This window comes from Marinobacterium litorale DSM 23545 (assembly GCF_000428985.1).
Taxonomy (GTDB): domain Bacteria; phylum Pseudomonadota; class Gammaproteobacteria; order Pseudomonadales; family Balneatricaceae; genus Marinobacterium_D; species Marinobacterium_D litorale.
In genome coordinates, this window is the sequence record NZ_KE386828.1 from 1 (window position 1) to 57,671 (window position 57,671).

Here is a 57,671-nt window from a genome sequence, read left to right on the forward strand (position 1 = left end):
TCTTCTAGAGAGTCTTTCAGAGCCAGTTTTGTTAAAACCAGTTATGCCTGGTGACAATAGAGACGTGGAACCACCTGATCCCATGCCGAACTCAGTCGTGAAACGCGTCATCGCCGATGGTAGTGTGGGGCTTCCCCATGTGAGAGTAGGTCATCGCCAGGCACCTAATATTAAAGAACCCCGGTACCGCAAGGTATCGGGGTTTTTTAATGTTTGGAGCGAGGATCTGCTGTGCACTACCTGGCCCATGTGAGCACGCGTGTACCGAAGGTACGGCGGGGAGGCGTAACCGTCCGCCGAACCCATCTTGAGCTACCGGTCATCCACTGGCGATAGTGTCCACCTATTTTTAAGTGGACACCTGTTATGACCCTGCCAAGCGTATCAAAAGCCCCCAAGAAGCGTCGTCGCTTTACCGCCGAGTTCAAAGCCCGGATTGTGGCTGACTGCCTGCAACCAAACGCTTCGGTCGCCGGCATCGCTCTGCAGCATGACCTCAATGCCAACCTGGTTCATAAGTGGATCCGCGCTGCTCGGCTGCAACAGTCGGAGCCGGTACCACCTGCTTTTTTGTCTGTTCCCTTGCAGGCTCCTTCAGCACTACGCTCATCAATGGATATCGGCGACAGTATCCGTATCGAGATCCCTCGTACCAACGGTAGCCTCGTCGTGAACTGGCCCCTGGCTGACGTCGAACGCTGTTTGCGCTGGTTGCAGGATCTGCTGCGATGATCCGTATAGATGAGATCTGGTTGGCGACTGAACCCATGGATATGCGAGCGGGGCCGATACCGCTCTGGCACGGGTGATTAATGTGTTCGGCGAGGCTCGCCCACACTGCGCTTACCTGTTTGCCAACAAGCGCGGTAATCGGATGAAGGTGCTGATCCATGATGGGCTGGGAATCTGGCTTTGCGCACGTCGCCTCCATCAAGGCAAGTTCCACTGGGCTGAGATCTGGCGGGGTAGCCAGATCGTGCTGACGTCCGAGCAACTTCAGGCACTGGTACAAGGGCTGCCCTGGCGACAGCTGAGTGCCGCCGGTGTGATTACGCAGGTCTGATCTAATGTCTGATGGGTGATGATCACAAGACCGCTTAGCCTGCCATTAGCCAATCAGGGTATCCCCACACGGGTCTAATAACAGCATACTGTTATGCATGAGTTCATCCCCTGATCTGACCCAACTGACACCCGAACAGCTGCGCCAGTTAGCCGCCGATCTGATCACGCGTGCCGAGCAGCAGGATCAGGTGATCCAAGCACAGGGTCAAGCGCTTCAACAGCGGGACCAGGTCATCCAGGCGCGCGATCAAAGTATCCAGCAGCGAGACCTGAAGATCGGGCAGCTCACGCATGAGGTCGCCCTGTTGAAGCGGCACAAGTACGGCCAGCGCAGTGAGCATCTCAACGTGCTTCAGATCAGCCTGCTGGACGAGGTTGTGGATGCCGATATCGCTGGGATCGAGACTGAGCTTGAGCAGCTGAAAACCCCAGAGGCCATACCCTCCGAAAAACGTCAGCCCAAGCGCTTACCCTTACCGCCAGAGCTGCCTCGTACCGAGATCCATCATGAGCCGGATAACACCGCGTGTGCCTGTGGTTGTCAGCTCACGCGTATCGGTGAAGACGTCAGCGAGAGACTCGACTACACACCCGGCGTGTTCACCGTTGAACGCCACATACGGGGCAAGTGGGTCTGCGATCATTGTGAGACGCTCACCCAGGCGCCTGTGGCCGCACAGGTCATCGACAAGGGTATCCCGACGAGCGGCCTGCTGGCCCAGGTGCTAATCGCCAAGTACGCCGACCATCTGCCGCTGTACCGCCAGGAACAGATCTTCGCCCGGGCCGGTGTGCCGATCGCCCGCTCCACACTGGCGGAATGGGTCTGCATCTGCGGGGTACAGCTGCAGTCACTGGTCGACGCTCTGCGTGAAACGTTGCTGAGCGAACCTGTTCTGCATGCCGACGAGACGCCGGTGCCGATGTTGTCACCCGGCAAGAAGAAAACCCATAAAGCCTACATCTGGGCCTATGCCAGCACCCCGTTCTCTGACCTGAACGCGGTGATCTACCACTTCACTCCCGGACGGAGCGGACAGCACGCCCGAGATATGTTCGGAGAGTGGAGCGGCAAGCTGGTCTGCGATGACTACAGCGGATATAAGGCCAGCTTCGCCCAAGGGGTTATCGAGATCGGCTGTATGGCGCATGCCCGTCGCAAGTTCGTGGAACTGGAGGTCAGCGGTAAAAGTCAGATCGCCGGCCAGGCCGTCGAATACATCCGCTAACTCTATGAGATCGAGCGTGAACTGGCACCGCTCTCAAGTGAGGCGCGGCACGAGATCCGACAAAGCCGATCCAAACCGATAGTGGACGGACTCCATCAATGGATGCAGGCGCAACGCACGAAAGTGCCGGACGGCACGGCCACGGCCAAAGCGCTGGACTACAGCCTTAAACGCTGGGCGGCGCTGGCGCGTTACCTGGAGGATGGGGCGGTGCCGATCGACAATAACCGGGTGGAGAACCTGATCCGACCCTGGGCACTAGGCCGGAAAAACTGGCTGTTCTCTGGATCCTTGCGCAGTGGCCAGCGGGCGGCAAACGTAATGAGCCTGATCCAGTCAGCAAAACTGAATGGACATGAGCCTTATGCGTATCTAAAAGACGTACTGATGCGACTGCCCACGCAAAAAGCCAGCGCGATCGATGAACTGCTGCCGCAGCACTGGTCGCCTTGCAGCGGAAAGGATCATTAGACGATGGGGAGTTCCGCTGCGTCCTTGCAGCCTCCGACACATCCTTGAAAGGTGACAGAGGCTCTCATCCTGAGAGCATCGGCAGTCCTTGCCCTCTGTCAGCCACTACCCTACGGGTGCTGGTGTTCAGTTGCACGGACCGATCCGGTGTGAGTTGAGTTAGATCAATAAATAAATAAACAACGTCTGACCTTGGCAAGAGGTGATAGGCGGACGGTTACCGCTAGAAACGTAATCTACGGATTAACGTCGGTCTGCCGTGGCAGTTGGAAACAGTCAGGCGGGGAATACAGACAAAGGAAAAATGACAAGGAGGGGCCTGGACACATCCGTGAAGCAGGCCCCTGTGGGCTTCCTTGCCAACCTCACGTCATTCCTTGATGTGAGGGAGGGGTTAGCTCTCCAGCTATTCATCACGCGTCCTTGCGTCCCTCAAGGCCTATACTCCAGATTTTGAGGCGGAGTTCCTATAGGAAAAACTCCTAGATTTTGCGATGTGATTGATAAAAATTGACTTGCGTCAATGAGGACCATCCGACTTGTTGAGTCGGTTGATATTGAACTCTGCGTCATTGGTGATATCGATCGCCTGTGTCTCCGGATAGCTTGCCAACGCTTTCATCACTCTTTGGCTGTGGGTTATAGCCAGATGTTGTTGGAGAAACTCAGCGAAACCGCGAGGTAGATAAGCGTGAAGAGGATGGTCGTGGTCGGGCGCTCGCAGATAAATCCAGGCCGTTGGGGTTTGCTCAGCGTGTTCTATGAGCTGCATGACGTGGCTCGCTGTTACGCCGGGAGTGTCGCAAGGGAGAATAATCGTACCTTGATCAGGCAGTCGGGGTAGCAGTTCTGATAGAGCTTGCAACGGGCCTGGGAAGTCTGTGCTGAGGTCTTGTATGACAGGGAGTCCATATTGGCTGTAGCCTGCCAGGTTGCGATTGCTGTTTATGAACACTGTTGTGCAATGTGGCTTGAGGGCCTCAAGTGCATACTCGACAAGCGGTTTTCCCTTGTATAAAGCAAGGCCTTTGTCCTGGCCTCCCATGCGACGGCTCCGCCCACCAGCCAGTACAAGACCTGTATACGTTTTCTTCATCAATCACTCTTTCTTGGGACAGTCCGTTCCGTATATTCAGGCCTAAGAGTCAAGGTCGTACAGAATAGCTGTGTATTTCTTCAGTATGCCCAAAGCATGTATCTAGAGTATTGGTATCAATGAGTTAAGGGTCAACATGGAGGAGTGATCTAAACGTAGATTATTGCAGCCATTGATGTAGTTGATAATGGTTGAATTTAACTCAACATTGGGTGGAGAAAAGGTCGTTTGATGACCGGGCCATAAGCCACTATTCTGGGGTCATCAAAACGAAGCAAATCCCATGAGGTGAACAAAATGGTTGAAGAAAATCTTACTACTGTAGAAATCGCTCGTCGTAATGGCTGTGAAGACATTCGTGTTCTGGCTGAAATCGAACGTGCCGAATATATCTCTGAGCTCCTGCACTCCGGGTTCAGCTGGATTTCACGTAAGATTTCAAGTATTGCTCACGATATCAGCGCGCTGTTCCAACGCCACGCTCACTGAGCTGGGAACTGAGCAAATCCCCTGGGCTGGGGAGAACGATAACAAAGCCCACTTCTCGCTTATCCCCTACGCTTCGAGCGTATCTTAAAGTTTGAAACTCCCTGATTTTTGACCGAGCCAGAGGGCCTGGTTGGCCCTCTGGATTTCGGTTAGTGGACACAGATTACTTGTCCAATAGATGTTCATAGCGCTGGTCCGTCAGCGTCTTCATAAATGCGACCAGGGCATCGACGCGGCGGTTGTCCAAAGCCGGGGCTGATGTAAGTTCTTGCTCGGAGAGATTTCTGTCTACCTCTGGAGAAGACCAGGGCTGGCCTGTTTCCGGATTGATGGCGCGGGCCGGATTGCGGCTATTGTAGTGGTCATAGAACAGAACGACGGTGCGCAGGTCAGAGAAAACCCCGTTATGCATGTAGGGCGCTGTGACCGCTACGTTGCGTAGTGTGGGTACCTTGAATTTACCGCCCTGTGCCTCATCCTGAACGCTCTCATTGGCTGCGAGACCGAGGTCCTGTGCGCGCTCCAGATCAGGGTTCCGGGGGACGCCGATGTTGTGGTAGCTGTAATCGGTGAACGTTTCAGTCGGGCTGATCGGTGACTGACGTAATTGGTGGCACTGGTTGCAGTTGGTGAACTGCTGGGAGAAGAAAAGCGTCCTGCCCAGTTCTTCCTCGGTTGTCATCTCGTACTCGCCGCGCAGGTAACGGTCGTACTTGGAATCAAAGGGTGAAAAAAACTCCGTTTCTTCAAATGCTTGAATGCTTGTTCCCATGGCTTCATAAGCGCGGTCCACATTCTCCAGAATCCGAGTATCGAATAGTCGGGTGAAGCTTTCGCGGTAATAGTCGCTTTCCCGCAGCCTGTCGACAACCGCCTGCTTACTGGGCATGCCCATTTCGGCAGGATTCAACGGTGGACCCAGGGCTTGTTGAGCAAGATTACTTGCGCGTCCGTCATGGAATTGGCCGCCAACATAGCGCCCCTCTTTATCACGGTGAAAATCCGGTGAAAAGGAAGCGTAACTGGCTGTCGGTGCATTTCGCCCACCATGCGAGGTTCCGTCATCGCCAATGGAGTCCGCGGTGTGGGCCGGATCCACAAAACCGCTTGCAGGATCATGACAACTGGCGCACGACTGCGTGCGGTTTTTTGACAGGTTTACGTCGAAGTAAAGTCGTTGACCGAGTTCTGCCAACGTCTGCGCAGTCTGTAGGCCAGTGCTTTGCTCCTGGCTTTGGCATCCCGATAGCACGGCTATCAACAGGCTTGCTATGCCGTAACGGATAAAGGTCAATTTCATAAACCGCCCTCGGTCGCGGCGCATTCAACGAATAACCGCATTAATGGTCTTGATATTATAAATGATACACATTATCACTCGCATTGGAAGGGCGGCTGGGTTTTATCAGGCAGTAAAAAAGAAACCGGGGCGCTCTGCCCCGGTATCATCGAAGGGTTGGTGAGTGGTATATCAGGCGGCCGCTTCGTCTTTCGCCGGTACCGACTCGCGAATCAGGTAGTCGAAGGCGCCGAGTGATGCGGTTGCGCCTGCCCCCATGGCAATGATGATCTGCTTGAACGGCACGGTTGTCACATCACCCGCCGCGAAGACGCCCGGCATGGACGTGTCACCCTTGGCGCCAATCTCGATCTCGCCAAACTTTGACAGTTCCAGGTCGCCCTTGAGCCATTCGCTGTTCGGCACCAGGCCGATCTGGACGAAGATACCGGCCACGTCGAGATCATGGGATTCGCCACTGGCGCGATCGGTATAGGTCAGACCGGTGACACGCTCGCCATCGCCATTTACCTGGGTGGTCGCTGCCTGTTTGATGATCTTGATATTCGGCAGTGACTCCGCCTTGCGTACCAGCACATCGTCGGCACGCAGGGTGTCGCCAAACTCAAGTACGGTCACATTTTTAACGATACCGGCCAGATCGATAGCTGCCTCAATACCGGAGTTACCGCCACCGATTACTGCCACGCTCTTGCCCTTGAACAGTGGACCGTCGCAGTGCGGGCAGTAGGCTACACCCTTGCCGCTGTACTCCTTCTCACCGGGGACGTTCATCTGTCTCCAGCGGGCGCCGGTGGCCAGGACGACCGCGCGGCTTCTCAGAGTGGCGCCACTTTCCAGGTCTACTTCAACTTGGCCTTCTCGGCGCAGTTTGGATGCCTTCTGCTCGGTGATGATATCCACGTCGTAGTCACGGACATGCTCCTCAAGACTGGCGACCAGCTTGGGGCCTTCGGTGTACTTGGTGGAGATGAAGTTCTCGATCCCCACGGTGTCCATGACCTGGCCACCGAAACGTTCGGCAACGATTCCAGTGCGGATGCCTTTACGGGCAGCGTAAATTGCGGCCGCGGCACCGGCCGGGCCACCACCGACGACCAGCAGGTCGTAGGGTTCCTTCTCGGACAATTCAGCTGTCTTGCGCTCGGCGGCGCCGTCATCCACCTTGTTCAGGATCTCCGGCAGGCTCATGCGGCCCTGGCCGAACGCTTCACCGTTCAGGTAGACGCTGGGCACCGCCATGATGTTGCGTTGGTTGACCTCATCCTGGAACAGTGCGCCGTCGATCATGGTGTGGGTGATCTTCGGGTTCAGTGTCGCCATAAGGTTCAGCGCCTGAACTACGTCTGGGCAGTTCTGGCAGGAGAGCGAGATATAGGTCTCGAAATGCAGCTCCTTATCCAGTGCCTTGATCTGTTGGATCTGGTCGTCAGCTACTTTCGGTGGGTAGCCACCGTTTTGCAACAGGGCCAATACCAAAGAGGTGAACTCGTGGCCCATCGGAATCCCGGCGAAATGAACGCGAGGGATCTCACCCAAAGGGGCGATTGCCATGCTCGGCTTGCGTGCGTCGTTGCCCTCTTCGTTCAGGGAAATCTTGTCGGACAACGGTGCGATTTCCCGCGCCAGTGTACGCAGCTCTTCGCCCTTGTCCGAGTTGTCTGCAGACAGGGTTATCTCAATCGGAGTAACCAGCGCCTGCAGGTAGGTGTTCAGTTGCTGTTTCAGGTTTGCATCCAACATGAGCCTGTCCTGCATTGAATTCGAGAAAAATTCGGGGAGGGCTGCACCCCGGTGAGTGGGGGCAGCCCTGAGAGAGCCGGTCTTAGATCTTGCCGACCAGGTCCAGAGAGGGCGCCAGCGTCGCTTCGCCCTCTTTCCACTTCGCCGGGCAGACTTCACCCGGGTGAGCGGCAACGTACTGAGCGGCCTTAATCTTGCGCAGCAGGCTCTCAGCCTCGCGGCCGATACCTTCGGCAGTCACTTCAGCAGCCTGGATAATGCCGTCAGGATCGACAATGAAGGTGGCGCGGTCGGCAAGGCCCTGGCCCTCACGCAGAACATCGAAGTTAGTGGTTACAGTCCAGTTTGGGTCACCGATCATGGTGTACTTGATTTTTCCGATGGTCTCAGACGCGTCGTGCCACGCTTTATGGACGAAATGGGTATCGGTGGAAACCGAGTACACCTCAACGCCGAGCTTTTGAAGCTCTTCGTAGTGGTCGGCGATGTCACCCAGTTCAGTCGGGCAAACAAACGTGAAGTCTGCCGGGTAGAAGAAAAATACTGACCATTTGCCTTTGAGGTCGGTGTCGCTGACTTCGATAAATTCACCGTTTTTGAAAGCGGTGGCGGTGAACGGCTTGATTGGTGTGTTAATCGCTTGAGCCATGTTGTTACTCCTCTTGGTTTCAAATCGTTTCGACAGAAACTAAGGTACTATCGGCTCTTAAATATTTAAAATTGATTAATTAAAGCCATACGATTGTTTTTGTTAATGGATCTGGGAGCCCCGGGTTGCCGCGGATTGAATCGCGGTCAAAGCGATAGTGAATACGATATCTTCGACCAACGCGCCACGGGATAGGTCGTTCACAGGTTTTCGCATTCCTTGCAGCATCGGGCCAATGCTGACCACCTCAGCGCTGCGCTGAACCGCTTTATAGGTCGTGTTACCGGTATTTAGGTCGGGGAATATGAAAACCGTCGCCCGTCCGGCAACCGGGCTGTCCGGTGCTTTGCTTCGCGCGACGCTTTCCATAATCGCGGCGTCATACTGCAATGGACCATCGATCAGCAGGTCTGGTCGTTTTTTCTGTGCCAGCCGAGTCGCGGTTCGTACCTTATCCACATCGGCGCCCTGGCCAGACTGCCCGGTGCTGTAGCTGATCATGGCGACACGTGGCTCGATACCAAAGGCGGTGGCGGAATCCGCACTTTGAATGGCAATATCGGCCAGCTCTTCAGCGCTGGGGTCCGGGTTGATGGCGCAGTCACCGTACACCAGTACCTGGTCCGGTAGCAGCATGAAAAAGATGGATGACACCAACTGAGTATCCGGTGCTGTGCGGATCAACTGCAGCGGCGGTCGGATGGTGTTGGCGGTGGTATGTACCGCACCGCTAACCAGTCCGTCGACTTCGTCTCGCTCCAGCATCAGCGTGCCAAGCATCACGTTATCCTGCAGTTCGTCCAGCGCTTTCAGCTCGGTCATCCCTTTATGAGCACGCAGCTCCACCAGCCGTGCAACGTAATGGGCCCGTGCCTGCTCGGGATCGATAATCGTTACCGTATCAGGCAACCTGATGCCCTGATTCACGGCGATCCGGTTGATCTCCTCGGGGTTGCCCAGCAGGACACAGCGTGCTATGCCTCGCTCGGCACATATTGCGGCAGCTTGCACAGTACGCGGTTCGTCACCTTCCGGCAGAACGATGGTGGCATTGGCGGCGCGAGAGCGGATCAGAAGCTGGTAGCGGAAAGCCGCGGGTGACAAGTGGACTTCAGACGAACATTCGCGCAGAGACTCCAGCCAGTCCGGGTCGATATGACGGGCGGTAAACTCTTTGACCCGAGCAATACGCCTTGCATCATCCACCGGTATTTCCAACGTGTAGCGCGGGATATTGAGTGCCGTTTGCCAGCTGTCTGTTTCTACGCTGACGATGGGCAGCCCCGCTTCCAGTGCCTTACTGCCCAGCTTCATCACCTCGGATGATGGGATAAAGCCACCGGTAAGCACCAGGCCCGCCAGCTCGACCCCGTTGCTGGCGGCAAGGCACGCGGCCAGCACAATATCTTCCCGGTCCCCTGGCGTGATGATCAGGGTGCCGGCCTTAAAGCGGGTGGCCGCGTTGGGCAGGGTTTGCGCACATAAGGTGATACTGTTAACCCGTCGCTGGCGTATCTCGCCCGCATTAAGGATGCGGGCGCCCAAATAGTCGGTTAAATCGCTTAAACGCGGTGCGACGATGGCGCCATCCCAGGGAATTGCGCCCAACAGCCGGAAACCGGGATTAAACATCTTTGATTGTTCGCGGATTTGTGCCGGTGTCAGGCTGCGCGTCTGAATGTCAGTTTCCGCCATGTCAGGGCGTGGGTTGCCCTCCCGGTCCAGTGGGGCATCCAGCTTATTCATGATGCAGCCCAGCACCCGGCTATCCGCAACACCACCGTAAAAGCGTGCCACGATATCAATATGGTCCTCGATAGCATCCACGGTATCGAGGCCCGGGGACGCGACCAGGACGACCTCGGCGTCGAGTGACTTGGCAACTTCACGGTTCAGGGTGTTGGCGTAGGGCTGGGTCATGGTGGATACCAGACCCTCGATGACGACGACGTCCGGCGCGTCTTTGCAGCTGGCCTGAAATCGCTCGATGACCTGCTCAAGCAGTTGGTCCTGCTTGCCGGTACTTACAAGGTGCTCTGCCTCGCGCATCGGAATCGGCTCGGCGATGGTAAACGCACAGCTTGAACGCAGAATCGAGACACTGCGATCCTCGGACTCTCCGTTACGCGTTTGAGCGATCGGTTTGAAGAAGCCCACACGGACTCCCTGTTGCTCCAGAGCGTGGACCAGCCCGAGCGCTATAGTGGTCAAGCCGCTACCCAGTCCGGCCGGTGCAATCATGATCGTGTGTGGCATAGTGGTCCCGTCACCCTGTTAACCGTTTGTGCATTGCACAAAATATACGCCGGTTGTGTTGCGGATGCGAGTCAGCCTGTCAATTGGCGTCGCGCTGGAAGCGAGCGCAGTAGTCCGGGGCTTCTAGAGGTTGGGTAAACAGGATCAGATCTGCTGAATCGAGGTTGCCAAAGCTGACCGGCTGATAGGCGGCAGGGTCGTTGATATTGGGCTCAGCACTGATCAGCAGCAGGGTTATATGAGGCGTCGTATCAAGCCAGCGCGGAACACCCAGATCCTTGCGGGCATGGATGGAACCGGTCAGCAACAGGTTAACTCGCCCCGGCTCCGTGTTATCGCGCAGGGCGCTGGCCAGCTGCTGATCTCTTGCCAGCTGGACCTGTCGCATCGGCTCCAGTTGTTGGCGTGGCATCTGTCGGCAATGGCTGTCGAACAGCAGATCCAGCATATAGTCGGCATGGGCCGGTTCCAGCTCACCGTCAGGAGCCCCTTGCTGATAGGCGCGTTTTATCCCCGTTGGGTTGAGGTCTGCACCGATGATACGGGGAGCATATTGAAAGGCGGCCATTAATGGCTCTTGATAGAGCGCCCACGGCCAGCCATCAGACCATTCCAGATTCTCCGGTGTGCGCAGTTCGGGTGTGCGTTTCGCGTTATCCAAAAGTGGCTGTTGTGATCTGTTTGCCATTTCCAGGGCAACATTGCCCAGTCGGTTTTCGGTGCCGAGTAAACGGATTAGGTCGGCCTGGATACGATGATGATCCGGGTTGTCATGCTGCTCGCCGATCAGAAGCCAGCCACCATTGGGCATCCAGTCCTGGAGCAGGGCCTGCTCACTGATAAAGTGCCGCATCTTGGGAGACCAGATTTTTCCGGTCAGCGGGTGAGCCGCCATGGCTGTGCCGGCTAAGCTTAGCCACAGGCCGGTCAGGCAGAGGAGCAGGATACGCATCATTCCATCCCTGTTATTGGCGATGTGTTTAAGTGGGTTTATTCGATTTTACGTCCAGATAGTCCCGCTGGATGACTGTTTCCAGCGCATTGGTTGCTGTTACCAACTCCTCAAAGGTTTCGCGGCATTGCCGAAGCTGGCGAATCTGATCCTGGCTGGGGCCGCTATCACTGCAGACCGATGCGATATCGAGCAGTTCCCTCACGTAAGCTGCGCGAGCATGGGCGACCATGGTTAGCAGGGGCTGTAGGTCTTCCAGTGCGAGCTCAGGAAACTGGGGGTTGATGATATCGCGATTGATTTCACGACGGGTCTTTTCGAGTTCCAGCAGCAAGCGATTGTTGTTAATTGGCATATCCATCTCCTGGCAACGAGGGGGCGGGTGTTCAGGCGGTATTGGGCCTTCAGCGATTCCTTAGTTAAAGATTAGACCGAAAGCGCCCCTGCGCGGAAGGGGCAACGCCGTGGCAGATGACGCTAACGTGCCTAAATGGCATACTCCGCGCACAACCCGTTGTGCGGAAACAGGAACTTCGAATGAGCGTAGACACCACCGTGGAGGATGGTACCGAGAAGGTATCGCTTCGCGACTTCACCGAAAAAGCCTATCTCGACTATTCGATGTACGTCATTCTGGACCGGGCGTTACCTCATATCGGCGACGGTATGAAGCCGGTGCAGCGACGTATTGTATACGCCATGTCTGAGCTGGGCTTAAAGGCGACTGCAAAGTATAAGAAGTCGGCTCGAACAGTCGGTGACGTGTTGGGTAAGTTCCACCCTCACGGTGACTCTGCCTGCTACGAAGCGATGGTGCTGATGGCGCAGTCGTTCAGCTACCGTTATCCGTTGGTGGATGGTCAGGGTAACTGGGGCTCACCGGACGACCCTAAATCCTTTGCCGCCATGCGCTATACCGAATCGCGATTATCTCGCTATTCGGAAGTGCTGCTCAGTGAATTGGGGCTCGGCACCGTTAATTGGGTGCCTAACTTTGATGGCACCATGAGCGAGCCGGAAGTTCTGCCTGCGCGCTTACCCAATGTGCTTTTAAACGGTGGTACGGGCATAGCGGTAGGGATGGCCACGGATATCCCGCCGCACAACATCCGTGAAGTGGCCTTGGCCTGTGTGCACCTGTTGAGCCATCCGACAGCCGATGTGGACAGCCTCTGTGAGATGCTGCCCGCACCTGATTTTCCGACCGAGGCGGAGATCATCACGCCACGAGCGGAGCTGCTGAAGCTGTATCAAACCGGCCGCGGTTCAGTAAAGGCGCGGGCTGTATATAGCAAAGAAGATGGTGAGGTCGTGGTCACCGCATTGCCCTATCAGGTCTCTGGTGCCCGGGTACTGGAGCAGATTGCGGCTCAGATGCAGCAGAAAAAGTTGCCGATGGTATCGGACTTGCGCGATGAATCTGACCATGAGAACCCCACACGCCTCGTGATTGTACCGCGCTCGAACCGGGTCGATATCGAGCAGCTGATGGCGCACCTCTTTGCCAGTACTGATCTGGAGCGCAGCTACCGGGTCAACCTGAACATGATTGGCATTGATGGCCGTCCCCAGGTGAAAGATCTTAGACAGATTCTGACCGAGTGGTTGAGCTGGCGGACTGACGTTGTGCGTCGACGTCTGCAGCACCGTCTGCAGAAGGTGATAGATCGCCTGCATATTCTTGAGGGTTTGATGATCGCCTACCTCAATATCGATGAGGTGATCGCGATTATCCGTCATGAGGATGAGCCCAAACAGGAGCTGATGCGCCGCTTTGGGCTGTCTGATATCCAAGCCGATGCCATTCTTGACCTCAAGCTGCGCCACTTGGCCCGTCTTGAGGAGATGAAGATTCGCGGTGAGCAGGATGAACTCAGCGAAGAGCGTAAAAAGCTTGAGGAAATCCTGGGTTCCGATGAGCTGATGCGCAAGCTGATCCGTGAAGAGATCGAAGCCACCGCCGAAGAGTTTGGTGATGAGCGCCGCTCTCCGCTGGTTCAGCGTGAGGAAGCTCAGGCGTTCAGTGAAAAGGACCTGCTCAGCGCAGATCCGGTAACCTTGGTACTCTCAAAGCAGGGCTGGATACGGGCCGCCAAAGGCCACGATATCGATCCGGAGGGGCTCAATTACAAGGCCGGAGATGGTTTCAAACTGGCCTGTAAGGGCCGAATGAATCAACCGGCGATTCTGGTCGACTCCACCGGCCGCAGTTATACGCTGGACACCCACACCCTGCCTTCAGCGCGGGGGCAGGGTGAGCCGGTCACCGGAAAGCTCACGTTACCCAAGGGCGCTTTGATAGACGGCTTGATCAGCGGCCGGGAACGGGATCAGGTGTTGATGGCGTCTGATGCGGGCTACGGTTTCGTGGCTCGGATCGAGGATTTAACCTCCAAAACCAAAAATGGCAAGGCGGTACTGACCCTGCCCAAAGAGGCGAAGGTGCTGCCGCCTACCCGAGTCAACGACCCGGAAACGGACCTGCTGGCTGCGGTGAGTTCCAGCGGGCGTTTGCTCGTCTTCCCGGTCGCCGAACTGCCTCAGCTGGCCCGCGGCAAGGGGAATAAGATTATCAATATCCCCAGTGCGGCTGCGGCCGCTGGAGAGGAGTTGATGGTGGCGCTGCAGACCTTCAACAGTGAGGATACGCTGGTGATTCATGCCGGTCGTCAGCACCTGAAACTCAAGGGCGCTGATCTTGAACGCTATCGAGGAGAGCGGGGGCGGCGGGGCAACAAACTGCCGCGCGGTTTTCAGCGGGTTGATGGTATGGGTGTGCTGCCGGCCTCAACGCGAGAAGAGGAGTGAGTTAGCCGTTTGACTGCTCTTTCTGCTGGAGCTTGGTGAGCAGGTGGCGTGCCTGCTTTTCCAGCAGATCCTGGTACGATTTGGCGATGCGCATGATCAGTACCTTGTCTTCATCCTCGCGGCGGATATCCGCCCCGTCCAGTAGCGTGCTCTTTAGATCGGGTGTTTCAGTGAGGGCCGTATGGCTGATCAGCTCATTGCTCTCTGTGGTTCGAGTCAGGAAGCGCGCTTCCTCCAGCAAACGGTCCAGCTTTTCCCGGTGGCCTCGTACCAGTGCCAGGTGCAGGTTGATCACCGGTTTGAACTGGCGGATACGACTCTGGTTATAGTGTCGGTAGAGGTAGCTGAACAGCATGGCGCTGCAGAGCGCATTGATACCATGGGAGTCATCCTCCTGGGCATCGTCAAAAAACAGCTGTAGATCCCCCTCCCGCGTGGGCTCCAGTCGCCCGCTATAGATGTGAGCCACGGAGTTGGCCAGGGTTCTGTAGGGGCGCATCAGTGCGCTGAGCTCTTCCGGCTCCAGATTATCGGAGTGTGCACTACTGCTATCGATGAGGAACAGGTAACCGGCGTCCTCTGCCGGGAGCATCAGTTCCAGTTCATGCTCGAGTGTATAGAGCCCCAGCTGTTCCTCTTCGCGATCGCTCAGGGGAGAGACCACTGAGAGCTGAGGGCGGTCAGAACGCGGCGGCGGTTCCGGCGGCTCCGGAGTCCCATCGTCAAATTCCACCTGATCCATATCCGGTACAATCGCCTCATCGCTATCCTCGTCGCGCGGGGCTGATGGTGTGAATTTGGGCATGCGCTGCTGGTCACGAGACGGGCGTAACAGCTCCACCAGCTCGCGGTTGTCATCCCGCTCCGGTGATTCAGCAACCGGTGCAGGCTGGATAGCCGGCGTTGCAGGTTCCTCGGTCTCTGTATCGTCATCATTATCCAGATTGAATGAGTCCGGGATGGCATCATCCGGAAGCTCATCGTCTGCAGGTGCCTTCAGCCAGAATTCCAGGTGGGGCTCGATACCTGAGTCCCGCTCCTGAGACTCGGCCCGGTGGTCGGAACCGGCCGGTCTCTCATCCGTGTGAGCGGTGTTCGTCTCCTCGGTCTCCGTGTACCAATCGTCAGGTGGCGAGTTTGCTTCGTTGGGCTGTTCCGTGTTGCTAACGGCGCCGGTTTCCGTCAGGCGTGACCTCTCGGGGGCGTTTTCGAACTGCGAGTCGTCGAGTGCATAGTCGCTGAGCTCCAGGTCCTCATCCGAAACGCGATCGTCACTGCTTGCTGACGAGTCTTCGTCAGTTGCCGATTGGGTTGCGTGTTCCAATGGCTGCTTCTTGATCCCGGTCTGGTGGGGGGGCGGGAAGTCGGGGAGGCTGTCGGACTCATCTGTTTCTGGCTTTTCAGGCGCAGGGGTATCTTGAAGAGACGGGGCGAAACGAGCAGCCACATGGGCAAAGTCCGTTTCTGGCGGGGTGGCCGTTTGTCGACGCAGGATCAACCACAGGGTGGTCAGGGTGGCAATAATAGCGATCAGAGCCAGAGCTCCCGCTTCAAGCAGTTGTCTGCGTAGCAGGTTCAGCCCGGGTCGACTATCGACCCAAATCGTCAACTCCCCTAAAACCTGATCGCCCCGGGCCAGCTCCAGGGTCTGGTGTGTGCCCTCCGTTTCGCCCGCCACGGCGACCGGAATCCGATTAGTATCCAGCAACCGCAGGCCGCGCACCTGGGGTTGGCGGCTCAGCTCGTTAAACAGATAATTAAGGCTGATACGGTCATCTGCGAGCAAAAGCGGTTGGATAAGGATGGCTGTGCCCCGGCCCAGGGACTGGCCGGTGGATAGCGCCTCCTGACGAGCATGGGTCTGAGCACCGAAATAGAGAACCGCCCCACTCATGCCCAGGCACAATACGAGGACCAGAGCGACGGGTAGTAGCTGTCGCCAGGGGCCGGGGCGTTGGGGGCTGTTGTTAGTGCGATCCATCTGCAGTTGGGCTCGGTCGTAGGGCGGCCGGAAAAGATTCAGAGGATAATAGCAGCTCCGGTGCCGCTGAATAAGCCCCGAGGCCTGTTTGCTCATGACCCTGAACGGCCGGGACGCTATAATGCCCCTTTTTGAACCCGATCCGGAAACTTGGGATGAATGTAGAAGCGTACATGACCGAGCTGGGCAAACAGGCCCGAGCTGCCTCCCGTCTCATGGCACGGGCTGATACCGGCACCAAAAACCGGGCGCTAGACGCCATGGCAGAAGCGCTGGATGCCGCCCGAGAACAGCTCAGTGAGGCGAATCGTAAAGATCTGGAGCAGGGCCGGGCTAATGGCCTGGACGCGGCGATGCTGGACCGCCTTGAGCTGACACCAGCGCGTATCAATACGATGATTGAGGGTTTGCGTCAGGTCGCGGCGTTGCCGGATCCAATCGGTGGTATCACCGATATGAACTACCGTCCATCCGGAATTCAGATCGGAAAAATGCGGGTGCCCCTTGGCGTTATTGGGATTATCTACGAATCCCGCCCCAACGTGACAGTGGAGGCGGCTAGCCTCTGCCTGAAATCGGGCAATGCGACAATCCTGCGAGGTGGCTCCGAAGCGATTAACTCCAACCACGCCATTGCTCGTTGCATCGCTCAGGGGCTGCAGGCCGCAGGACTGCCGGAAACCGCCGTGCAGGTGGTGGAAACGACAGACCGGTCGGCTGTAGGTGCCATGATCACCATGCCTGAGTATGTGGACGTCATTGTGCCCCGCGGCGGTAAAGGGCTGATTGAGCGGATCTCCAATGATGCGCGGGTACCGGTGATCAAGCATCTTGACGGTATCTGCCACGTTTACATTGACGATCAGGCGGATCGTAGCAAGGCGCTGAATATTGCCGTTAATGCCAAAACCCACCGTTATGGCACCTGCAACACCATGGAAACGCTTCTGGTGAATCGGGCGATTGCCGCGGATGTGCTGCCCGAACTGGCCGATCGTTATGCCGAGATTGGCGTGGAGCTGCGCGGTTGCGAGGCGACCCGTGAGCTTTTGCCTCAGGCGCTGCCAGCCACTGATGAAGACTGGGCCACCGAGTATCTGGCGCCGGTGCTGGCGATCAGACTGGTGGAGGACATGGATGAGGCGATCGAGCATATCAATCACTGGGGATCGCACCATACGGATGCCATCATCACCGAGAACTATACCCGCGCGCGGGCGTTCCTGAGGGAAGTAGACTCCAGTTCGGTGATGGTCAATGCCTCTACCCGCTTTGCCGATGGCTTTGAGTATGGGTTGGGCGCGGAGATTGGTATCTCCACCGATAAGATTCATGCACGGGGGCCCGTGGGGCTGGAAGGACTGACGTCCCAGAAATATGTGGTTCTGGGCGATGGCCAGGTCCGGCAGTAGTCGATGACGTTGAGCTCACCTTTTGTTTTTATGGGCGGGACATTTGATCCGGTCCATAACGGACATCTGCGCACGGCGCTGGAGATTCGGCAGTGGCTGGATGTGCCGGAGGTTTGTCTAATCCCGTCGAAAGTGCCGGTGCACCGCGAAGCGCCGGGTTGTACGTCGGAACAGCGTCTTGAAATGGTGCGTCTTGCCGTGGCGGGAGAACCTGCACTCACAGCCGACGCCCGTGAAATTCTCTCGGATCAGCCTTCATACTCATTATTGACGTTGGAATCACTGCGCGAGGAACTCGGCCCGGGCAAATCACTCTGTATGGTTATGGGGATGGATGCCTATCTGACACTTCCCGGCTGGCACCGGTGGGAGCGCTTTCTGGATCTATGCCATATTGTTGTGGTTGCTCGCCCCGGATACGACTACCGGCCGGAGGAGCATATGCGGCGGCTGACTGATCAGCATGCGGCGCGCTCAGCACAAGCACTCAAATCGAGCCCCTGTGGGTATGTTCTGATCCATGAATTGACCCCGCTGGGTATTTCAGCGACCCAAGTTCGACAATTAATAACTCGGGGTGAGTCGCCCCGTTACCTGCTTCCAGACCCGGTCTGGGAGTACATTCAGACAAACAAGCTTTATGGCTTCCAATAGAGGTACAGAAAACCCGATGCAGATCGATCAGCTGGTCAACCTGGTGCAAGGCGCCCTTGACGATATGAAAGCGCGCGACGTCGTGACGCTGGATGTGACCGGAAAATCAAGTGTGACCGATTGGATGGTGGTCGCCAGTGGTACCTCCAAGCGCCACGTTATTTCGGTGGCTCAGGACGTGCTCGACAAGGTCAAGGAAGCGGGCCTTAAACCGGTCGGTGTAGAAGGGCAGGAAGCGGGCGACTGGGTACTGGTGGACCTGGGGGACGTGGTGGTTCACGTTATGATGCCGGATGCACGCAGCTTCTATGATATCGAGCGGCTCTGGTCTTTCGATAATGACACAGAAGCGGCGGCTGAATAAGCATGAGAATCCGGCTGATTGCGGTTGGTGGCAAGATGCCGGGTTGGGTGACCGAGGGGTACGAGGAGTACACCCGTCGCCTGCCGGCGGACTTTCGTATAGAGCTCGTAGAACTGGCGCTGGGGCACCGGGGTAAAGGTGCCGATACCGCCCGTGCGATCCGTAGCGAGGGTGATGCCATGCTGGCCGCAATTGGTAAAGGTGATCGAGTGGTTGCGCTTACCGTAGATGGGCGCTCCTGGTCCACGGAAAAACTGGCCGAGCAAGCGGAACAATGGCGTATGTCCGGTCAAAACCTGTCTCTGCTGGTGGGCGGGCCTGATGGCCTGGACCCACGCTGCGTGGCAGCAGCCGATCAAAAGTGGTCATTGTCTGCCCTGACATTACCTCATCCGCTGGTCAGAATCGTGCTGGCCGAACAGCTTTACCGGGCCTGGACCTTGCTCCATGGCCATCCATACCACAAGTAGCGCTTGACGATGTCCCCTTTCGAGCGCCTCAAAGACTACTCCCAGGAAAGCATCACCTTCACCAACCGCGCGGTGGTGGCGTTGGTGATTGTCATCCTGATGATGGGCATTCTGGTTGCCCGGGTCTACTTTCTGCAGGTCGTCGAGCATGATCGCTATGCGGCGATCTCGGAGAATAACCGGGTTCAGCTGCAGCCGGTGGCGCCACGACGCGGATTGATCTACGACCGCAACGGCATATTACTTGCCGATAACCGGCCCAACTTCAGCCTGACACTGCTGAAAGAGGAGGTGAGCGACCTGGATGCCACCATCGCGCGTATTGGTGAAATTGTCGAGCTGGATGAGGCCGAGGTGGAGCGATTTAAGCGGCGTTTGAATCAGCGGCGTCGCCCCTTTACTTCCGTCCCGCTTAAGTTCGGCCTGACCGAGCAGGAGATCGCCAGAATTTCCGTCGACTATCACGAGTTGCCCGGTGTACAGGTGGAGGCGGATCTGGTTCGGTACTACCCCTTCGGCGGCTCGCTGGTCCACGCGCTGGGGTATGTGGGGCGGATTAACGAGCGCGAATTAGCGCGGTTGGATCCGGAAAATTATGCGGCGACTCACTACATCGGCAAGCTGGGTGTTGAGAACTACTATGAGCCGATACTGCATGGCCGGGTTGGCTTCCAGAAGGTGGAAACCAACGCTCGTGGCCGCGTACTGCGAGTGCTCGAGAGTCAGGACCCGGTACCGGGTGTGGATATTCAGCTCAGTCTGGATCTGCGTCTCCAGCAGTTCGCCGAGGAGTTGATCGCTGGGGAACGTGCCTCGGTGGTAGCCATCGAGCCAAAAACGGGTGAGATTCTGGCGCTGGTGAGTACCCCGGGTTATGACCCCAATCTGTTTGTAACGGGTATCTCCAGCAAGGATTACGCAGAACTGCGTGAATCCCCTGATCTGCCATTGTACAACCGCGCGATCCGTGGCCGTTACCCTCCTGGCTCCACGTTAAAGCCTTTCACCGCGCTATCGGCCATCGACAGTGGCTCGGTACCCCTGACCCATCGGGTCTGGGACCCCGGTTTCTATCAGCTGAGTAAAGGGGGGCGTCGCTACCGGGACTGGAAACGCGGTGGTCACGGTTGGGTCGATCTCAATCACGCGCTGGCTGAATCCTGTGATGTCTGGTTCTATGATGCCGGCTACCGAACCGGTATCGATAACATGTCCGATTATCTGGGCCGCTTCGGTTTTGGTCAGGTTACCAGTCTTGATCTGCCGGAAGCGGATGATGCACTGCTGCCTTCCCGTGACTGGAAGCGGGGGCGTTACAATCAAGCCTGGTATCCGGGGGATTCTCTCAACCTCAGTATCGGCCAGGGCTATATGCTTGCTACGCCTCTACAGTTGGCGACTGCCACCGCGGTGTTGGCCAATCGCGGTCAGTGGGTGCGTCCGCGGATGATTCAGGGTGTTGTTGGTGACGGTGAGGCGCCCAATCTGACAGATCTCGAACCGCCTGAGCCGCTGCCGGCGGACGTTACCCTGAATAATCCGGCACACTGGGAACCGGTGATCCAGGGAATGGTCAACGTGATGCACAGCAACTACGGTACCGCGCGCCGCTCGGCCAAGGGAGCTCAATATACCATGGCAGGAAAGACAGGCACCGCCCAGGTGGTGGGGATCGCCCAGGATGCCGAATATGATTCCGAAGCACTGGCCGAGCGCCACCGTGACCACGCGTTGTTCGTGGCTTTTGCACCGGTGGAAGATCCGCAAATTGCGGTCGCGGTGGTGGTTGAGAATGGTGAAGGGGGTTCCAGCACTGCGGCGCCGGTGGCCCGCGAGGTACTCGATGCTTGGCTGGTGGGCGATTATGAGAACGGCCTCAAGGAGAAGCCATGAGTCAGCGTGATTTTCAGCGCACGCTCTCCGACAGCTCGGCACACCTGAGCCGTCCCACCGGATGGTGGAGTTACACCCATCTGGATGTCTGGCTGTTGATGCTGCTGCTGGCGCTGTGTGGATATGGACTGTTTGTTCTCTACAGCGCATCGGGACAGGACTGGGGATATGTACAGCGCCAGGCGATTCGAATGGGCGCCGGCTTCGCTGTGATGATTGTGCTTGCCCAGTTAAGGCCTCGCACCTTTCAGCGTCTGGGGCCCTGGGCATACGCGGCCGGATGTGCATTGCTGGTGGCTGTGCTCCTGTTTGGTGTCGGCGCTAAGGGCGCGCAGCGTTGGATCGAGCTGAGCGGGTTCCGGTTCCAGCCCTCGGAAATCCTCAAGCTGGTATTGCCGTTGATGGTGGCGGGATACCTGGCTCGCAAAGCCTTACCTCCCAGTTTTCCGCGGTTGTTGATCGCGTTGGCGTTAATCGGCGTGCCCACAGCACTGATTATGAAACAGCCGGATCTGGGTACCTCGTTGTTGATCGCCGCATCCGGTGTGTTTGTGATCCTGCTATCGGGTGTCTACTGGCGCTGGATCTTCCTGGCGGGTGCGCTGGCAGCAGCGGCGCTGCCCGGCTTATGGATGATCATGAAAGAGTATCAGCGTCAGCGAGTGCTTACTTTTCTTGATCCGGAAAGTGATCCGTTGGGTGCCGGTTGGAACATTATCCAGTCCAAAACGGCAATTGGCTCCGGCGGACTTTCCGGTAAAGGATGGCTGCATGGTACCCAGTCGCAGCTGGACTTTCTGCCGGAGTCACACACCGACTTTATCATCGCGGTCATTGGTGAAGAGTTGGGGATGACCGGCGTTATCGTTTTGCTGGCGCTCTATTTATTGATTATCGGCCGTGGTCTGTTTATCGCCGTACAGGCTCAGGATAGTTTTGCGCGGCTAGTGGCCGGTAGCGTGACGCTGACTTTTTTTGTTTATGTTTTCGTCAATATCGGCATGGTAAGTGGGCTTTTGCCGGTGGTGGGTGTGCCTCTACCGATGGTCAGTTATGGGGGGACTTCCATCGTTACGCTGATGGCTGGGTTTGGCATATTGATGTCGGTGCAGACCCATCGTCAGATGCTTGTCCGCTGACAGTTTACTTGTTCTGCAGGCATAATGGTGCTGCAGGGAATCCAGCTTCAGGAGTTGCCAAATGAACACCCCGATACGCGCTTTAGTCACTGCGGGTCTGCTTGCACTGGGTATCACCTCGGTATCCGTTCACGCGGCTGACAATTACGATCAACGGGCGGAAGCCGAAACGCTGTATAAGAACCTGGAGGCGCAGGGGTTTAAGCGCGCCCAGGTCGCGGAGATCCTGGCCGATGCCAGCCGGCAGGAGTCGATTCTGCGTGCCATGTCTCGTCCTGCCGAGCGACGTCTGACCTGGGGCGAATACCGGGCTATATTTGTTGAGCCCAAGCGGATCAAGCAGGGTGTGGCGTTCTGGCAAGAGCATGCCGATACCCTGGCTCGCGCCGAACAGGAATATGGTGTTCCGGCCGAAATTATTGTCGCAATTATCGGGGTTGAGACCCGCTATGGTCGGATCATGGGGAGTTACCGGGTCTTGGATGCACTCGCGACACTGGGGTTTGATTATCCTCGGCGAAGCCAGTTTTTTCTGGGTCAGCTCGAACACTATCTACTGATGACCCGAGAAGAGGGTATCGAGCCAGGTACGCTGAAAGGCTCATACGCCGGTGCTATGGGGTTTGGCCAGTTTATCCCCTCTAGCTTCCGTCATTACGCGGTGGACTTTGATGGTGACGGCAAGCGCAATATCTGGCAGAACCCGGTAGATGCGATCGGCAGCGTGGCGAACTATTTCCACGAGCACGGTTGGAAACAGGGCGAGCCGGTACGCAGCAATGTAGTGATCGGCCAGCCTGCGCAGGATGGCTGGTTCAATGCCGATCTGAAACCGGAAGTTACACTGGCACAGTGGGCCGAGCGTGATATCCATACCCGTCATGGGATCGATCTGGCACAGCCGGCTACGCTGATGCGGCTGGAGATGGAAGATGGTGATCACTACTGGTTCGGCTTGCATAACTTCTACGTGATCACGCGCTATAACCACAGTCGGCTGTACGCCATGGCTGTGTATGAGTTGAGCCAGGCGATTCGCGAAGCGATGCCCAACTGAGCAAGAGGGCTTAGAGATGTGGCGGCGAGCGTTTTTCCTCTCCTTGATGCTGGGCCTCCTTGGAGGCTGCGCCGGGAAGGTTGATGATAACAGCGGACGTTATGCCATGAAGCATGACCGTTATCCCGATCGCCCTGCTGACGTGTCTGATGTGCCTGACGCCGTTCCGCGGGTAGAGCCGATAAGCCGTGGTGGCAACAAAAGCCCGTATCGAGTGTTGGGCAAAAACTACCACGTGCTGGCCAGTGCCAGCGGTTACCGTGAGCGCGGCACAGCGTCCTGGTATGGGGAGAAGTTCCACGGGCACAAAACCTCCAATGGCGAGGTTTACGACATGTACAAGATGTCCGCTGCGCACAAAAGCCTGCCATTACCGACTTACGCCCGCATAACCAATCTGGACAATGGCCGCCAGGTCATTGTTCGGGTTAATGACCGCGGGCCCTTCCATGGCAACCGTTTGATCGATCTCTCCTATGCGGCGGCGGCGCGCCTGGATATGTTGAAACATGGCACCGCACGGGTCGAAGTTGAAGCGATCGATCCGCTGACCTGGAACAGTCGCTCGGTGGTGGCCAATGCCACGCAAACATCGACATCGGCGCCCGTACCGGAGAGCCCGGTGCCTGAAACGAGTGTTGCCGGGCGCTTCCTACAGGTGGGCGCCTATTCGTCAGAGGCGGCAGCCCAGCGTGTGGTAGCAGGTCTCGGTGCCGCGGCTTTGGCTGAACCTGCCATGGTGCGTGCGGTGGAACGAGGCGGGCGCACGCTCTATCGTGTACTCGTCGGTCCTTTGCGTGGTGCTGCCGATGATCTGGTATCCCAGGTCCAGGCGGCAGGCCATCCGTCACCGATCTTGGTAAACTACCCCTGATGGATACGACCGGGGAACGAATGGGCCCGGTTCGGGTCCATCTGACGTTGCTTTTAATGACCCGAAGATGAGAACCATGCTGAAGAGATTCCCGCGCTCCTGGACCCATCTATTTACGTTTGTTGCTCTGCTGTTGTTGTCCCTGCAGTTGAAAGCGGCTGATATGATTCCGGCACCACCTCAGATCGGTGCTACGGCTTATCTGGTGATGGACGCCGACACCGGCGAAGTGCTGCTCGCCAAGAATGAAAACGAGCGCTTCGCACCAGCCAGCCTGACCAAGATGATGACCAGCTATATCGTTGAATACGAGATTGCACGGAACAACATCGGTGAGGACGATATGGTTCCCGTCAGCGAGAAAGCATGGCGCACACCGGGCTCGCGCATGTTTATTCGTGAGGGAACCCAAGTGCGATTGGGCGATCTGCTGCGCGGTGTGATTATCCAGTCCGGTAACGATGCGTCTGTGGCGTTGGCTGAATATATCGCCGGTGGAGAGCGTGCGTTTGCCGATCTGATGAACCAGCATGCTTCGATGCTGGGGCTCAAAAATACTCAGTTTCGCAATGCTACCGGCCTGCCGGACCCGGAACATTACTCGTCACCCCATGACCTTGCGATGATTGGGCGGGCGTTGATCCAGCGGTTTCCGGAACACTACTCCATCTACTCGGAGAAGTACTTCACCTACAATGAAATCCGACAGCCTAACCGTAATCGGCTACTGTGGCGTGATGACAGCGTGGATGGCATAAAAACCGGCCATACCGATGAAGCGGGCTACTGCCTGGTTGCGTCCGCCAAGCGTGATGACATGCGCCTGATTACTGTGGTGCTGGGCACCTCCAGCGAGGAGGCCCGGGCTCAGGAAACCCAGAAGCTACTCTCCTACGCGTTCCGCTTCTACCGTACCCACAAACTCTATAACGCCGGTCAGGTGCTGAACCAGGCCCGTGTCTGGGGCGGGGCGACCAATCAGGTACGCCTGGGGCTTGATGAAGCGCTTTCTGTCACTATCCCGCGCGGGCAGCGAGACCAGTTGGGCGCTAACCTGGACCTGAACCCAGTGATCAAGGCGCCCATCGCTCGTGGCCAGGAAGTGGGCCGGGTTGTTGTTGAACTGGCCGGCGAAGAGGTTAAGTCCGTTCCGCTGGTCGCGCTGGAAGCGGTGCCCGAAGGGGGACTGTTCAAGCGGATCTGGGACGAGATCGTGCTGTTCTTTACCAGCCTGTTCAAATAGGGGCATGACCGCCCCTTGAACTTTGCATAAGGGGACGCATTTATGAGTCGGGAGATCGTTTATCTTAACGGCGAGTTCTTGCCCGCGGACCAGGCTCGAATCTCGGTGTTTGATCGTGGTTTCCTGTTTGGCGACAGCGTCTACGAGGTTATACCCTACTACCGTGGGGTCAGCTTCCGGCTCGAACAGCACCTGAAGCGTCTTGGGCATAGCCTGGCTGCATTACGTATACCGCTGGCGCTGGACTGGCCCGGAGTGCTGAATGAGCTGGTAGCGCTCAACGGTGGCGGCAATCTATCGGTTTACCTGCAGGTCACCCGAGGTGACGCGGGGCGCCGGACGCCGGTATACGATGACTCGATGCACCCCACCTGCTTTGCCTGTTGCAACCCGATCCGCGACATCTACGCGGCGGGACCTGATGGTATTGAGGGGATCGCCGTACTGGTAACCGCTGATCTGCGCTGGCACCGCTGTGACATCAAGGCTAATGGCTTGTTGCCCAATATTTTGGTGCTGCAGCAGGCCAGGGAGGCCGGAGCCCAGGAAGCGCTGATGATTCGTGAAGGTATTTTGACCGAAGGCGGATCCTCCAATCTGTTTCTGGTGAAGTGCGGGGTACTTTATACCCCTAAGCTGAGCTCGGAAATTCTGGGTGGCACCACCCGTGAGCTGGTTCTGGAGCTGGCGCGCGAGGCCGGTATCCCCTATCAGGAAACGGACCTCAGTTATGAAAATTTGCTCGACGCGGATGAAGTATGGATATCCAGCTCCACTCGAGCCGTAGTACCGGTATTGGAAGTGGATGGCAGGCCGGTTGGGGCGGGTGTTAAAGGCCCGCTCTGGCGCAGGATGTTTGAGCTTTTCAGCCAGTTCCATCACCGCTTAATGACCGGAGAGAATTGATGAGTCAAAACCCCGAACCGCCCAAGATTGAATTCCCCTGCGAGGATTACCCGATCAAGGTGGTGGGTCACAATGAAGATGATTTCCGTGGTTTTGTGATCGAAACCGTGCAGATCCACGCGCCCGACTTAGATATTACGAAAGTGACTGTTGCCGAGAGCCGGACCGGTAAATACCTGTCGGTACGCCTGGCGATCACCGCGACCGGTGAAGAGCAGCTACAGCGGTTGCATGAGGAGCTCAAAGCTTCGGGCCGTGTTCAGACGGTTTTATGATGGAGCCGCGTGACCTGCTCCAAGTCCGCGTGCTGGGCCGGCAGCCCTATGAACCCACGTGGCGCCGCATGCAGAGCTTCACTGACCAGCGTAACGCTGAAACAGTGGATGAGATCTGGCTGCTGGAACATGAGCCTGTGTTCACTCAGGGCCAAGCCGGCAAAGCGGAGCACCTGCTAAATCCCGGTGATATTCCGGTGGTACAGGTTGATCGCGGGGGGCAGGTAACCTACCACGGTCCAGGCCAGTTGCTCGCGTACCTGATGATCGATCTGCGACGCAGAAAGCTGGGTGTTCGCGATATGGTCTCGCTGATGGAGCGCGCAGTGGTCAATGTGTTGTCAGACTATGGCGTGCAGGCCTACCCGAAACCGGATGCGCCCGGTGTCTATGTGGAGGGCGAGAAGATCTGCTCGCTGGGTTTGCGCGTACGCAGGGGAGCCACCTTCCACGGATTGGCGTTGAATATCGACATGGCGCTGGAGCCGTTTCTGCGTATCAACCCCTGTGGTTATGCCGGTCTTAGCATGACTCAGCTATCACGATATGAGCCAGCGGTCGACACCGGTCGCGTAGGCGAGCAGCTGCTGAATTACTTGATCGATGAGATCGGGTATACTTCTGTAAACCGAACAACCAGTTGGGACGAGTAAGTTTTATGTCTGAATCCCGCGAAAAAAATACTCACCGCGTCGAACAGGGCGTTAAGCTGCGTGGCGCCGATAAGGTCGCGCGGATCCCGGTGAAGGTGATCCCGACCGAAAAGGATGCCATGCCGCGCAAGCCGGATTGGTTGCGTGTACGGATGGGTTCCAATAGCGAAGTAAAGCGGATCAAGGCCAAACTGCGTGAGCATAAGCTGGCGTCAGTCTGTGAAGAAGCGAGCTGCCCCAACTTGGGTGAGTGCTTCAGCCACGGAACAGCGACGTTCATGATCATGGGGGATATCTGCACCCGTCGTTGCCCGTTTTGCGATGTGGCACATGGACGCCCCAACGCGCTGGCCGAGGATGAGCCACGCGAGCTGGCGGAAGCGATTACCGATATGGGCCTGAAATACGTCGTGATTACCTCGGTGGACCGGGATGATCTGCGTGACGGAGGGGCTCAGCATTTCGCCAACTGCATCAGCGAGACCCGCAAGCGCTCTGATCGAATCGAGATCGAGACCCTGGTGCCTGATTTCCGTGGGCGGATGGATATTGCGCTGGAAATCCTCAGTGAAACGCCCCCGGATGTGTTTAACCACAATCTGGAAACCGTACCGCGCCTGTATCGACAGGTTCGCCCGGGCGCAGACTACGAGTGGTCACTCGAGTTGCTAAAACGCTTTAAAGCGCTCCGTCCCGAGATTCGCACCAAATCCGGTCTTATGGTTGGCGTTGGCGAAAGCAACGAAGAAATCATCGAAGTGCTGCGCGATTTGCGGGCGCACAATGTGGATATGGTTACGATCGGCCAGTATCTCCAGCCCAGCCGGGACCACCTGGCGGTGGATCGTTTCGTGACCCCGGAAGAGTTCGCTGAATATGAGCGAGTCGCCCATGAGTTGGGCTTTACGCACGTAGCCTCCGGGCCGTTGGTGCGCTCCTCCTACCATGCCGATCTGCAGGCCAAGGGCGAAAAAGTCGGCTGAATCGAGTATGAATTTTCGGTGACAAAAAACGCGCTTCGGCGCGTTTTTTGTTGCACTGCGTTGAAAGCAGATACGACTCCTTATATATTAGATGTATCTAAATTAAAGGAGTGACTATCATGCCTTCCAAGAAGATTTCGGTTGTGGCCGATATGGGTGCAGGGTTCGCGATCGAGACCGACATTCGGGGACACCAGCTGGTTATTGATCAGCCCAAGGCTGGTGGCGGGACTGATCGGGGGCCCAGCCCATTGGAATATTTTCTGTTTTCACTGGCGGGCTGTGTGGCGTCCATCGGTCGTATTGCTGCATCGCAGCAAAAGCTCAACCTGCGTAACATGCGGGTGACGGTGGAGGGAGACCTGAATCCGGATGGATTGCTGGGTAAGCAAACGGACGACCGGGTCGGTTTCCAGAATATTGAAATTATTGCTGAAATTGATGCTGACCTCAGCGATGAAGAGAAACAGGCGTTCCTTGATGATATCTGCGCACGTTGCCCGTTACACGACAATATTCATTATGAAACCCGTGTTAAACATGAGCTTAGCGCCACCGGCTGTTTTGTCTGAGGATTACGACAACGAAGGATAACTGTCATCTGAGGCGATTAGACTGACTTCTCGATGTGCCGTGTATGCAATCTCTTCATGGCAAGGTTCTGAGCACCCGCTAGACTCTTGTATGTTGCGATGCAGCATTGCACACTATGGCTAATTGATTTCTGAGGAGAAAGTCGCATGAGCCTGAGTTTGAAAGGCAAACGAGGTCTGGTGCTCGGTATCGCCAACCGCCACAGCATTGCGTATGGATGTGCCAAGGTTATGGCGGAGATGGGCGCCGAGCTCTGCATCACCTACCTGAACGAGAAATCCAAGCCTTATGTGGAGCCGCTGGCCGAAGAGCTGGGTGCGAAGCTTCTGCTGCCCTGCGATGTCTCCGTTGATGGTGAGCTGGAAGCGGTGTTTCATGAGATGGAAAAGCAGTGGGGCACGTTGGATTTCGCCATTCACTCCATCGCCTGGTCGCCGCTGGAGGAGCTTCACGGGCGCCTGGTAGACAGCTCCTCGGCGGGTTTCTCAAAAGCCATGGATATCTCCTGTCACTCTTTTGTGCGGATGGCCAAGCAGTGCCAGCGCCTGATGCCCGATGGCGGTACGCTGCTGACCATGAGCTATGAGGGCGCCGAGAAGGTGGTGGATCATTACAACCTGATGGGGCCGATCAAGTCGGCGCTGGATAGCTGCGCCCGTTATCTGGCTTCGGAGCTGGGTGAGCAGCAGATCCGCGTGCACTCCATTTCACCGGGGCCGATGCCGACACGTGCCGCGTCCGGTATCGATCATTTCGACGAGCTGATGGAGGATGCGACCTCCCGTTCGCCGCTGCATCGTTTGGGTACGCTGGAGGATATCGGTTCGCTGGCGGCATTCCTGGTCAGTGACCTGGCCAAGACGCAAACCGGCAATCGCATTTTTGTCGATGCGGGCCGTCATCTGATCGGTTGATTCGATCACCGGGCCGCCAGCCGGTTGACTGGCGGCCCGACCATTCAGGGCTTGAGCTCCAGATCGGGGCGACCGATCAGATAACCCTGGGCGTAGTCGATTCCCACCTCGTGTACCAGTGCCAACACCTCTTCCGTTTCAACGAATTCAGCCACCGTTTCCACCTGAAGCTGCTTGGCCAGCTGAGTAATGCTGGTGACAAAGGCCATATCGCGTTTGTCGTTCGCCATATTGGCGATGAACTCACCCTCGATCTTCACGAAGTCGATGGGCAGGTACTTCAGGTAATGGAAGGATGAGAAGCCGGAGCCGAAGTCGTCAATCGCCAGCTGGTAGCCCTGATCTTTCAGGCTTTGGACGAATTTTTCCAGCAGGGACATGTTCTTCACGGTATCGCGTTCGGTAATTTCGAACACGATCCGTTCCGGCTCGATCTTATACTGTTCCACGAGGCTGCGAATCTTGAGCAGGAAGTCCGCCACCAGCACCGAGCGGGGTGACAGGTTGATAAAGATCAGGCCGTCATAGCCGGTTCGCTGTACGGTCTCAAACGCCTTCTCGGTGACGATGTAGTCGATAACATGCACCCGCCCCATCGATTCGGCAATCTCGATAAACTCGCCCGCACTCATCAGCGTATCATTGGGTAGCTGAATCCGGCTGAGTACCTCCACGGCTTTGCGTCCGCCGCTCAGCGGAGAGATCGGCTGGAAGGCGGGCAGAATACTGCGCTCCTCAATCGCCTTGTTCACCAGCAGACTTTTCTCGTTCATATCCCGGAAGACATCGGCCAGATCCTGGTCATGGGGCAGAGAAATACGGTCTTTACCCATGGATTTGGCGCGATACATCAGGTTGTCCACGAACATGAACAGGTCTTTGCGGTTATCGCCATGATCCGGGCAGAGGCCTACGCCGATGGAGCAGGTCACCCGGATGGTCGCCCCATCTTCATGGGTCAGGGTGTAACTCTGAGCCGTACGCAGCAGGCGCTCCGCCAGCTCCTCGGCGGATTCCAGCGTCGCTTCCGGCAGCACGACGACAAACTCGTCACCCCCATAGCGAGCCAGTACGGTGCCGATATCGAGCCGTTTCTCCATCGCTGCAGACAGGCCGGTCAGCAGTCGGTCGCCGCAGGCGTGGCCGTAGCCGTCATTGATCGCTTTGAAGTTATCCAGGTCGATCAACAGAAGTGCGGTTTTGTAACCGTGGCGGGCGCTACGATCCATCTCGTAATCGAGCAGCTCCCAGAACATGCGCTGATTATAGAGGTTGGTCAGCGGATCCCGGGTGGCGTAGTACTCCAGGTCCCGGGTGTACTTGTAGATCGCCTTGACCGAGCCCACCACGTTCAGCAGGGTTGAAAGGATGCTTTCTATCACCAGTAGCTTGGTCTGATCCCGGGTCGTATCGGCCTGGACGCCAATGCCGACGATACCGCCGATCTTGGGGGTTTCTACCAGCAGTGATTTAACCTGCAGCTCGATCTCCTCTTCACTGAGGTTTAAGGGCTGGGCTCCGGTATCGGCAATGTTGTGGCGAACCTTGAACTCACCATAATCGAACAGGCCGGTATGTTCGCGCAGACGCTGGATAACGGTACGCTCCATCATCTCCTTGCTTTCCGGAGTGGGGCGCGCGAGCCAGAAGATCTCCAGGTCAAAAAGCTCTTCATCCACCTTGAAGATCGAGAACATGGTGAAAATCTCGATCACATGGTTGATATCGCTCATCAGTGCATTGACGTATTCGCGCCAGTCACGCACGACTTCCGAGGTGATCACGCATTTTTCGAGCAGGCGGATTTCGAATTCGAGCAGGTCCTTATCCACGGCAATCGAGTGTAGCTTGCCTGCCAGATGGGCGACCTGACCGTAGATGCCATTGAGTTCTCTGAAACCGAACTGGGTGTCCTGCTGGTTGAGTTGGGTCAGGTCCTGCAGGGACTCAACCTTGTGAATACTTGCGGTCAGATGATCAAGCGAGTCATTCACACTGCGGGTGATGGTACGAACCGACCAGTAAGCCAGGAACAGCGGTAAGGGGGCCAGAGCGAGCAGGTAGAACAGCAGATGTTTGTTGGCCGCCTCGATCTGCGGCTCCAGATTTTGCTTAACCTCGATCAGGCCAAGGGTATCGCCGACCCGGGCGTTGGTGTGACAGGCGGTACAGACTTCGCGGGCCTGCAGTGGGTAGAGGGTGCGCAGGTTATCGCCGTCGATCAGCTCAGTAATTTCGCCGTGGGCCAGAGTGTTGACCATTTCGTCATCGAACGGTGGCTGATCAATGTCGCCAAATTTTTCGGTGACCACCGGGCCGCGGAACACACTGACTTTGAGGTCCTCGCTGGAAGAGTTCTGCTCCAGCTGGTCCATAAACTGCTCCAGCTGTGCCCGGGTCCAGCCCTGGCTCATTACCAGGTACATGGAGTTAAATGTGCTCTCGGCCACCGTCCGGGCCACCAGTTTACCACTGTCCCGGACACTGGCCTGGTACGCCTGGCTGGCAACGAGCAGGACCAGACCAAATCCCATTACCGAGAACAGCAGGGTGCGTTGTAGCAGATAGCGGCGGATCGTTGGGGTGGTTCGACTCATGGTTGCCAGTCCGGTGGTTCCGTCGTTGTTATTTGGGCCGGGTCCAGCTCCATCCAGGGCGCTGGGTGTCTCTAATTCGGTACGTGAATTGCGCCGGTCGATGATACCGGTAAGTCACTGTTATTGAGCCTGTCGCACAACAAAACATTGATGTCGATCAAATAACAGGTGGGTGTTTAATGCAAGTTGTTGCATGCCTGAAAGACGGCGTCGCATGCATTCGTGCCGGCGAGTTCGGCTTGCTCCTTCAGCCGGGGTTGCGGCAGACTATCGAGTCCGGAGCAGGGGGTTCCGGCCGAAAGGAGAGAGAGCCGCCGAATGTCTAATCAACCCGCCGGTTTAGCGATTATCCACGCCAACCGTCTGGAGACACTGCGTGACCTGCTGGTCCAGTGGATGAAGGACCATCCGCTACCGCCACTGGAAGATGAGCAGGTGTTGGTGCAGAGCAACGGTATCGCCCAGTGGCTGAAGCTTGCGCTGGCGGCTCCGGAGTCTGAAGGCGGCTGTGGCATTGCCGCTTCGATCAAGCTGGACCTGCCCTCTGCGTTTCTCTGGCGAGCCTATCGTGCGGTACTGGGTCAGGATGCCGTTCCGCCCGAGTCGCCCTACGACAAACCCCAGCTGCGCTGGCGACTGCTGCGTCTGCTGCCGGATCTGTTACAAACCGAAGCCTTTGCCTCTCTGGCTCAGTATCTGGCGTCGGACCCGGGCGAGCGCAAGGCCTATCAGCTGGCTGAGCATCTGGCGGATCTGTTTGACCAGTACCAGGTTTATCGGGCCGATTGGCTGGCTGACTGGGCCGCTGGCTTGGATCAGCTGCGCATGCCAGACGGTGAACCAAGCCCATTGGCGGAAGACCAGCGCTGGCAGCCGCGCCTCTGGCGCGCTATCCGCGCAGACCTGGCTGATCGCGCAGACAGCTCCCGGGCCGATCTCCACCAGCGCTTTCTGACCGCTTGTCGCCGGCTTGAAACCCGGCCTCAAGACCTTCCACCGCGCCTGATGGTGTTTGGTATTTCCGCGCTGCCGCAGCAGATGATCGAAGCGTTGGCGGCGCTGTCAGGACAGATGCAGGTGATGGTGGCGGTACTCAACCCCTGTCGTTTCTACTGGGCCGATATCATCGAGGGTAAGGAGCTGTTGCGCGCAGAACATAAACGCCAGCAGCGTCGTGAAGGGGTACCGGTCAACCTGTCCGGCGAGCAGATGCATCTGCATGCGCCGCCCCTGTTGGCCGCCTGGGGCAAGCAGGGCCGTGACTATATCCGGCTGCTGGATGAGTTTGATCAAAGCGAGCGTTATCGCCACTGGTTTAATGACAGCCGCATTGACCTCTTCGATGAGCCAGACCCGGATATCGCCTCATTGCCGCTCTTACAGCAGCTTCAACAGGATATTCTCGAGCTCAACCCGTTGCAGCAGGAGCCACGGCCGCACAGCCCTGCCGACGATTCGCTGGTGTTTCATCTGGCTCACAGTGCTCAGCGTGAAGTGGAGGTGTTGCAGGATCAGATTCTGAAGCGTTTCGACAGGGATCCGACGCTCAAGCCTCGTGACATGATTGTCATGGTGCCGGATATCGCCGTCTACCAGCCACATATAGAGGCGGTTTTTGGCCGCCTGCCGAAGGACGATCCCCGTTATATCCCCTACAGTCTAGCGGATCAGTCCAGTCGGGGCCAGGTGCCGCTGTTGGTGGCGCTGGAGCAGCTGATGCGCCTCCCGGAGCTGCGTCTGGGGGCCAGTGAGCTGCTGGACCTGCTTGAAGTACCGGCTCTGCAGCGTCGTTACGGATTGAATCCTGCCGATATACCCACGCTGCAGCGCTGGATCGACGGTGCCGGTATCCGCTGGGGGCTCGACGCGGCACATCGAGCGGGCCTCGACCTCCCCCCGGACCTTGAGCAGAACGCCTGGCTGTTTGGTATACGCCGGATGCTGCTCGGTTACGCCGCCGGTGACGGTGACGCCTTCGCCGGCATCGAGCCGTACGACGAGGTGGCGGGTCTGGAAGCGGTGCTGGCCGGCTCACTGGCCCTGTTGCTGGATGACCTGCGAGAGTGGCTGCAGCGCCTGAGCACACCCCTGGATGCATTGGGCTGGCGCGAACAGCTTCACTGGCTGCTGGATCGCTTTTTTGCGCCGGAGGACGATGCTGACCTGTTGCTGATCGAGCGCCTGGTCACCGAGCTTCAGGCCTGGACCCAGGGGTGTATCGATGCCGATCTGACTGCCGAGCTGCCGCTGACGCTGGCCCGGGAAGCCTGGCTTGGCGCTATCGATCAGGGCAGCCTGTCGGCCCGGTTTATGGCCGGGCGGCTGACCTTTTCCACGTTGATGCCGATGCGTGCGATTCCGTTCCGCCAGGTGTTTCTGCTGGGCATGAACGATGGCGATTACCCGCGTATTAAGCCACCTCAGGATTTTGATCTGATGGCCGTGCAGTATCGGCCCGGCGACCGCTCCCGACGCGAGGACGACCGCTACCTGTTCCTGGAAGCGATGCTGTCTGCCCGGGAGCAGCTTTATATCAGCTGGGTTGGGCGCAGCATCCGCGATAACCAGCCTCAGCCTCCATCGGTGCTGGTGGCGCAGCTGCGCGACCATCTGGCTCAGGGATGGCTGAACGGCCAAGGGGATGCTGACAGTGATCCGCTGGCGGAGCTGACGCTGGAGCATCCGCTGCAGCCGTTCAGCCCCGGCTACTTCGGGATCGGGGACGATGCCGATCCACGCCTGTTCACCTATGCCCATGAGTGGCGTGAGATCCATGAGCATCTCGATGCACAGGCCGCCGATGAACTGTCCCCGTTGCTACCCGAGGGTGCGCTGACGCTGCAACGTTTGGGGCGTTTTTTGCGCTATCCGGTACGCAGCTTCTTTAATGAGCGGCTCAACGTCTATTTCCAGCAGCCTGCGGTACAGCAGGTGGAACACGAACCCTTTGCCTTTGACAATCTGGAGGCGTTCCAACTCGGCCAGGAACTGATCGATCTGGCCCACGGCAGCGACGATCCGGGACAGGTACTGGAGACAGAGCTGGAGCGCTGGCGCCGGGCCGGACGCCTGCCACTGGGTGAATATGGCGCACTGGCGCTGAAACCGATTCTCAGCCCGGTGCGTTCCACATTGCGCCATCTGGAACCGCTGGCCGAGTGGAAGCCGCTCGAGGGAGCCCTGGAAGTCGCACTGGATATCCGGCTGAACGGGCCGGCCGGCGCAGAGCCGCAAAGCGTTGTGATCGAAGACTGGCTTAACACTGTTTCAGTACGGGATGGGTGCTACGCATTGATCCGCACATCCCCCCAGGCCGTGGCTGATAAAAAAGGCCCGCGCTGGCATCGGTTGCTGCGGCTTTGGGTGGAACATCTGTGTGCCAACGCGCAGGGCTACGATCTGCGCAGCTGGCTGGTCGGGCCGGATACCAGTGTGTTGATCGAGCCGCTGCCGGTTGAGCGCGCCCGCGAGATACTGACCACGCTGGTCAACTGCTGGGCTCAGGCGATGCAGGGGCCGCCACCCTTGGCGTGCAAGGCTGGGCTGGCTTTGCTGACAGAGCCCGAGGAAAAAGCGATACAGGCCGCGCTCAGTGCCTATCAGGGCAACAGCCAGTTCAGCGGCGAGTTGCAGAGCGATCCGGCTCTGGCACGGGCCTGGCCCGATTTCGAGCAATTGCTGGTTGGGGGCCTGGAACCCTGGGCCCGGGCGCTGTATGAGCCGCTGCTGCAACACGCCAGTATCCAAGGAACAGGAGACGCTGAATGAGCGAAATGATTCAGCTTGATCCGCTCACATTCCCGCTCCACGGGCGGCGCTTGATCGAGGCCAGCGCAGGCACCGGCAAGACCTACACCATTGCGGCCCTCTATCTGCGCCTGGTGCTGGGGCATGGCCAGAGCGCCGGCTATCCGCGACCGCTGTTGCCGCCGGAGATCCTGGTGGTCACCTTCACCAACGCCGCGACCCGTGAGCTGCGTGAGCGCATCCGGGACAGGCTTTCCGAGGGCGCCCGGGTTTTTCGTGCGCAACAACCGCCCGGTGATCCTTTTCTGAGCGCGCTGCTGAATGATCCCGTCTACGCCGATGAAACAGATCGGGCGGCTGCCGCGCATCAGCTTGATCAGGCAGCACAGTGGATGGACGAGGCGGCGATCTACACCATCCATGGTTGGAGCCAGCGCATGTTGACCCAGCACGCCTTTGACAGCGGCAGCCTGTTTGATCAGGAACTGGAAGGCGATGACGGCGAGATCGTCACCGAGGCGGTGCGCGATTACTGGCGGACCTATTTCTATCCGCTGCCGGAAGCGGCGGCGCGAGCGCTGAAAAAGCTGGCGGATCAGCCTGACAAGCTCGCCGAGCGTATTCGGCCTCTATTGCAGAACCAGGATGCGTCGCTCTATCAATCCGGTGAACCGCTGCCCGCGCCGGTGTCACCCACCGATTTTGCCTCGGTGCTGGTGGACTGGGAACAGCAGCGGGAAAGCTTGCAGGAGCGTGCCCGCGAGCTTTGGGCCCGGGATCAGGATGCGATCGAATCACTGATTGTGGCTGCGGTGGAAAAGGGTGCCCTGAGCAAACAGGTTTATAAGGCGGAGAAGCTGCCCGAACAGTTCCAGAACATGCGGGCGTGGAGCCAGGGCGAGGAGGGGGATGACAAGCTGTTGGTCAATTTCGGCAGTGACAAGCTGCGCAGTAAAACCAACAAGAAGTTCCAGCCCGATGGCACGCCCCAGCATGAGGCCTTTGTGGCGCTGCAGCAGCTGGTCGATCATCTGGAAACCCGCCCGGACCTTAATCCGGTGCGCTGCCATGCGGCGCTCTGGGTTCGGGCACGGGTGGAACATCATAAGCGGCGGGTGGCAACGCTGGGATTCGATGATCTCCTGACCCGGCTGGCCGCAGCGCTGGCCGATGCAGGCGCGGGCCCGCGTCTCGCGCGCCAGATCGCGCAGCAGTATCCAGTCGCACTGATCGACGAGTTTCAGGATACCGATCCGGTGCAGTACCAGAGTTTCAGCCGGATCTACGCCAGTGCCGATCCGTCGAGCAGCGCCCTGTTGATGATCGGCGACCCCAAGCAGGCGATCTATGCCTTCCGGGGGGCCGATATCCACACCTACCTGAAGGCGCGTCAGGATTGTGCCTGTGCGCTGTATACACTCGGTACCAACTTCCGCTCCAGTGACGCAATGGTGGCAGCGATTAACACGCTGTTCGGTCGGGCAGAAACGGCTCAGGACGCGGGCGCTTTTCAGTTTGGTAACCGTGAACAGAACCCACTACCTTTCATGCCGGTCAGGGCCAATGGCCGCAAGGAGCAGCTGGAGCTGGCCGGTGAGTCGGTGCCGGCGTTAACGGCCTGGCACCTTGAGGGGGATGACGCCGACAGTAAACCCGCTTTTCGCAGCGCGCTGGCGGAAACCACTGCGAGCCGGATCTGTCAGCTTTTGAGTCAATCGGCTCAGGGGTATGCCGGTTTTCGCCAGCCAGACGGTGTGTTTAAGCCGCTGAAGCCTGGGGACATCGCCATTTTGGTTCGCACCGGCAGTGAAGCCAGTCTGATCCGACAGGCTCTGGAGAGCCGCGCGATACGTAGTGTCTACCTGTCGGACCGGGAGTCCGTGTTCGATACCCGGGAGGCGCAGGACCTCTGGCGCTGGCTCAAGGCCTGTGCCGAGCCGGAGCAGCCCGGCCTGATTCACGAAGCGCTGGCCAGCCAGACACTGGCGCTGAGCCTGGCGGAGTTGGACCGGTTGAACCGTGACGAGCTGTTCTGGGAAGCGCGTGTGGAGCTATTCCGCGAGCTGCACGATCACTGGCGGCGTCATGGTGTTCTGGCGCTGCTCCGTCGCTGGCTGGATGCTTTCGAATTACCTGCGCGACTGTTACAGACTACAGAGGGTGAGCGGGTACTGACTAACCTGCTGCATCTGGGAGAGATTCTGCAGCAGGCCGGTCAGCAGCTTGATGGTGAGCTGGCCCTGGTGCGCTGGCTGGCCGACCAGCTGGTGGAGCGCCAGGGCGATGCCGAAGAACGTGTGCTGCGTCTGGAAAGCGATGCGGACCGGGTGCAGGTGATCACCATTCATAAGTCCAAGGGGCTGGAATACCCGCTGGTGTTTCTGCCCTTTATCAGTGACTGTCGGCCGGTGACGGCCAAAAACGGTAGCTATCTTTACCATCAGGATGATGGCTCCACCGCCATCGAACTGGATAAGGATGATAAGGACGCGCAGAAACAGGCGGATCGTGAGCGCTTGCAGGAAGACCTGCGCCTGCTTTATGTGGCGCTGACCCGCCCGGTTCACGCCTGCTGGATGGGGCTTGCGGAACTTAAGGATGTCAACAGAAGCGCACTGGGCCAGCTCCTCGCCGGTGGCGAAAATATCAGTGTTGGCGAGTCATTCCGGACCATCTGTGATCATCAGGCGTTGACCATGGAGCCCCTGCCTGAAGCGGATAGTCAGCGCCTGGCACCGGCAGCGGATACGCTGACGTTAAGACCCGCGGAACGGGTGACCCGTGAGCCGGACAGCGAGCGCTGGTGGATAGCCAGTTATTCCGCCATCGCGCGTCTTAAAGGCGAGTCGGCTGAGCAGACCTGGGCGGAGAGCGATGCTGCGGAAACGGCGGATGATGACAATGTGCTGGAAACCCGGGATGAGTCGCCGGGGCTGCCGCTGGTGGAGGGGAATCCCGATATCCATCGCTTCTGGAAAGGCCCGGCGGCCGGCACCTTCCTGCATGGCATGCTGGAGTGGGCGGCAGATCAGGGCTTTGACCGGGTTGTCGCGGATGCCGGTTTACGGGCCAGCTTTCTGGAGCCGCGCTGTCAGCGGAGGGAGTGGGAAGGCTGGCAGGCGTTGCTGGATGATTGGCTGGTGCGCTTGTTGGATACGCCGCTGCCATTGAGTGCCGGTGAGCGGGTTCGCCTGGCGGATCTGGACAAGCCCAAGGCGGAGATGGAGTTCTGGTTTGCCAGTGCAGCCGTGGATATCGGTGAGCTGGATCAGCGGGTACGCCAGTGGGTGCTGCCGGGGGAGCCCCGTCCAGACCTGGAGTGGGGCCAGTTGAATGGCATGCTCAAGGGCTTTATTGATCTGTTGTTTGAGTACGAGGGACGTTTCTGGGTGGCGGACTACAAGTCCAACTGGTTGGGTGTGGATAGCAGCGCCTATACCGAAACGGCTATGCGTGAGGCGGTGCTGCACAAGCGTTATGACCTGCAGTATGTGCTTTACACGCTGGCATTACACCGCCTGCTGAAGGCCCGCCTGCCCGACTATAGGGCGGATCCCGTCGCGGGCTATGAACATTATGTGGGCGGCGCACTCTACCTGTTCCTGCGCGGTATCGAGGAGCCCCGCCATCAGGGTGCCTTTGTGGATCGGCCGCCGGTTGAGCTGGTTCTGGAGCTGGATGCGCTGTTCAGCGGTAAAAGCGTGAGTCACAAGGAGCCTGTCTGTGGATAAGCTTGAGGGTCAGCAGAGCGATCTGTTTGCGGTGAAAGCCACCGACCTTAGTGGCGAGCGCCTCTGGCAGGTGCTGGAGCGCTGGCACCTGCAGGGGTGGATCCGGGCGCTGGATCTGGCGTTGGCCCGGATGCTGGCTGAGCTGGATCCGGGGGCTAAAGCGGAGCTGATTCTGGCGGCGGTTTTCTGCAGTCATCAGTTGGGCCGCGGTCATATCTGTCTGGACCTGGATACCACTCTGGGTGATCCGGATGCGGCGCTGTCACTGCCGCCGGAGGGCGCTTACGGTGAGCAGCTACCGGATAAGCCCAGCGAACTGCTCTGTGGCCTGACGTTGACCGAATGGTGTGAGGCGCTGGAGGGTTCACCACTGGTACAGCAGGGAGCGGGGAGTTCGCCGCTGGTTCTGCAGCCCGGACGCCCGGTTCGGCTTTACCTGCGCCGTCAGTGGTACTACGAGGTGACGGTGGCCGCCGTTATCCGTGATCGTCTGGAACGGGCACTGGACTCAGCCCCGCCGGCGGGATTTGCGGAAAAGCTCGACCGGCTCTTTCCGCAATCGGAGTCGCAGGCGGTGGACTGGCAGCGCCTGGCCTGTGCTCTGGTGGCCCGGAGCCACTTCGGCATCATTACCGGCGGGCCCGGAACCGGCAAAACCACCACCGTGGTCCGGTTGTTGGCGCTGCTACAGACCCAGGCACGGGAGCAGGGCCGGGGCCTGCGGATCCGTCTCGCGGCCCCCACCGGCAAGGCGGCGGCACGTCTGACGGAGTCGATCAGCCAGGCCGTTAGTGCCCTGCCCGCGGGGATGGCCGAGGGCGTGCCCACGGAGGTCAGCACGCTTCATCGTCTGCTCGGCTCAAGGCACGACAGTCGCCGTTTTCGCCATAATGCGGCGAATCCCTTACACGCCGATCTGGTGGTGGTGGATGAGGCCTCGATGATCGACCTGGAGATGATGCACTCTCTGCTGGAGGCGCTGCCTTCCCGGGCGCGGCTGGTGTTGCTGGGAGACAAGGATCAGCTGGCCTCGGTGGAGGCCGGCGCCGTGTTGGGCGACCTCTGCCAGCAGGCGCAACAGGGTGGTTATAACCCGCAGACCTTGAACTGGGCCGCCGCCAGCGGCTGCCCGGGACTCTCTACCTGGCAGACGGCCGAGGGCGAGCCGGGGCAGCAGCCGCTGGCACAGCAGATCGTAATGCTCAGGCATAGCCACCGCTTTGGTGCCGACAGTGGTATCGGGCGTCTGGCGCGGGCGGTTAACGAGGGTGACACCCAGGCGGTGGAGCGGATACTACTGGGTGCTAGTGATGAGCTGGCGCTGCTTGAACCGGGTAGCGATCCACAGCGCTTGCTTAAACCGCTGATGCTGGATGCTGGGCCGCTGGGTCAAAGTCGTGGCGCCCGGGGTTACCGGGATTACCTCGAAGCGCTGAGAGTTAACCGCCCCGGGAATGGACAACTGAGTGACCCGGATTGGGTCGGCTGGGGCAAGGCGGTACTGGAGGCGTTCAGTCGGTTTCGCATTCTCTGTGCCCTGCGCAAGGGTCCCTGGGGCGTGGAGGGGCAGAATGAGGCGATCGAGCAGGCACTGGCCGGTGCCGGGCTGATCTCGCCGGAGACGCTCTGGTATGAAGGGCGGCCGGTGATTCTGACCCGCAACGATTACGCGCTGGGGCTGATGAACGGGGATATCGGTATCTGTCTGCAGGTGCCCGACGGTGACGGCGGGCGGATGCTCAGGGTGGCATTTCCACTGCCCGACGGCTCCCTGAAATGGGTGCTGCCCAGCCGCTTGCAGCAGGTGGAGACGGTGTTTGCCATGACGGTCCATAAATCCCAGGGCTCGGAGTTTGAGCACACCGCTCTGGTCTTGCCGCCAGGACCCAACCCGGTACTGACGCGGGAGCTGGTTTATACCGGCATCACCCGCGCCCGTGACTGCTTTACGCTGGTGCTGCCATCCCGGGCGCGCCTCTATGAAGCGGTGGCCACCCGGGTGCATCGGGCCAGTGCGTTGCGTGAGCGGATCGTCGCCTCAACGCAACAGCAGTAGTGGCACCCGGGTCTGCCGAATCAGATTGCGGGTGGTGCTGCCCACCAGCATCTGGCGAATACGGGAGTGGCCGTAAGCGCCCATCACCAGCATATCGGCCTCACGCTTTTCCACTTCGCCCAGCAGGGTTTCTTCCACATCGCCGGCCAGAATCTCGGCGTTGAGTGTAAAGCCCGCCTGTTCCAGTTTCTCGCTTGCCCGTTTCAGCTCCATTTTAACGTCGGTGGTGGAGGGGCCAATCATCAACAGATCGCACGGCAGCTGGCGCAGCAGCGGGCTGCGGGCAACCATCTCTACCGCCTTACGGGCCGTGGGGCTGCCGTCATAGGCGATCAGGAAACGCTCGGGGGCCTTGAAGTCATCGGGAAGCAGCAGCATGGGGCGGTGCAGCGCCCGAATGACCGACTCCACATGGCTGCCCAGGTGGGCATCGCTATCGCCCCCACGACCGAGCACCAATAAGCGGGTACGGTGTTCCAGTTCGCCCAGGGTCTCTTCCAGGTCGCCATGGCGCTGCAGGACCTGGGGCGACTCCACGCCGTCACTGACGGCGCGTTCACGGGCCGCATCGAGCATCAGCCGGCCCTGTTCACGGGCCAGCTTGCCGCGCTTCTCATCCAGCGAGGCCAGCTCTTCAAGCAGTGACTCCCGGCTGCCCAGCCCGATAGAGCCGGTCAGGTTGGTTTCGGTGGGGAACTGGGAGCGGTCCAGTACATGCAGGAGTGTGAGAGGGGCGTCCAGGCGCAGGCTGGCCCAGCTGGCAGCATCACAGATGCCCGCCGCGCGCTCGCCAACACCATCGATACAGGCGATCACCTCGTTCATCGGGGTTCCTTCCGTTGTCATTATGCTTCTCCTCTCAGAGATATCAGTGACCCATTAACTGGTCAACCGCTTCGGGTTTGTCGTGCACGGCAAAACGGTCGACGATGGTCGCGCTGGCCTCGTTGAGACCAATCACATTCACCTCGGTCCCTTCCCGGCGGAACTTGATCACCACCTTGTCGAGTGCCGAAACGGCCGTGATGTCCCAGAAGTGAGCCTGACTGAGATCGATGGTGACCCGGGCCACATCCTCCTTGAAGTCGAAGGCGGCGGTGAACTTCTCCGACGAGCTGAAGAAGACTTGCCCTACCACGCGGTAGTAGCGATGGTCCTCTTCACTGCGGCTGTCCGCATCGATGTACAGGAACTGCCCCACCTTGTTGGCAAAGAACAGGGACGCCAGCAGGACACCGGCGAAAACGCCCAGCGCCAGGTTGTGGGTGGCAACCACGATGGCGACGGTCACCACCATCACCAGGTTGGTGGACATGGGGTGTTTACGCAGATTGGTGATCGACTCCCAGCTGAATGTACCGATGGAGACCATGATCATCACCGCCACCAATGCCGCCATCGGGATACGGGAGACCCAGTCATCGAGAAATACAACCAGAATCAACAACACCACACCGGCGATCAGCGTGGAGATACGGGTACGGCCACCGGATTTCACGTTGATCACTGACTGGCCGATCATGGCACAGCCGGCCATCCCGCCGAACAGACCGGCGACAAAGTTCGCCACACCCTGGCCCTTACATTCGCGGTTCTTGTCGCTCTGGGTATCGGTCAGGTCATCGACGATGGTAGCGGTCATCAGTGACTCCAGCAGGCCCACCACGGCCAGCGGCACCGAATAGGGCAGGATGATCCACAGGGTCTCCAGGTTCAGCGGCACATCGGGCCAGAGGAAAACCGGCAGGGCATCGGGCAGCTCGCCCATATCACCCACGGTGCGGATATCCAGCCCCAGGGTCATGGCCACGGCAGTGAGAACCAGAATGCAGACCAGCGGAGAGGGGATCAGCGAGCCGATTCTGGGAATGTAGGGGAACAGATAGATGATCCCCAGGCCCGCGGCGGTCATCGCGTAGACATGCCAGGTAACGTTGGTGAGCTCCGGCAGCTGAGCCATAAAGATCAGGATCGCCAGCGCATTCACGAAGCCGGTGACCACCGATCGGGAGACGAAGCGCATCAGCGAGCCGAGCTTGAGAAAGCCGGCCAGGATCTGGATCAGGCCGGTTAACAGCGTAGCGGCGAGCAGATACTCAAGGCCGTGCTCCTTGACCAGCGTTACCATGAGCAGCGCCATGGCCCCGGTAGCGGCAGATATCATCCCCGGACGCCCACCGAAAAAAGCGGTGACGACAGCAATACAGAAGGAGGCGTAAAGGCCGACCTTGGGATCGACACCGGCGATAATGGAGAACGCGATCGCCTCCGGGATCAGCGCCAGTGCGACGACGAGACCGGCGAGGATATCACCTCGCAGGTTCTGAAGAGACCAGCCATGGGTTAGCGTAGCAATCATGAGTGTCCTGGATTGTTCGTTGAGCGGTTGAATATAGGTGCCCTGGCCCTCATAGTGGGCCGGCATCAGCGCGGCCGGGCAAATCGGCCTGGGTATTCCGGTATCAAGAGAGCAGTACAGCGGCGGGCGGGAAGAAACCCTCTTTACCGGGCTAAAACAGCGCGCAATGATAGCACAGGGCCCAGGACCGTTGAACCGCACGCGGACCGGGCTCGGGTTCGTAAGCCACGGACGCTATAATAAAGTGGCGGGTTGACTGTGCCGTTACAGCCCGAGATAACGCCTGAACCGTTAAGCCTTTCTGTACCGGGATTGATTCATGAACAGCCAATTGCTCTACCTTTTAATCGCTCTTGGAATCGCGCTTTGCGCTGTACTGGTTGTGCTGATAAGGCGACAACTGAGGGCTCAGCGTGAACGGCTGGACGTGCAGCAGCAACAGCGCCAGAAGCTGGAGCGGGAAGCCCGCGAGCATCGGGATTACCTGGCTGACAGTGTTCGCATCATCGCCAATGCTGTACTGCATGACGAAAAAATGACCATCACCGAAGGGTGTATACGTCTTAAGGTGCTGATTGAGAATCTGGCGCCGCATCTCTTGCAGCATGAGACCTTTGCCGTGATCGGGCGCGTATTCGACGCGACCAAACATATTCCGTTTCTCGATCAGTGGAAGGCATTGAGCCGGGTGGAGCAGGCGCGGTATGAGCTTGAGATGGCGCGGGTCGAGGCGGAGCACGCCGAGGATGTGGAGCGGGCGATGCAGGCACTGAAGAGCTACCCGCTGGAGCAGATGCAGTAGTGATGGTGGAATTTCTCCCGGTTTTCCTCCTCACACTGATCTTTCTGGTGCTGTTGGTGGTTTTTATGGAGTTCGGCAGGACGCCGACCTACCGACCGGAGCGGCAGGAGGTGCGAGATTTGCTCGCGGGGATTTTCGAGCGCAAAACCAGCCAGGAAGCCTGGGATATGTTTCTGGGTTTGCCGATCCTGCATGATCCCGAGCTGGAGGAGATCCGGCGTCGCTGTATTCAGATCCACGAAGGAACCGATGGCCAGCCCGCCGCTCATGCAGGCCTGGGTGGCTATCTCTATGACCGCGCCGGGCGCGAACGACTCGAGCCTGTGTTGGAAGCGCTGGATGATCTGATTCGTAAGACACCGGTGTATCGCGAGTTCTAAGCGTTACTCAAGATGCTCCTGTTGAGCCAGACGCTGGAGGCGCGAGCAAGCGTTCCAGAGTGTACGCATATCGCCCTTGCGTGCCGCCTCATGCAGTTCAGCTGTGCAGCTTTCCAGCACTGGCATATCGTACAGCCCGGCCATCCCCAACAGCTGGTGAGCCAGGCTGCGGATCTGTTTCAGGTCCTTTTGCCAGACGGCTTTGAGTACGCCTTCGGCAAGACGCTGTACCTCATCATGAAGAAGCTCGGGGCTCGTCAGTTGTTTAAGGCTGGGTTGAGCGCCGGCGGCGGGTTTCGGCGCCTCCAGCGAGTGGCCCAGTTTGCGTTCACACAGATGAAGCAGAGTACGCATCAATTCGTTGGTATTGACCGGTTTCAGCAATAGATCATTGATGCCGGCTGCCACCAGTGCACGATGTTCATGGGGTACCACATTGGCTGTCAGCGCGATGATGGGGAGTTCCTTGTCCTGCTCACGAACCCGGTGTGTGGCCTGGATGCCGTCCATCTCCGGCATATGGACATCCATCAAGATCAGGTCAGGGCGTTTGTCGATCAGATGATTGAGGACCTCCTGGCCGCTGCGCGCTTCGTCAACGCGGGCGCCCAGATCTTCCAGCAGTCGGCGGATCAGAAGGCGGTTGAAATCGTTGTCCTCGGCAATCAGTATCTCCAGTGGATAGGGCAGCTGGTTGGTGCTGACCGGTTGGGGTTTGCTGGCGTTGGTGGCGAATGGCAGCCCCAGCAGGTCATAAAGCTCACCCGGTCGAGGCGGCTTGGCCACCAGGTTCAGGTCGTCACCTTGAAGACGCATGGGCGTGCGCCCGGGAACCATGAGGACCAGGGGCGCGTTGCTTTGTGCCCGCACGCGGTCACACAGCGCCTGAACCGAGCGTGGCGAGCAGTCCTGGGGGCTAACGGCGGCGATCAGCATGCGTGGGCGTTTGGTGGGAGCCAGCGTGCAGATCTCCTCCAGGCGTCGGATCAGGCGGATGTCAGCCGCCAGTGGTCGCAGTAAACGAAGTAGCGCGGTCCGGCTACTGGTGCAGGGTTCATACAGCACGATCTCATGCCGCCAGGAGGTTTCCACACACACCGGTTTTGGCGATTCGGCCGGAAGCTTCAGAGGCAACTCGACCCGGACCTCGGTTCCGCTCTTCTCGACGCTGTCCAGGGTGATACTGCCCCCCATCAGCTCGGTCAGACGGTGAGCGATGACCAGCCCCAGTCCTGAACCGCCAAAGCGTCGGCTGATCGACACATCGCCCTGGGTAAATGCGCTGAACAACTGACCGACCCGCTCCGCAGGAATGCCGATGCCGGTGTCGCGCACGCGAATCAGCAGGCGAGGTTCAAGCTCCGGGGCCCGAAGCACTTCGACGATCAACGCGACTTCACCATGTTCGGTGAATTTGATGGCATTGCCCACCAGGTTGTTGAGGACCTGGCACAGGCGCGTGGGGTCACCCAGAACCCGCAGAGGCATGTGGGTTGGCAGATCGGCGATCAGCTCCAGTTGCTTGCGTCCTGCGGCCGGCGATTGAGCCTCTATCACATCGAACAGGCTCTGCTCGAGATCGAACGGAATGGCCTCGATCTCGATCGCCTCCGATTCAAGACGGGAGTAGTCCAGAATATCGTCAATGATTGTCAGTAGCAGCGCGGAGGTGCGTGTAATGATCTGCAGATACTGGCGTTGCTGTTTGTCGATCCGTGTGTGAGTCAGCAGTTCGGTAAAACCGATCACGGAGGTCAGTGGGGTGCGTAGCTCATGACTCATGCGGGCAAGAAATTCATCCTTGGCATGGTTGGCTTCATCGGCACGCTGGCGCTCCAGCTGAAGCTCTCGATTGCGTCGCTCCAGGTGGCGCAGAGTTTGCGTCAGGCGGCGGGTGGAGCTTTCTACCCGATACTCGAACTGTTGGTTGGATTCCTGAACGCGGGCCGCCAGTCGGTTGATACCGCTGGCGAGGGTGCGTAGCTCTCCGGTATGGCTGACGTCGGCGCGGGCATCCAGTTCACCGCGCTGCAGGCGCTCGATAAGACGTGTTAAGCCCAGAATAGGATGGGTGATGCGTCGGCCAAAGCGGTTGGCAAGGAATAACGTGATCATCAGGCAGATCAGCGTCAGCCCCACTCCGCGCATCAGGATATCGCGTTCGCGTTGGATTGTCGGTTGAGCGGAAATAACGACCGCGACCCAGCCCAGGGTTTCTGGCTGGCGGCTTATGGGTAAGAGCTCAGGATTGTCCTGAAACGGAATCCGGGCCGGCTCAATGGGCTGAACAAAGCGCCAAGTCCCTTTTTCAAGCCGCGGAGCCTGCTGATCGCGCTGAATCTGAATCTCAAATCGGCTGCTACGGTAGAGCAGGCGGAAATCCTTGTCGTAAAACAGAACGTCGGCGACCTCATCATCTCGAATCGGACCGCTGCTGAGACTGCGCAGCAGTTCGGTATTTCCGCTTAAGACGCCGAATTCGGCGGCAGAGGCGATCAGCCGAGTCATGGCGCTGCCCCGGTCGAGCAGGTTGGTGCGGGTTTCAGCCAGGCGGGTATAGGTGAAATAGCTGCCGAGTATCAGGGCGAGCAAGGTCATGGGCAGCAATGAAAGCGCCATAACCCGAAATCGGATGCTCATGGGCCAGGGATTGATCATCGTTCCGGCTCTTGAGCTTGCAGCTGAGCCGAGAGGATCTCTGTCGATGGCAGCTGCAACCGCAGGTTGCGGGCGGCGGTTCGGTTGACCGATATCGAGAACTGCTCCGGATATTGCGGAGGAGGCAGCTCTGCCGTGGTCTCGGCCAGCGTCAACATTCGGGCGCACTGGCGAGCGATCTGGTCGGGGGTGGAATACAGTGAGGCAACAGCGCCTGCATCTGCGTAGCTGGCAGAAAAGCCGATGAGTGGTACCTGGCTGCGCAAGGTGATGTAAAGAATCCATTTGGCGGCCGCGCGGTTAAAGACGGAGCGATCGGGTATGGGTACAAAAAAATCGCTTTGTTCAATAACCGGTGTGAGTGCCTCTACCGGATTATCGTTGGCGCCGAGTCGAGCCACCCGCAGCGTCAAACCGGCGTCTGCCGCTGCATTGGCAAAAGCGTCATACTGTCTGCTGCCAGCTTCTCCGACCGCACTGCCCACACTCCGAGCTTGCGGTCTGATCAGCTTTCCCAGGCGTATCTGGCGGTCAAAAGGTTGATCCAGAAACAGGGCAGACAACCGCTTTTCGGCCAGTAAGCGTTGCCCTTTCTCGGCGTCGGTAAGCTCATAAAAAGTGGCGGCGGGCAGGTATACGCAGATGAGTCGCTGCTTATCCGTTGCCAGGAAGAGTGCCCGTTCGCAGGCCCGGGTGCCAACGGCCATGATCAGCGTTGCCTCCTTGGCGCCGGTCGAGGGCAGAGCCGCCGTTTTTACCGGGCCTGGATAGTGAGTTTCAATCGCGTCCCTGACCGCGGCGTAACTGGTGCCGGTGTCACTGAGCAGTATCAGCGGTGGCTCGCTTGCATCCGCGCCTGCTATAGGTAACAACAGCAAAAGCAGCATTTGGCGGAGCGTCCTTAGTACACCAGCCATCCCTGTCGGCATCCCTTGATTTTAACGTTGTTTGTCCACTGGAACGGGCTCACCGGGAACCGTTCCGGCCCGATCAATCCCGCAGCAGTCTCAGTTGCAGGAAGGTGCGTCGGTCAAATTCGTTAAGGCGGTAGAACTCGCTGTACAGACGGTCAAAAGCATTCTGCACGATAATGGCGGTTTCCAGTTGATGACGGCTATCCAGTTGCCAGTTCATCGCGGCTTTCAGGTCGGTTCGGTTGTACGCATCACGCTCGCCGCCTTCATCCCAGTCCACCTCATCCATATAGTAGTGCGCCGCACTGAGCTTAATATCGCTGCTTGGGCTCCAGCTCGTCAACAGCGACAGCGTGTGTTCCGGTGTCATGCTGGGATTTGCGGTAAAGGCGCTTTTACTGATTCCACGATCCCAGTGTGCGTTGACGGTGTTGATATAGCTGTAGCTGAGGGCGTACCACACACCGGGCGTGGGGCGGTGCTGAATCTGAAGTTCAGCGCCGGTATTGGTCCAGTTCGCCAGATTGCGGTTGCTCTGTACATAGGTGTCGATACCGGGGATCGTCAACGCGTAATCGCCCAGGTCTGAGCCGACCAGCGCACGGCGATAGGCAATGATGCCATCATCCACCTCTTCTCGGAAAATTCGAACGTCGACATGGCCCTGATGGTGATCAAAGGATTGATAGAGCCCCAGCTCCAAGGTGCGAATTGTCTCTACATCCAGATCCGGGTTGGGTCGGTCGATCACATCGATCAGTGTGGTTTCGTTGGTTAGACCCGGTATCGCCGGCAGGTAAACGTTGGTATAGGCTTTCTGCTCCAGCAACGAGGGCAGGCGTTCGCTGGCGGAGTAACCGAGTCGCAGGCTGGTACCGGGCCTTGGTTGGTAACCCAGCGTTTGCCGGTATGAAAAGGCGTCAATATTATTGGATGAGTGTTCGAACATGACGCCCGAGTTCACGGACCAGCGTGGTGCCGGCTTTATATTCAGGTTGGTAAACAGCCGCAGGCGGTCCTCTTCAGCTTCACCCTGCTGAAGCAGGTTGTCGCTGCTTGCAGTCTCGTGACGATAACCGACACCGGCGACCCAGTCGACATAAGCACCACGGTCGCTGGCCTGAATCTCAGTATCGTAGGTATGCATGCTGCCATGCTCACCCAGCGGGCGATAACGGCTCAGATCAATGGTTTGTGCAACCAGTTCATCGGTGAGGCCCAGCCCGTCCAGCAGCAGGTGACCCAGCTTGAGTGTGGCCAGGGGTGAATTCAGATCCAGATAGTTGTGGTAGGCCTTGACCCGAAGCGTGCCCGTATCCGACAGCAGGCGGGAGAAGTCTACGCTCTGATAGTGACCACTGTGGCTGCGCTCGCCGTAGGGCTGATCGGTTTTATCCAGCTGGCCGATAACGCTGTCACCGCTCTCATAGCCCGCGGCGAACGTCCAGGTGTCGATCAGGTTCGGTGTGTAGGTCGCACGCAGATTCAGCGCGCTGCTGCTGAGTGAGTCATTCCAGTATTCGGGATCATCCGCAAACAGATTGTTCCAGTGCCGGTTACCGTCATTTTCACGGTGGTTGATACCGATGCGATAGCTCAGGCTACCGGCTACATCGGCATAGGCAACGTGGCCATTACGGGTGTCGTTTGCCCCCAGCGTTGCGGTTACCCGGGTGCCATGTTCTGCGGCGGGTTCGCGTGTGATGATATTGATTGACCCGAAAAAAGCGTTGGAGCCCTGGGTGGGCACATTGGAGCCGCGTACGACCTCGATCCGCTCCACGTCTTCGAGTCCGATAGCCAGTGTGTTCCAGTCCACGGTGGAGAGCAGTGGCAGGTAGACAGAACGACCATCCACCATGACTTCGATTCGATTAGGCCAGTCATCACTGGCACCGTGGTAGCTGGTGGAGGTCCGGTTGGCTCCGACCATGTAACTTTGAAAGCCGGGTACCAGGCGCATGATATCCGGCAACGTTTGCAGGCCGGCGGCGTCTATCATCTGCCGGTCGATCACCGTCATCGATGCGGGTGCATCCGACAACTTTTGTGGAAGCCGGGTAGCCGAGGTGACTTCCGGAATATCGACAAAAAAGTCCGACTCGTTGAGCAGCTCATTTTGTGCGGCCAGTGCCCAGGGGCTGATCAGGGCCAATAGCGTAAGATGTGGGAAAGTATGCTTCATCACTACTCAGCTTGAAGATCGCGGTTACTTGATTTTCAGTCCGATATAGAGGATCAGTGCTGCCATCAGGGCCGCTTCGATAATGAAGCCATTATTTTGCCAGATCCAGTCGAACATCGAGACGCACGTCTATCCTGCACCCTGAGCCTTTTCAGGACTAAGCTGAGCTCCAGGGGGCGTTTGTTGGTGTCCGGCCCAGGCCGGTGCACCGAGTATATCAGAGGCCTGGCGCTGAGGTACTGCGCCAAAAGGCGTAGAGTTGAGCCGGGTCAGCACAGAGGAGGATAAAGATGGATGCGTTACGCATCAGCCTGATTCAAACAGAACTGGCGTGGGAGTCGCCCGAGATCAACCGTGAACATCTGGCAGGAGAGATAGCACAGTTGACCGGGGGCAGTGATCTGATTGTTTTGCCGGAGATGTTTACCACCGGCTTTACCATGGCGCCTGAGCATATTGCCGAGCCGGCGGGTGGCGAAACGCTGGACTGGATGCGGCAACAGAGTCGACACAGTGGCGCTTTGCTCTGCGGATCAGTCGCGGTGCAGGACGGGGCTTGCTATTACAACCGGTTTTACTGGGTAAGCCCGGATGGTCACTCCGGGTACTACGATAAGCGGCATCTGTTCCGGATGGGCGATGAGCATCACCACTATGCGCCGGGTGCGGATGTGGGTGGGTTCGAGTACAACGGGTGGAAAATCCGGCCTCTGGTCTGTTACGACCTGCGTTTTCCGGTGTGGTGTCGGCGGCGGGAGGATTATGACCTGCTGCTTTGCGTCGCGAATTGGCCTGCGCCGCGCAGAAACGCCTGGCGGACGCTGCTGGCCGCCCGGGCGATTGAAAATCAGTGTTACGTGGCGGCGGTGAACCGGGTCGGTCAGGATGGCAAGGGGCTGGATTATGCCGGTGACAGTCAGATTATCGATTTCAAGGGGGAGTCCATTATCGATCGCCCTCCGGGAGACCCGTTTACCGCAACGGAATCGATCAGTCGACAGGCCCTCGAAGCGTTTCGAACCAAATTTCCCGCCTGGCAGGACGCCGACGGTTTCGACATCCGCTTCTGAACCGGTCCGGCGCAGAACATGTGTGTTGCTACATGGCTGTCAGTCATGGACGTAAAACAGCTCGCCACTGTCCGCCGCGATAAAGATCAACCCGCAGCTCTGGCCCCGGATATCCACGTGCAGCCTCGGGGCACTTGTAAAGCGCTCCTCGGGGTGGGCCTGCTGCAGTGCTGACAGACTGCGATACAGCAGCTCCCAGCTCTGCCCGTTATGGGGTGAGTCAAACGGGAGCAGGCGTTCTAAGAGATAAGCCGGTAACGGGGCGAAACGTTCTATCTGCATGGGCATCAATCGGTCTGTGATGTGAGATAGCCGATAGTATCAACTGTGATAGAGCAGCAGTAGTCACCGTCGCTAAGCGTCTGTGTGAAAAACCGCCGAAACTTGCCCGTTAGGTGGGTGGCGGGCCGCCAAAAAATAGCTTTGCATTCAAAGGTATTTCAATAATTTCAAAGAGTTGTGCCACTGGCTTGGTTCTTGCCTTGCTCTGACCTTGTTACGGCTGCTGGTTGGCTAACCAGAGGCTTTGGATCGTACGCATAGGTGGCGCAAAACAGATGTTAAGACCAACGCTTGGGCTAAAGCTCGGACTCAGTTTTCTTTTGACGCTGGCAGTTTTGCTGGTTACCGGTGCATTTTCGCTGGTGGGGATCAGTCAAATCGACCAGCGTCTGGAACGCATCGTCGGTCAGACCTGGCGCGCCTCGGATAGCGCCGCTGTATTCAGCCTGGAGCTCCAGCGGGGGCTGGCGGATATCGAGCAGATGGTTCAGCCTGGAAGCCGACTACCGCCTGAGGGCGAGGCGCTGGCAGCGTTTGAACGGGCCGCTGAAAGCCTCGGTCAGCTGGTGTCCGGGGCCTATAACCGGGATGCTGAATCCTTGAGTGAACCGTTTTTACGTGCGCAGCAGGATGCTGATTCGGTGCTCAGACAATACCGGGTATGGCTGGCAAAGCTTGAAGCGGTAAGAGACACGGAGTTAGCCGCCCAGGCTTTAATGGTGCGGTTGGGGCGCTACGGTAATTTCGAGATCGCCAATCTTGAGGACGCCTTTCTGCGGGAGGAGACTCTGAGCTGGGATGACGATATTGAGCCAAGCTGGCGTTTTGTCCTGGCCGGTTATGATGCCCGCGTCGCGCTCCACGAAACCGTTGCCCTGATGCAGCAGAAACTCGCGGGTACAGCGGAGGTGGCTTCAGAGTCGCTGCAGGAACAGATCGAAATCCTCAACGAAACGCTCGGCGAATTGATAGCCGCACCGGCCGCCGCGCGTGAGATTAATATGGGACGCTACCAGGGGCAGAGCTACGCCGAGGCGTTGAGCGGATTTAGAGACGCGTTCGGCCCCGCCGTCACCGAGCTGATGAAGCGCCATGCGCTGTTTGAACAGAGTCATCAGGCATTTATCGGTTCGATGGAGGCGTTATTGGCTGATGTAGAGACGTTCCGTCAGCAGCTCGGTCGCGACGTCAGTCAGCAGCGGACTCAAGTGCTGGATCTGGTTGATCATCAACACTGGGCCGTTGGAGGTGCGCTTGCTTTAGGTACGCTACTGACACTGGCAGCGATTGTGTTGGGCTACCGAGGCTTGATTCAACCGATACAACGTCTGCGTGACCGCATGCAGGAGATCGCCTCCGGTGATGGTGACCTCAGTGTTCGAATGACTGTATCGGGGCGGGATGAGCTGGCGGAGCTGGCCGATGGCTTCAATGGTTTCATCGATAAGATCGATGGTCTCGTCAGCCGTATTCGAACCATGGGAGAGGCGCTGAATCAACGCGCACTCCATCAGAAGGAAAACGCGCGAGCCGCCCTGACGGCCGTGAGCGAACAGCAACAGGAAAGTGCCCTGGCGGCCGGCGCCGTTTCCCAGTTGCGTTCCGCAGTGGATGAGATTGCCGCCCGCGCGGACGAGGCCGCCGCCAGCAGTCAGCGGGCGCAGGCCGGCAGCGAACGTGGCCAGGCGTTGATGCGCGCAGAGCGTCAGGCGGTGGGTCAGTTGGAGCTGCAGTTCAAGCGTACGGCGCAGGTGATCGACAGTCTGGCCGAGGAGAGTACCCGGGCCGGATCAATTCTCAAAGTGATCGAAGAGATTGCTGAACAGACCAATCTGCTCGCGCTTAATGCTGCTATTGAAGCCGCCCGCGCCGGCGATTCCGGGCGCGGTTTTGCGGTCGTCGCGGATGAGGTCAGGGGGCTGGCGCAGCGTACCCAGGAGTCCACCGGTGAGATACAGCATCTGCTCACTGGATTGCGAGGGCGTGCAGCGCAGGCGGTCGACGATAGTTCGATGGTTCAGGATCTGCTCAACAAAAGCGCGGAGTTGAGCCAGCAAACGGCCGATGCGCTGGATGAGATCATAGCGGAGATCGACCACATCACTGGCTTGAATACGGGCGTGGCAGCGGCCACTGAACAGCAGTTGCAGGTCACGCAAACCGCGGCCGGGGCCCGTCAGTCCGCCCAGGAAGCGGAGCAGGTCCAGCAGCAAGCAGCCGGGGTGCAGAGTCTGCTGGTTCAGTTCAGTGCCGGGCGCTGACTGGAGTCCGGGGAACTATAGTGATACAAAGGCGGGAATCGACAATGCGAGCCCCTTGATGTTTCTGAAGAAATCCACGTTTTCGGCCCTTCGTATCGCGCTGTTTTACCTGGTGCTTGGTGCGCTGTGGATACTCTTTTCCGACCGTATCGTAGACAGCTGGGTGGAAGATGCCGCCCTCCTGTCGCGTGTGCAAACGATAAAAGGGTGGGGCTATGTGGCGCTGACCGCCTGGCTCCTCTACCTGCTGATTCGTGCCTCCATCGAGCAGATTACCCGCCTCTCATACCACAGCCATCTGACAGGTCTGCCTAACCGGCAGGCGCTGGATGAATTTCTCGAAACACGCCTGCACGAATATCGATGGGGAAACGAAAAGCTGTCGATGATGTTGCTGGATCTTGATGATTTTCAGTCCGTCAATGACTCGGCCGGATATTACGGCGGAGACCTGCTGCTCAAGGATTGTGCCGCGCTTATCGATAGTCAGTTGCCCGGCAAAGCCCGGCTTTATCACTTTGGCGCGGACAAGTTTGTGCTGCTTGTCGCCGTGGATAGCCTGCGAGCAGTGGAAAACCTGGCAGGCGACCTCTCCAGTGTAATCTCGCAAGAACTACATGTGCCGGGTAGCGAGAAGCACAGCCTGACGGTCAGTATCGGAATCGCAACATGCCCGCTGGATACCGGTAGCGGCGATGAGCTGCTCAAGTTTGCCGATGCCGCCTTGCAGGAAGCCAAGCTGGAGAAAGGGGGGATGCGCTTCTACCATCAGGAGCTGCATCAGCGTCATCTGAAAATGGTGGAGCTGGCCCGGGAGGTGGTCGCGGCCAGTCGCGAGCCTGAACAGTTCAGTGTTCTTTTTCAGCCCCAATATGCGCTGGAGTCCTCGGAGATTACCGGTGTAGAGGCGCTGGTGCGCTGGAACCACCCCGAGCGGGGAGTGGTGTCTCCCGCCGAGTTTATCCCGGTCGCGGAAAAGTCAGGCGCTATCTTTGCTATCACTGAACGGGTTATCAATCATGCCGTGGCGGAGCTGGCTTCACGAAAACTTCTCGGTGAGCGGGGCGTTGGCAGTTTATCGCTGAACATCTCGGAGCGGTTGCTGGGCAGCAAACTCGGCTGTGATCGTCTGGAGGAGATGCTGGAGCCTCATGCCGCCTATTTTCCCTGGCTGGTGCTGGAGGTTACCGAAACCGCTGCGATGGAAAATGTGGAAGCCTGTGTCGAGATGATGCAGCGGTTATGTGACCGTGGCATACGCTTCTCTATCGATGACTTTGGTACCGGCTTTTCCTCCCTGCTCAAGCTCAAGCAGTTGCCGATCTACGAGCTCAAGATCGATCGCAGCTTTGTTGATGAGCTACCGGACAATAAGGATGATCTGGCCATCGTCAGAACCACGGTGCTGATGTGCCGGGAGCTGGGCATCAATGTGGTTGCAGAGGGCATCGAAACCGAGGCCCAAGAGGCCTGCTTGCTGGCCAGCGGATGCCAGCTGGGCCAGGGGTATCACTTTGCGCGCCCCATGACGATTGAGGCACTGATTGAGCGCCTGGGAGCACACTGATGGCCGACACGACGCCGGACAATATCGCGTTTTTCCACCGGGTGACGGCATGTGCGCTGATCCAACTCTACCGCAGTTTCCCGGTACCCACTGACCTGGACGCGGGTGCAATCGGTGCGGACCTGGTGGATGACCGGATCGAAGACGACCTGCAGTTTCATTACACCTACGAAATGCCCAAACACGCCATCAGCTTCTTGGTGGCGGAGTCACTGATCATATACGACCCGGATCAGTACTTTTTTGGTGGCCCCGAGTTTCCCGCGGCACGGCTTACCCTGAAAGGGCTGAAATTACTGCAGGCAGGTATCCAAGCCGGCGGCAATCAAGCGGCGGGCAAAACCTATTCGGCCCATCTGGAGCATGCACTCGACCACAGCGATGTGGAACGACTCTGTATCCTGGTCGATGAACTGCTGAGCATGACCGGCGAGTCATGAGCGTTAAGTCGGTTGAATAGACGTGAAGAGTAGTCAATGGTGCCGGTGGTCGGACTCGAACCGACACGCCCGTTAAGGCAACGGATTTTGAATCCGTCGTGTATACCAATTTCACCACACCGGCAATGTGGCGCCGCGCGTTTTAGAGCTTATCGCGACGAGGCAGGCGCACATTATAAGCGGAACTTTCGCCGGGTCAATCGGGACTGCTAAAAAGCTGTTTATCTGGTAAACTTCGCGCCCCTTTTCAGTGAACATTTCTCCGCCCGATGCAGGTAAAAGATTTTTATTTCGAGCTGCCGGAAGAGCTGATTGCCCGGTACCCGCTGGAGTCACGCAGTGCCAGCCGTTTGCTGTGCGTAGACGGTGACAGCGGTGCGCTGGCTCATCGTCACTTTAGCGACATCCTGGAGCTGTTGGAGCCCGGTGATCTGCTGGTGTTCAACGATACCCGTGTCATACCGGCACGGTTGTTTGGCCAGAAAGAGAGCGGCGGCAAGGTTGAGGTGCTGATTGAACGTGTGACCGGTGAGCATGAAGCGTTGGCTCATATTCGTTCCAGCCGCTCGCCCAAACCCGGTGCCCGGTTGGTGCTCGAGGGTGGTCTGTCCGTGGAGGTGACCGGACGGCGCGAAAACCTGTTTGAACTGCGCTTTGATTTGGATACCCATCTTATCGAAGCGCTGGAGCAGCATGGCCATATGCCGCTACCGCCTTACATGAAACGGGATGACCAGCTGTCCGACCGGGAACGTTATCAGACCGTCTATAACCGCAAACCGGGCGCTGTAGCTGCGCCCACGGCAGGATTACACTTCGATCAGCCGCTGCTGGACAAACTGGCCGAGAAAGGGGTCGAGACCGCTTTCGTGACGCTGCATGTTGGCGCAGGTACCTTTCAGCCGGTCAAGGTGGAACGTATCGAAGAGCACCACATGCATGCCGAGTATATCGAGGTGTCGCCCGGGGTGTGCGATGCGGTCAAGCAGGCGCGGGCGCGGGGTAATCGTGTAGTCGCGGTGGGGACCACCAGCGTGCGCTGTCTGGAGAGTGCCAGCCGCAGTGGCGAGATTGCGCCGATCTACGGTGATACCGATATCTTTATTTATCCGGGTTACCGCTTTGTCAGCGTTGATGCGCTGATTACCAATT

43 protein-coding genes, 1 tRNA gene, 1 rRNA gene and 2 pseudogenes (1 of these 47 running past the window's edge) are annotated in these 57,671 nt (G+C 58.3%); 31 read left to right on the top strand and 16 right to left on the bottom strand.

Annotated elements, in window-relative coordinates:
* Positions 1-46 precede the first annotated feature (46 nt).
* The 4 genes and pseudogenes from rrf to tnpC all read left to right on the top strand — a co-directional run bounded on the left by rrf (position 47) and on the right by tnpC (position 2,765).
* Positions 47-162 (top strand): 5S ribosomal RNA (gene rrf, locus G403_RS0120455).
* A 204-nt stretch (positions 163-366) separates the two neighbouring features.
* Positions 367-732, top strand: coding sequence for an IS66-like element accessory protein TnpA (gene tnpA, locus G403_RS0120460; protein ID WP_036232924.1), 366 nt, complete (start codon positions 367-369; stop codon positions 730-732).
* A 61-nt stretch (positions 733-793) separates the two neighbouring features.
* Positions 794-1,063, top strand: a pseudogene (tnpB, locus tag G403_RS24140) (IS66 family insertion sequence element accessory protein TnpB); the annotation flags it as partial.
* 97 nt (positions 1,064-1,160) lie between these two features.
* Positions 1,161-2,765 (top strand): annotated as a pseudogene (tnpC, locus tag G403_RS0120470) (IS66 family transposase).
* Between the two features lie 520 nt (positions 2,766-3,285).
* Here the strand turns inward: tnpC and mobA are convergent.
* Positions 3,286-3,861, bottom strand: coding sequence for a molybdenum cofactor guanylyltransferase (gene mobA / locus G403_RS24145; RefSeq protein WP_051299364.1), 576 nt, complete (start codon positions 3,859-3,861; stop codon positions 3,286-3,288).
* Positions 3,862-4,158: 297 nt separating this feature from the next.
* Between mobA and G403_RS0120485 the strand changes: the two genes are divergently transcribed.
* Positions 4,159-4,350, top strand: a complete 192-nt coding sequence (locus G403_RS0120485) for a hypothetical protein (protein WP_027855624.1) — start codon at positions 4,159-4,161, stop codon at positions 4,348-4,350.
* 163 nt (positions 4,351-4,513) lie between these two features.
* On the opposite strand, the gene G403_RS0120490 is transcribed toward G403_RS0120485, so the two are convergent.
* The 6 genes from G403_RS0120490 to G403_RS0120515 form a co-directional block, all read right to left on the bottom strand.
* The gene (locus G403_RS0120490) at positions 4,514-5,650 is read right to left on the bottom strand and encodes a cytochrome-c peroxidase (RefSeq protein WP_027855625.1); all 1,137 of its coding nucleotides are present in this window, start codon (positions 5,648-5,650) and stop codon (positions 4,514-4,516) included.
* Between the two features lie 171 nt (positions 5,651-5,821).
* Positions 5,822-7,393: an alkyl hydroperoxide reductase subunit F gene (ahpF, locus tag G403_RS0120495; RefSeq protein WP_027855626.1), complete on the bottom strand. Its 1,572-nt coding sequence runs from the start codon at positions 7,391-7,393 to the stop codon at positions 5,822-5,824.
* An 82-nt stretch (positions 7,394-7,475) separates the two neighbouring features.
* Complete coding sequence (ahpC, locus tag G403_RS0120500) at positions 7,476-8,042, bottom strand: alkyl hydroperoxide reductase subunit C (RefSeq protein ID WP_027855627.1); 567 nt, start codon at positions 8,040-8,042, stop codon at positions 7,476-7,478.
* Between the two features lie 102 nt (positions 8,043-8,144).
* Positions 8,145-10,298, bottom strand: coding sequence for a phosphate acetyltransferase (gene pta / locus G403_RS0120505; protein WP_027855628.1), 2,154 nt, complete (start codon positions 10,296-10,298; stop codon positions 8,145-8,147).
* A gap of 79 nt (positions 10,299-10,377) precedes the next feature.
* The gene (locus G403_RS0120510) at positions 10,378-11,250 is read right to left on the bottom strand and encodes a ChaN family lipoprotein (protein WP_027855629.1); all 873 of its coding nucleotides are present in this window, start codon (positions 11,248-11,250) and stop codon (positions 10,378-10,380) included.
* A gap of 28 nt (positions 11,251-11,278) precedes the next feature.
* Positions 11,279-11,605, bottom strand: a complete 327-nt coding sequence (locus G403_RS0120515; protein ID WP_027855630.1) for a hypothetical protein — start codon at positions 11,603-11,605, stop codon at positions 11,279-11,281.
* A gap of 182 nt (positions 11,606-11,787) precedes the next feature.
* On the opposite strand from G403_RS0120515, the gene parC reads away from it, so the two are divergent.
* Complete coding sequence (parC, locus tag G403_RS0120520) at positions 11,788-14,058, top strand: DNA topoisomerase IV subunit A (RefSeq protein ID WP_027855631.1); 2,271 nt, start codon at positions 11,788-11,790, stop codon at positions 14,056-14,058.
* A gap of 1 nt (position 14,059) precedes the next feature.
* Here the strand turns inward: parC and G403_RS24740 are convergent, their stop codons facing one another.
* Positions 14,060-16,039: a hypothetical protein gene (locus tag G403_RS24740; RefSeq protein WP_156899757.1), complete on the bottom strand. Its 1,980-nt coding sequence runs from the start codon at positions 16,037-16,039 to the stop codon at positions 14,060-14,062.
* 155 nt (positions 16,040-16,194) lie between these two features.
* Here G403_RS24740 and G403_RS0120530 point away from each other — a divergent pair, with 155 nt between their 5' ends.
* The 15 genes from G403_RS0120530 to fabI all read left to right on the top strand — a co-directional run bounded on the left by G403_RS0120530 (position 16,195) and on the right by fabI (position 29,470).
* A complete protein-coding gene (locus G403_RS0120530) occupies positions 16,195-17,451 on the top strand; it encodes a glutamate-5-semialdehyde dehydrogenase (protein WP_027855632.1) in 1,257 nt (418 codons plus the stop codon).
* A gap of 3 nt (positions 17,452-17,454) precedes the next feature.
* Complete coding sequence (gene nadD / locus G403_RS0120535) at positions 17,455-18,105, top strand: nicotinate-nucleotide adenylyltransferase (RefSeq protein ID WP_027855633.1); 651 nt, start codon at positions 17,455-17,457, stop codon at positions 18,103-18,105.
* 16 nt (positions 18,106-18,121) lie between these two features.
* Positions 18,122-18,469, top strand: a complete 348-nt coding sequence (gene rsfS, locus G403_RS0120540; RefSeq protein ID WP_027855634.1) for a ribosome silencing factor — start codon at positions 18,122-18,124, stop codon at positions 18,467-18,469.
* Positions 18,470-18,471: 2 nt separating this feature from the next.
* Positions 18,472-18,939 carry a 23S rRNA (pseudouridine(1915)-N(3))-methyltransferase RlmH gene (gene rlmH, locus G403_RS0120545; RefSeq protein ID WP_027855635.1) on the top strand — a complete coding sequence of 156 codons (468 nt, stop codon included), beginning with the start codon at positions 18,472-18,474 and terminating at the stop codon, positions 18,937-18,939.
* A 9-nt stretch (positions 18,940-18,948) separates the two neighbouring features.
* Positions 18,949-20,832 carry a penicillin-binding protein 2 gene (gene mrdA / locus G403_RS0120550; protein ID WP_027855636.1) on the top strand — a complete coding sequence of 628 codons (1,884 nt, stop codon included), beginning with the start codon at positions 18,949-18,951 and terminating at the stop codon, positions 20,830-20,832.
* The gene (rodA, locus tag G403_RS0120555) at positions 20,829-21,971 is read left to right on the top strand and encodes a rod shape-determining protein RodA (RefSeq protein WP_027855637.1); all 1,143 of its coding nucleotides are present in this window, start codon (positions 20,829-20,831) and stop codon (positions 21,969-21,971) included. Before mrdA ends, rodA begins: the two co-directional genes overlap by 4 nt.
* Before the next feature lie 61 nt (positions 21,972-22,032).
* A complete protein-coding gene (gene mltB / locus G403_RS0120560) occupies positions 22,033-23,028 on the top strand; it encodes a lytic murein transglycosylase B (protein WP_027855638.1) in 996 nt (331 codons plus the stop codon).
* 16 nt (positions 23,029-23,044) lie between these two features.
* Positions 23,045-23,902 (top strand): septal ring lytic transglycosylase RlpA family protein, encoded by an 858-nt coding sequence (locus G403_RS25810; protein WP_027855639.1) that lies wholly within the window; start codon positions 23,045-23,047, stop codon positions 23,900-23,902.
* 76 nt (positions 23,903-23,978) lie between these two features.
* Positions 23,979-25,145 carry a D-alanyl-D-alanine carboxypeptidase family protein gene (locus tag G403_RS0120570; protein ID WP_036234920.1) on the top strand — a complete coding sequence of 389 codons (1,167 nt, stop codon included), beginning with the start codon at positions 23,979-23,981 and terminating at the stop codon, positions 25,143-25,145.
* A gap of 42 nt (positions 25,146-25,187) precedes the next feature.
* Positions 25,188-26,051: an aminotransferase class IV gene (locus G403_RS0120575; protein WP_027855641.1), complete on the top strand. Its 864-nt coding sequence runs from the start codon at positions 25,188-25,190 to the stop codon at positions 26,049-26,051.
* Positions 26,051-26,326 carry a YbeD family protein gene (locus G403_RS0120580; protein WP_027855642.1) on the top strand — a complete coding sequence of 92 codons (276 nt, stop codon included), beginning with the start codon at positions 26,051-26,053 and terminating at the stop codon, positions 26,324-26,326. The genes G403_RS0120575 and G403_RS0120580 overlap by 1 nt, the downstream gene beginning before the upstream one ends.
* Positions 26,326-26,979, top strand: coding sequence for a lipoyl(octanoyl) transferase LipB (lipB, locus tag G403_RS0120585; protein ID WP_027855643.1), 654 nt, complete (start codon positions 26,326-26,328; stop codon positions 26,977-26,979). The genes G403_RS0120580 and lipB overlap by 1 nt, the downstream gene beginning before the upstream one ends.
* 5 nt (positions 26,980-26,984) lie before the next feature.
* Positions 26,985-27,962 (top strand): lipoyl synthase, encoded by a 978-nt coding sequence (gene lipA / locus G403_RS0120590; RefSeq protein ID WP_027855644.1) that lies wholly within the window; start codon positions 26,985-26,987, stop codon positions 27,960-27,962.
* Positions 27,963-28,081: 119 nt separating this feature from the next.
* Entirely contained in the window at positions 28,082-28,534 is a 453-nt protein-coding gene (locus G403_RS0120595; RefSeq protein WP_027855645.1) for an OsmC family protein, read from the top strand.
* Between the two features lie 168 nt (positions 28,535-28,702).
* Positions 28,703-29,470 (top strand): enoyl-ACP reductase FabI, encoded by a 768-nt coding sequence (fabI, locus tag G403_RS0120600; protein ID WP_211232722.1) that lies wholly within the window; start codon positions 28,703-28,705, stop codon positions 29,468-29,470.
* 44 nt (positions 29,471-29,514) lie between these two features.
* On the opposite strand, the gene G403_RS0120605 is transcribed toward fabI, so the two are convergent.
* Positions 29,515-32,067 (bottom strand): putative bifunctional diguanylate cyclase/phosphodiesterase, encoded by a 2,553-nt coding sequence (locus G403_RS0120605; protein WP_027855647.1) that lies wholly within the window; start codon positions 32,065-32,067, stop codon positions 29,515-29,517.
* A gap of 318 nt (positions 32,068-32,385) precedes the next feature.
* Here G403_RS0120605 and recC point away from each other — a divergent pair, with 318 nt between their 5' ends.
* From recC to recD, 3 genes are read left to right on the top strand one after another with little or no spacing between them, the layout of a single operon-like run.
* The gene (gene recC, locus G403_RS0120615) at positions 32,386-35,835 is read left to right on the top strand and encodes an exodeoxyribonuclease V subunit gamma (RefSeq protein ID WP_027855648.1); all 3,450 of its coding nucleotides are present in this window, start codon (positions 32,386-32,388) and stop codon (positions 35,833-35,835) included.
* Positions 35,832-39,545, top strand: coding sequence for an exodeoxyribonuclease V subunit beta (gene recB, locus G403_RS0120620; RefSeq protein ID WP_027855649.1), 3,714 nt, complete (start codon positions 35,832-35,834; stop codon positions 39,543-39,545). The genes recC and recB overlap by 4 nt, the downstream gene beginning before the upstream one ends.
* Positions 39,538-41,601 carry an exodeoxyribonuclease V subunit alpha gene (gene recD, locus G403_RS24155; RefSeq protein ID WP_211232723.1) on the top strand — a complete coding sequence of 688 codons (2,064 nt, stop codon included), beginning with the start codon at positions 39,538-39,540 and terminating at the stop codon, positions 41,599-41,601. The genes recB and recD overlap by 8 nt, the downstream gene beginning before the upstream one ends.
* Here the strand turns inward: recD and G403_RS0120630 are convergent.
* Positions 41,584-42,447: a universal stress protein gene (locus tag G403_RS0120630; protein ID WP_425411718.1), complete on the bottom strand. Its 864-nt coding sequence runs from the start codon at positions 42,445-42,447 to the stop codon at positions 41,584-41,586. The two genes, recD and G403_RS0120630, sit on opposite strands and share 18 nt — an antisense overlap.
* Positions 42,448-42,469: 22 nt before the next feature.
* Positions 42,470-43,960, bottom strand: a complete 1,491-nt coding sequence (locus tag G403_RS0120635) for a SulP family inorganic anion transporter (protein WP_027855651.1) — start codon at positions 43,958-43,960, stop codon at positions 42,470-42,472.
* Between the two features lie 319 nt (positions 43,961-44,279).
* Here G403_RS0120635 and G403_RS0120640 point away from each other — a divergent pair, with 319 nt between their 5' ends.
* Positions 44,280-44,762 carry a DUF2489 domain-containing protein gene (locus G403_RS0120640; protein WP_027855652.1) on the top strand — a complete coding sequence of 161 codons (483 nt, stop codon included), beginning with the start codon at positions 44,280-44,282 and terminating at the stop codon, positions 44,760-44,762.
* A gap of 2 nt (positions 44,763-44,764) precedes the next feature.
* Positions 44,765-45,142 carry a hypothetical protein gene (locus tag G403_RS0120645; RefSeq protein WP_036234925.1) on the top strand — a complete coding sequence of 126 codons (378 nt, stop codon included), beginning with the start codon at positions 44,765-44,767 and terminating at the stop codon, positions 45,140-45,142.
* Between the two features lie 3 nt (positions 45,143-45,145).
* On the opposite strand, the gene G403_RS0120650 is transcribed toward G403_RS0120645, so the two are convergent.
* The 3 genes from G403_RS0120650 to G403_RS0120660 all read right to left on the bottom strand — a co-directional run bounded on the left by G403_RS0120650 (position 45,146) and on the right by G403_RS0120660 (position 50,899).
* Positions 45,146-47,800, bottom strand: a complete 2,655-nt coding sequence (locus G403_RS0120650; protein WP_027855654.1) for an ATP-binding protein — start codon at positions 47,798-47,800, stop codon at positions 45,146-45,148.
* Positions 47,797-48,687: a type 1 periplasmic-binding domain-containing protein gene (locus G403_RS25505; protein ID WP_051299368.1), complete on the bottom strand. Its 891-nt coding sequence runs from the start codon at positions 48,685-48,687 to the stop codon at positions 47,797-47,799. The genes G403_RS0120650 and G403_RS25505 overlap by 4 nt, the downstream gene beginning before the upstream one ends.
* 103 nt (positions 48,688-48,790) lie before the next feature.
* Positions 48,791-50,899: a TonB-dependent receptor plug domain-containing protein gene (locus G403_RS0120660; RefSeq protein WP_027855655.1), complete on the bottom strand. Its 2,109-nt coding sequence runs from the start codon at positions 50,897-50,899 to the stop codon at positions 48,791-48,793.
* Positions 50,900-51,189: 290 nt separating this feature from the next.
* Here G403_RS0120660 and G403_RS0120670 point away from each other — a divergent pair, with 290 nt between their 5' ends.
* Complete coding sequence (locus tag G403_RS0120670) at positions 51,190-51,969, top strand: amidohydrolase (protein ID WP_027855656.1); 780 nt, start codon at positions 51,190-51,192, stop codon at positions 51,967-51,969.
* 39 nt (positions 51,970-52,008) lie between these two features.
* Here the strand turns inward: G403_RS0120670 and G403_RS0120675 are convergent, their stop codons facing one another.
* The gene (locus tag G403_RS0120675) at positions 52,009-52,251 is read right to left on the bottom strand and encodes a hypothetical protein (protein WP_156899758.1); all 243 of its coding nucleotides are present in this window, start codon (positions 52,249-52,251) and stop codon (positions 52,009-52,011) included.
* 275 nt (positions 52,252-52,526) lie between these two features.
* On the opposite strand from G403_RS0120675, the gene G403_RS24750 reads away from it, so the two are divergent.
* The 3 genes from G403_RS24750 to G403_RS0120690 are packed head-to-tail and all read left to right on the top strand — an operon-like array spanning position 52,527 to position 56,519.
* A complete protein-coding gene (locus G403_RS24750) occupies positions 52,527-54,512 on the top strand; it encodes a methyl-accepting chemotaxis protein (RefSeq protein ID WP_084404140.1) in 1,986 nt (661 codons plus the stop codon).
* A 58-nt stretch (positions 54,513-54,570) separates the two neighbouring features.
* Positions 54,571-56,079 (top strand): putative bifunctional diguanylate cyclase/phosphodiesterase, encoded by a 1,509-nt coding sequence (locus G403_RS0120685; RefSeq protein WP_027855658.1) that lies wholly within the window; start codon positions 54,571-54,573, stop codon positions 56,077-56,079.
* Positions 56,079-56,519 carry a hypothetical protein gene (locus G403_RS0120690; protein ID WP_027855659.1) on the top strand — a complete coding sequence of 147 codons (441 nt, stop codon included), beginning with the start codon at positions 56,079-56,081 and terminating at the stop codon, positions 56,517-56,519. The genes G403_RS0120685 and G403_RS0120690 overlap by 1 nt, the downstream gene beginning before the upstream one ends.
* A 37-nt stretch (positions 56,520-56,556) precedes the next feature.
* Here the strand turns inward: G403_RS0120690 and G403_RS0120695 are convergent.
* Positions 56,557-56,643: transfer RNA gene (locus G403_RS0120695), tRNA-Leu, on the bottom strand.
* 145 nt (positions 56,644-56,788) lie between these two features.
* Here G403_RS0120695 and queA point away from each other — a divergent pair.
* Positions 56,789-57,671, top strand: partial view of a tRNA preQ1(34) S-adenosylmethionine ribosyltransferase-isomerase QueA gene (queA, locus tag G403_RS0120700; RefSeq protein WP_027855660.1) — the 5' portion only. Its footprint extends 161 nt past the window's final position; 883 of the gene's 1,044 nt are visible here — the first part of the coding sequence; its start codon is at positions 56,789-56,791; the stop codon falls past the right edge of the window.

Bases quoted from the DNA above. Each gene is read 5' to 3' on its own strand.
- tnpA (WP_036232924.1), top strand. From the start codon at position 367: ATGACCCTGCCAAGCGTATCAAAAGCCCCCAAGAAGCGTCGTCGCTTT.
- mobA (WP_051299364.1), bottom strand. From the start codon at position 3,861: ATGAAGAAAACGTATACAGGTCTTGTACTGGCTGGTGGGCGGAGCCGT.
- G403_RS0120485 (WP_027855624.1), top strand. From the start codon at position 4,159: ATGGTTGAAGAAAATCTTACTACTGTAGAAATCGCTCGTCGTAATGGC.
- G403_RS0120490 (WP_027855625.1), bottom strand. From the start codon at position 5,650: ATGAAATTGACCTTTATCCGTTACGGCATAGCAAGCCTGTTGATAGCC.
- ahpF (WP_027855626.1), bottom strand. From the start codon at position 7,393: ATGTTGGATGCAAACCTGAAACAGCAACTGAACACCTACCTGCAGGCG.
- ahpC (WP_027855627.1), bottom strand. From the start codon at position 8,042: ATGGCTCAAGCGATTAACACACCAATCAAGCCGTTCACCGCCACCGCT.
- pta (WP_027855628.1), bottom strand. From the start codon at position 10,298: ATGCCACACACGATCATGATTGCACCGGCCGGACTGGGTAGCGGCTTG.
- G403_RS0120510 (WP_027855629.1), bottom strand. From the start codon at position 11,250: ATGCGTATCCTGCTCCTCTGCCTGACCGGCCTGTGGCTAAGCTTAGCC.
- G403_RS0120515 (WP_027855630.1), bottom strand. From the start codon at position 11,605: ATGCCAATTAACAACAATCGCTTGCTGCTGGAACTCGAAAAGACCCGT.
- parC (WP_027855631.1), top strand. From the start codon at position 11,788: ATGAGCGTAGACACCACCGTGGAGGATGGTACCGAGAAGGTATCGCTT.
- G403_RS24740 (WP_156899757.1), bottom strand. From the start codon at position 16,039: ATGGATCGCACTAACAACAGCCCCCAACGCCCCGGCCCCTGGCGACAG.
- G403_RS0120530 (WP_027855632.1), top strand. From the start codon at position 16,195: ATGAATGTAGAAGCGTACATGACCGAGCTGGGCAAACAGGCCCGAGCT.
- nadD (WP_027855633.1), top strand. From the start codon at position 17,455: ATGACGTTGAGCTCACCTTTTGTTTTTATGGGCGGGACATTTGATCCG.
- rsfS (WP_027855634.1), top strand. From the start codon at position 18,122: ATGCAGATCGATCAGCTGGTCAACCTGGTGCAAGGCGCCCTTGACGAT.
- rlmH (WP_027855635.1), top strand. From the start codon at position 18,472: ATGAGAATCCGGCTGATTGCGGTTGGTGGCAAGATGCCGGGTTGGGTG.
- mrdA (WP_027855636.1), top strand. From the start codon at position 18,949: ATGTCCCCTTTCGAGCGCCTCAAAGACTACTCCCAGGAAAGCATCACC.
- rodA (WP_027855637.1), top strand. From the start codon at position 20,829: ATGAGTCAGCGTGATTTTCAGCGCACGCTCTCCGACAGCTCGGCACAC.
- mltB (WP_027855638.1), top strand. From the start codon at position 22,033: ATGAACACCCCGATACGCGCTTTAGTCACTGCGGGTCTGCTTGCACTG.
- G403_RS25810 (WP_027855639.1), top strand. From the start codon at position 23,045: ATGTGGCGGCGAGCGTTTTTCCTCTCCTTGATGCTGGGCCTCCTTGGA.
- G403_RS0120570 (WP_036234920.1), top strand. From the start codon at position 23,979: ATGCTGAAGAGATTCCCGCGCTCCTGGACCCATCTATTTACGTTTGTT.
- G403_RS0120575 (WP_027855641.1), top strand. From the start codon at position 25,188: ATGAGTCGGGAGATCGTTTATCTTAACGGCGAGTTCTTGCCCGCGGAC.
- G403_RS0120580 (WP_027855642.1), top strand. From the start codon at position 26,051: ATGAGTCAAAACCCCGAACCGCCCAAGATTGAATTCCCCTGCGAGGAT.
- lipB (WP_027855643.1), top strand. From the start codon at position 26,326: ATGGAGCCGCGTGACCTGCTCCAAGTCCGCGTGCTGGGCCGGCAGCCC.
- lipA (WP_027855644.1), top strand. From the start codon at position 26,985: ATGTCTGAATCCCGCGAAAAAAATACTCACCGCGTCGAACAGGGCGTT.
- G403_RS0120595 (WP_027855645.1), top strand. From the start codon at position 28,082: ATGCCTTCCAAGAAGATTTCGGTTGTGGCCGATATGGGTGCAGGGTTC.
- fabI (WP_211232722.1), top strand. From the start codon at position 28,703: ATGAGCCTGAGTTTGAAAGGCAAACGAGGTCTGGTGCTCGGTATCGCC.
- G403_RS0120605 (WP_027855647.1), bottom strand. From the start codon at position 32,067: ATGAGTCGAACCACCCCAACGATCCGCCGCTATCTGCTACAACGCACC.
- recC (WP_027855648.1), top strand. From the start codon at position 32,386: ATGTCTAATCAACCCGCCGGTTTAGCGATTATCCACGCCAACCGTCTG.
- recB (WP_027855649.1), top strand. From the start codon at position 35,832: ATGAGCGAAATGATTCAGCTTGATCCGCTCACATTCCCGCTCCACGGG.
- G403_RS0120630 (WP_425411718.1), bottom strand. From the start codon at position 42,447: ATGACAACGGAAGGAACCCCGATGAACGAGGTGATCGCCTGTATCGAT.
- G403_RS0120635 (WP_027855651.1), bottom strand. From the start codon at position 43,960: ATGATTGCTACGCTAACCCATGGCTGGTCTCTTCAGAACCTGCGAGGT.
- G403_RS0120640 (WP_027855652.1), top strand. From the start codon at position 44,280: ATGAACAGCCAATTGCTCTACCTTTTAATCGCTCTTGGAATCGCGCTT.
- G403_RS0120645 (WP_036234925.1), top strand. From the start codon at position 44,765: ATGGTGGAATTTCTCCCGGTTTTCCTCCTCACACTGATCTTTCTGGTG.
- G403_RS0120650 (WP_027855654.1), bottom strand. From the start codon at position 47,800: ATGATCAATCCCTGGCCCATGAGCATCCGATTTCGGGTTATGGCGCTT.
- G403_RS25505 (WP_051299368.1), bottom strand. From the start codon at position 48,687: ATGCTGCTTTTGCTGTTGTTACCTATAGCAGGCGCGGATGCAAGCGAG.
- G403_RS0120660 (WP_027855655.1), bottom strand. From the start codon at position 50,899: ATGAAGCATACTTTCCCACATCTTACGCTATTGGCCCTGATCAGCCCC.
- G403_RS0120670 (WP_027855656.1), top strand. From the start codon at position 51,190: ATGGATGCGTTACGCATCAGCCTGATTCAAACAGAACTGGCGTGGGAG.
- G403_RS0120675 (WP_156899758.1), bottom strand. From the start codon at position 52,251: ATGCAGATAGAACGTTTCGCCCCGTTACCGGCTTATCTCTTAGAACGC.
- G403_RS24750 (WP_084404140.1), top strand. From the start codon at position 52,527: ATGTTAAGACCAACGCTTGGGCTAAAGCTCGGACTCAGTTTTCTTTTG.
- G403_RS0120685 (WP_027855658.1), top strand. From the start codon at position 54,571: ATGTTTCTGAAGAAATCCACGTTTTCGGCCCTTCGTATCGCGCTGTTT.
- G403_RS0120690 (WP_027855659.1), top strand. From the start codon at position 56,079: ATGGCCGACACGACGCCGGACAATATCGCGTTTTTCCACCGGGTGACG.